Source organism: Rhizobium sp. BK538, assembly GCF_014197575.1.
Taxonomy (GTDB): Bacteria; Pseudomonadota; Alphaproteobacteria; order Rhizobiales; family Rhizobiaceae; genus Rhizobium.
In genome coordinates this window covers 55,624-112,325 of sequence record NZ_JACIFT010000021.1, presented here as the reverse complement: position 1 = coordinate 112,325, position 56,702 = coordinate 55,624, and the positions used below count along the sequence as shown (strand labels likewise).

The following is a 56,702-nucleotide window of genomic DNA, read 5'->3' as shown; positions in this document are numbered from 1 at the left end:
ACAAGCAGATCACCCGCGACATCTCCACTTATACCGGCGAACTCAGAAAATTGGCGCCGGAGGCGATGCAGGGATTCTACGCATTGGCCAAGGGAGCGAGCGCCGACGGGGCCCTCGACAAGAAGACGAAGGAACTGATCGCGCTGGCGATCGGTGTCACCCAGCGCTGCGACGGCTGCATCGGCTTTCACGCCAAGGCGCTGAAGGAGCTCGGCGCGACCCGTGAGGAGGTCGCCGAGGTCATGGCGATGAGCGTTTATATGGGCGGTGGCCCGGCGCTGATGTATGCCGCCGACGCGCTGCGCGCCTACGACCAGTTTGCCACGGCGTAAGGCTGCTCAGACCGGATCGATATCGCCCCTCGCCCATTCCTCCATGGTCTCGGCCATGAAATCGGCGAAGCGTCCCTCGGCGATCGCCTTGCGGATGCCCTGCATGAGTTCCTGATAATAGGCGAGATTATGCCAGGAGAGCAGCATGCCGCCGAGCGCCTCATTGGCGCGCACGAGGTGATGCAGATAGGCGCGTGAGTAGTCGCGCGAGGCCGGGCAGTTCGACTGTTCGTCGAGCGGGCGCATGTCCTCGGCATGACGGGCATTGCGGATATTGACCTTGCCTCGGCGGGTGAAGGCAAGCCCGTGCCGGCCGGAGCGGGTCGGCATCACGCAGTCGAACATGTCGATGCCGCGCGCGACCGATTTCAGGATATCGTCAGGCGTGCCGACGCCCATGAGGTAGCGCGGCTTCTCCGTGGGGAGGACCGGCAGCGTTTCTTCGAGCATCTTCAGCATGACGCCCTGCGGTTCGCCCACAGCAAGACCGCCGACCGCATAGCCCTTGAGAGCGAGATCGGTCAGCGCTGCCGCCGACCGGATACGCAGCGAGGGTACATCCCCGCCCTGCACGATGCCGAACATTGCCTTGCCCGGCTGATTGCCGAAGGCGACCTTGCATCGTTCGGCCCAGCGTAGCGACAGCTCCATTGCACGCTCGATTTCGCGCGGTTCCGCCGGCAGCGCCACGCATTCGTCGAGCTGCATCTGAATGTCTGAATCAAGCAGTCCCTGGATCTCGATCGAGCGCTCCGGCGACATGTGATGCAGGCTGCCGTCGACGTGCGACTTGAAGGTCACGCCTTGCTCGTCGAGCTTGCGCAGGCCCGAGAGGGACATCACCTGGAACCCACCGGAATCGGTGAGGAGCGGATGCTCCCAGCGGATCAGCTTGTGCAGGCCGCCGAGGCGGGCAACGCGTTCGGCCGTCGGGCGCAGCATGAGATGATAGGTGTTACCGAGAATGATGTCGGCGCCCGTTTCGCGAACCTGATCGAGATACATCGCCTTGACGGTGCCGACGGTCCCGACGGGCATGAAGGCCGGCGTGCGGATTGTACCGCGCGGCATCGAGACTTCGCCCAGGCGAGCACCGGCGTCGGTCTTCTTGAGGGTGAACTGAAAGTTCTCGGTCATTTAGTCTTTCCGGAAAAGAAGGCTGGAATCGCCATATGAATAGAAGCGGTAGCCCGTCGAAATCGCGTGCTGGTAGGCTGCTTGCATCGTCTCGAAACCCGCAAAGGCCGAAACGAGCATGAATAGCGTCGAGCGAGGCAAGTGGAAGTTCGTCATCAGCATGTCAACCGCCTTGAAGCGGTAGCCTGGCGTGATGAAGATGCCCGTGGCGCCCGCCCAGGCACGGATCTCGCCGTTCTCCTGTGCAGCACTTTCGATCAGCCGCAGCGATGTTGTGCCGACGCAGACGATGCGCCCGCCCCTCGCCTTGACGGCGTTGAGGCTCGCCGCCGTCTTGGCGCTGACATAGCCGCTTTCGAGGTGCATCTTGTGATCGGCAGTATCGTCCGCCTTCACGGGCAGGAAGGTACCGGCACCGACATGCAGCGTCACGAAATGCCGCTCAACACCCGCCTTGTCGATGGCTTCGAAAAGCGCAGGCGTGAAGTGAAGCCCGGCGGTCGGAGCGGCGACGGCGCCCTCCTCGCGGGCATAGATCGTTTGATAGTCGGCGCGGTCGCGCTCATCCTCGGCGCGTTTGGCGGCGATGTAGGGTGGCAGCGGAATATGCCCGACTGAATGGATGGCCTCGTCGAGCATCGGTCCGGAAAGATCGAAGGCAAGCGTGACTTCGCCCCCCTCGCCCTTTTCCTCGACAGTGCATTCAAGCTTGCCGAGCAGGCAGCTGTTTCCGTCATGGCCGAAGGAAATGCGATCGCGGATCTTGATGCGCTTGCCGGGCTTGGCAAAGGCCTTCCAACGGCTGGCGCCGATGCGCATATGCAGCGTCGCCGAAACCTGCTGACCGCCGGTGCCTTCGCGGTGACGGATGCCCTCGAGCTGCGCTGGGATCACCTTGGTGTCGTTGAAGACGAGCGCATCCCCTGCCCTCAGGAAATCTGGCAGATCGCCGACCCGATGGTCGGATAGCTGTACCTCGCCGGCCGGATCGACGACAAGCAGGCGCGCGCTGTCGCGCGGCTCGGCAGGCCGCAGGGCAATCCGTTCATCCGGCAGGTCGAAATCAAAGAGGTCTACGCGCATCACTCAAATCCGGGCAAAGCGAAACCCGCCCCACGCTTTCGCGCAAGGGCGGGTTTCAGCAGAAATCACAATCAGACGTCGGCAGCAACCCGCATCGAGACGATCGAGTCCGGATCGACAACAGGCTCGCCCTTCTTGATCTTGTCGACGTTGTCCATGCCTTCGATGACCTGGCCCCAGACGGAGTACTGCTTGTTCAGCCACGGAGCGTCCGTGAAGCAGATGAAGAACTGCGAGTTTGCGGAGTTCGGGTTCTGCGAACGGGCCATCGAGCACGTTCCGCGAACATGGCTGACAGCCGAGAATTCCGCCTTGAGGTCGGGCTTTTCCGAACCGCCCATGCCGGCGCGGCTGGGGTTGAAGCTTTCGCCGCCCTTCTTGCCGAACTTCACGTCGCCGGTCTGCGCCATGAAGTCGTTGATGACGCGATGGAAGACAACGCCGTCATAGGCCTTCTCGCGAGCGAGCTCCTTGACGCGGGCGACGTGTTCGGGCGCCACTTCCGGCAGCAGCTGGATGACAACGTTGCCCTTGGTGGTTTCCAGGATGATGGTGTTTTCGGGATCCTTGATCTCGGCCATTCTTCTTCTCCTACTTGTCTTGAAACTTACTTCTTGCCGACGGTGACCTTGATCATCCGGTCGGGGTTGCTGACTTCGCCATTCTGGCCTTCGCCACGCTTGATCTTGTCGACATTCTCCATACCGGAGACGACCTTGCCGACGACCGTGTATTGGCCGTTGAGGAAAGAACCGTCAGCAAACATGATGAAGAACTGCGAGTTTGCCGAGTTCGGATCCTGCGAACGGGCCATGCCGACCGTACCGCGAACGAAAGGCGTCTTCGAGAATTCGGCCGGCAGGTCAGGCATATCGGACCCGCCGGTGCCGGCGAGGCTTGCGTCGAAGCCCTTTTCCATGTTGCCAAACTTCACGTCGCCGGTCTGAGCCATGAAGCCTTCGATGACGCGATGGAAGGCAACATTGTCATACGCGCCCTTCTTGGCAAGTGCCTCGATCTGGGCAACATGCTTCGGCGCGACGTCGGGCATAAGCTGGATCACGACAGGGCCGTCCTTCAGCTGGATCGTCAGCGTATCGCCGGACTGCGCGAATGCGTCGCCGGCGAACGAGGCAAGATAAAGCACGCCTGCAAATGCGAGATAGAAGAGTTTCATGTTAGCTCCGTTGCGGCGAAAAATGTCGCCTAGGATTTGCGCTTGGATTGAAGTGCTTTCAAGACGGCAGCCGGCACAAAGGCGCTGACATCGCCTCCCATGGCCGCGATTTGCCGGACCAATGTGGCAGTTATGGGCCGGGAGGCCGTTCCAGCCGGCAGGAAGATGGTCTGGATATCAGGCGCCATCTGCCGGTTCATGCCGGCCATCTGCATTTCATAGTCGAGATCTGTGCCGTCCCGCAGGCCGCGGATGAGCAGTGTCGCTCCGTGAAACCGCGCCGCGTCGACGACGAGATTGTCAAAGGCAACGACGGAGATATCGCCCACCTTTTCAGGCAGCGCTTCCGCAAGCGACCGGCGGATCAGATCTGCCTTCTCGTCAAAGGAAAAGAGCGGCGTCTTGCCCGGATGTATGCCGATCGCAACGATAACCTTGGATGCAACGCTCAGCGCCTGGATAAGCACATCCAGATGTCCGTTGGTGATCGGATCGAAGGACCCCGGATAAAAAGCTTTCGTCATTGGCCTAGCCGTTTGTTTCGACGCCTTTTGTCATGGATGAAGGCTGCCCGCAAGTCATTGCCGATCACTGAACAGCTGATGAACGCGGCATTCAAGGCGGCTTCAGGTGAGCTCACTATAACGAAGAGCGTCAACCCCGATGTCATTCCGGCATCGGTCCCTCCCGGAAACGCTCATGCTGATCATCCTCGTTGTTTTCGCTGTCATCGTCTCGCTGCTTGCCGAAGTTTTCTACGGCTACGTGCAAGATCTTCAGGATGCAGGTTGGGTTCGGCCAAGCGTGCGGGAACACTACACAATCGTGCGTGCGACTGGAAACGTGGCGTTTAAACCGATTAAAGATTTCTGAACGTCAGATGAACGAGGCATTCAAAGTCGCTTCAGATCGGCCTTGGTAAACGACCGGTCAATACCCCTGGAACCATTTTCGCACGCATGCGTTCACTCAACCGAAGCGTAACGCGATACGCCGCACAAGGAAGAAAATATGCCCAACAAGATTACCATGATTAATGCTGTCTGGATGGTAATGATGACCGGTATGCTTGCAGCGACAGTCGCGCTCTACGATCACAAAGTGGATGCGTCCAAGGTGTATGGTCCCTATGCGTCGGCACGCGCGACGATAGCAAGCCAGTACTAAGGAACGTGAACGCAAAACCCAGGAGGATTGCTCATGTTCACGATATTGACTGTGCTTACTGCTCTTATCAGTATCATGTTTGTCGTGTCCGTGGCTTCCACCATTTCAGCCCTTCGCCATGAAAGCAAAGAGGTAAAGAAGGTTGATGGAAAGCACAGCTGGTTCTAACCGCTGTCGCCATTCTGGGATCGAAAATTTCAGCCACTGAAGGCCGGATGAATTGAGTTCGTCCGGCCTTTTTCCTGCCCAAGGATGGTGCCAGCGATCCCTGTTCGACGATGTTTACGCGAGACTTTCTAATCTTCGATGCGCCGCACCATTATGACGTCGTCGATCTCTCTGTTGTCATGCATAAAAACCGCCGGGAATACGCCCGGTCTCATGGAAGCCTTCGCGTTCATAAAACCGTATGGCAGCCATATTCTCAGCGCTGACCGCGAGCTGCAGCTGTCGGATACCGTTCCCTCGCGCATAGCCCACCGTCGCATCCAGAAGTGACTTGGCGCAGCCGCCACCCCTTTCACAACGACGCACATAGACCATTATCAACGTTGCGCGGTGCGCCATTTTACTGGCACGTTGTCGGCTTAGACCCATAATGCCAACAGGATCATCATGCCTGAAGGCCACGAATACCGGCCCGTCGATCAGCCGTTTGCGCCATTCTTCATCTGTGAGCGCCTCCCAGTCCTCGGCGCTGCTGGCAAAGGCAGCGGGCTCGAGCCGCAGCGCTTCCAGGCGAATACGCTGGAAAATGGCAACGTCATCAATACCGAGGATTCGGATCAATCTGCTCTCCATTCGACTCCAGCGCTACTATTCGAGATGGTTGAGGCAGCGCCTCTTGGTTTCCGACAAAAAGAAAACCGGGCAGCGGAACTGCCCGGTTTTCAAGCTCAGAATAGCAACACATCAAGCTTCCGTGTCAGGTGCGCTTTCCGGGGTCGGGGCAATGTCGTCACCAATCTCGGCAACGTCTTCTGCCTCTTCCTCAGGCTCGCTGATGCGCTCCACCGATACGACCTTCTCATCCTTGGCAGTTGAGAAGATGGTGACGCCCTTCGTTGCGCGGCTCGCGACGCGGATGCCGCCCACGGGAACACGGATCAGCTGGCCGCCGTCCGATACCAGCATGATCTGGTCGCCGTCGTTGACCGGGAAGGCAGCCACAAGCTCGCCGATCTCGGCCGTCTTGGACGTGTCGGTGGCGCGAATGCCCTTGCCGCCGCGGCCGGAAATCCGGAAGTCGTAGGAAGAGGAGCGCTTGCCGAAGCCCTTTTCGGAAACCGTCAGCACGTATTGCTCGCGTGCCTTCAGTTCCTCGTAGCGATCGTCGCTCAATTGACCTTCCTCGGTCACCTCCTCGCCGACCAGCGAGATTTCCTCAGCGTCACCCGTCGTCAGGCGCCGCTCGCTTGCGGCTCGCTTCAGATAGGCTGCGCGCTCCCAGGGTTCGGCATCCACGTGTCCGACAATCGTCATCGAGATGATGCGGTCGCCATCGCCGAGGTTGATGCCGCGAACGCCGATCGAGTTGCGGCCAGCGAAGACGCGGACATCATCAACGGGGAAGCGGATGCACTGGCCGAGTGCGGTCGTCAGAAGCACATCGTCATGCTCGGTGCAGGTCTCGACGGAGAGGATTTCGTCGCCCTCTTCCTCGAGCTTCATCGCGATCTTGCCATTGCGGTTGACCTGGACGAAGTCGGAAAGCTTGTTGCGGCGAACAGTCCCGCGTGTCGTCGAGAACATGACGTCGAGCTTGTCCCAGCTCTCCTCGTCCTCCGGCAACGGCAGGATCGTCGTGATGCGTTCGCCAGGCTCCAGCGGCAGCATGTTGATGAGCGCCTTACCACGTGCGGTCGGCGTGCCGATCGGCAGGCGATAGACCTTCTCCTTGTAGACGATACCGCGTGAGGAGAAAAACAGAACCGGCGTATGTGTGTTGAGAACGAATAGCTGGCTAACAAAATCCTCGTCGCGCGTGGTCATGCCGGAACGGCCCTTGCCGCCACGGCGCTGGGCACGATAGGTCGTCAGCGGCACGCGCTTGATGTAGCCGAGATGCGAGACGGTCACGACCATGTCTTCGCGGGCGATGAGATCCTCATCATCCATCTCAAGGCCGCCGTCCATGATCTCGGTGCGACGCGGCGTGCCGAATTCGTCGCGAACGGCTGCGAGCTCGTCCTTAACGATCGTCTGGATGCGGATTCGCGACGACAGAATTTCCAGGTAATCCTTGATCTCTTCGCCGATCTTGTTGAGTTCATCGCCGATTTCGTCGCGGCCGAGAGCCGTCAGACGGGCCAAACGCAGCTCGAGGATGGCGCGCGCCTGCTCTTCCGAGAGGTTATACGTCAGGTCCTCGTTGATGCGGTGCCGCGGGTCATCGATCAGGCGGATCAGGCTTTCGACATCGGATGCCGGCCAGCGGCGTGTCATCAGCTCTTCGCGGGCAGACTGCGGATCCGGCGCCTGCCGGATCACGCGGATCACTTCGTCGATGTTGGCAACGGCAATCGCCAGACCCACCAAGACGTGGGCTCGTTCGCGGGCCTTGCGCAGTAGAAATTTCGTTCTCCGGCTAACAACTTCCTCGCGGAACGAGACGAAGGCACGGAGCATGTCAAGCAGCGTCAGCTGTTCCGGCTTGCCGCCGTTCAGCGCCACAATGTTGCAGCCGAAGGAGGTCTGCAGCGGTGTATAGCGGTAGAGCTGGTTCAGGATGACGTCCGCATTGGCATCGCGCTTCAGTTCGACGACGACGCGATAGCCCTGGCGGTCAGATTCATCGCGCAGGTCGGAGATGCCTTCGATACGCTTGTCGCGCACCAGTTCGGCCATCTTCTCGATCATCGTCGACTTGTTCACCTGATAGGGGATCTCGGTGATGATGATCTGTTCGCGATCGCCGCGCATCGGCTCGATGGCGGCGACACCGCGCATGATCACCGAACCGCGGCCTGTCTCGTAGGCCGAGCGAATGCCGGCACGACCGAGGATCTTGGCGCCGGTCGGGAAGTCAGGACCCGGAATGATCTGCATGATCTCGGGCAGTTCGATCGCCGGATTGTCGATCAACGCGATGCAGCCGTCGATGACTTCGGAAAGATTGTGCGGCGGGATGTTGGTCGCCATGCCGACGGCAATGCCACCTGCTCCGTTGACCAACAGGTTCGGGAACTTGGCGGGAACGACGACAGGCTCGGAGAGCGTGCCGTCATAGTTGTCACGGAAGTCGACCGTTTCCTTGTCGAGATCGTCGAGCAACGAATGCGCGGCCTTCTGCAGGCGGCACTCGGTGTAGCGTTCGGCCGCCGGCGGATCGCCGTCGACAGAGCCGAAGTTGCCCTGGCCGTCGATCAGCGGCAGTCGAAGCGACCAGTCCTGCGCCATACGCGCCAGCGCGTCGTAGATCGCCGCGTTGCCGTGCGGATGGTATTTACCCATCACATCCCCGGTAACACGGGCGCATTTTACGTATTTCTTGTTCCAATCGATGCCGAGTTCGGACATGCCGTAGAGGATGCGCCGGTGCACGGGCTTCAGGCCGTCGCGCACATCAGGCAGGGCGCGGCTCACGATAACGCTCATCGCGTAGTCGAGGTACGACCGCTGCATTTCCTCCATGATGGAGATGGGCTCGATGCCTGGCGGGAGCTTCCCGCCGCCGGGGGGTGTTTGCTCAGTCAAAACGGATCACGATCTCTTCTAGAATCACTTGAAGATTTATAGCGGAAAGGCTGTTCCTGCGCCAATTTTGGCAAGGGTTTTGAACAGTCTTTTGCGGTCTTATGAGGGCAATTTTGGCCTCAACGGCAACAATTTACGCCATCCAGAGAGCGCCATTTGCCAAATTGATTTCTCAGCATCACAATTGCCCAAAACCAAGCGTTCATATGGGCTCATGGAGAGACAATGGCAAGCGCCGACCAACTGATCAACGCTTTCACGACGCTGCTTGTCACGATCGATCCGCCCGGCCTTGCGCCGATCTTTCTCGGGCTCACCACCGGCATGAGCCGCAGTCAGCGAAAGCAGGTGGCGATGCGCGGCACGATCATCGCCTTTGTCATTCTTGCCGTCTTCGCCCTGTTCGGGGCCAGTGTGCTGGGCGTGCTCGGCATCTCGATCGGAGCCTTCCGTATCGCCGGTGGTCTCCTCTTGTTCTGGATCGCTTTTGAAATGGTGTTCGAGAAGCGGCAGGACCGTAAGGAGAAGACCAGCACGCAGGCGATCACCGTCGATCACATCCACAATATTTCGGTCTTTCCGTTGGCGCTTCCCCTGATCGCCGGTCCTGGCGCCATTTCGGCAACGATTCTGATTGCTGGGTCGATGCAGGGTTCACTCGAGCGTGCGCAATTGATCATCGTCATTGCATCAAGTTTGCTGCTGCTGTTTCTGGCGCTGCTGATTGCCGACCGGCTCGATCGCTTCCTCGGCGTTACGGGGCGCGCAATTCTGACCCGCCTTCTCGGCGTCATCCTGGCTGCGCTTGCCACGCAGTTCGTGGTCGATGGCTTGAAGTCAACGCTGGGGACGATGCCGGCTGGCTAGATTGAGCTAGGGTTTCTCTTGCGGCAAATGCGAGTGCAGCGTCCCTTCGTACCTGCGTTCTATGCTTGCAGCAACCGCGTTTGCGCTTCCAAGATCGTTCCTCGGGGCGCCGCGGCGTTCTCAAATATCTGGTAGAGGAAGAGCTTTATTGCCTCGGCTTCCCGGACGACAACTGGCTCTAGAGCCGGATCGCTGGCTGTCCATGCCCGCATGGTTGCAATTGATCTGCCGACAGCACCGGATCTGCGCATCGCGGACGAGCTGAACAACTTGCTTTCAACGATATACCAGACGAAGATCCGGATCGCGATCGACCTCATATGCGTCTCTTGCGCCCGGATCGATTTGAATTCGGCCCAGAGCCTCCGCAAATGATCTTCACTTAGGCGGTCGAGATCCAAACCGAGTTCCAATAAATCCTCGCTGACCATTCGCCGTGCTGCGCTGGTCGTGAGCAACCCAAATTGGGAACCTATTTCTCTCATGACACGAAATATCGTGCTAGCCCGTCAATTTGGAAACCCTGCCGCACCTATCCTTTCGGAGAGGGAGACACTGCTACTTTGATTAGAATCTCTTACAATGCCTACGGTTTGTTAGCCAATTCGGCTAAGGCGCAGAAAATGGATCACTTTGTTGCAGCAGCGAGACGCCACGTTGCGCGCGGACATTGCGTTCGTGCCCGCCTATTACACCGTCAGACAGCAATGACAATTTCTGCGAGCGGAGGCGCATCTGGGCCTCTTAAGGCTGACGCGGCGGAAAGACCTGTGCGCCCCCGGCTCTGAGATCAAACAAAGACGGCGCACTTTGCAGCGCGCCGTCGAGCTGATGTCACCAAAGTTGCGCTGCGATCAGAACGGGATATCGTCATCGAGATCGCGCGAGAAGTTTCCACCGCTACCGCCGCTGCTGCGACCAGTCGATTGCGAGGGCGCACCGTAGTCATCGCCGCCGCCGAAATCACCGCCGGCATTGCTGCCACGACCACCGCCAAAGCCGGAGCTTGCGCCCCCGCCCTCGCCGCGACCGTCGAGCATCGTCAGCGTCGAGTTAAAGCCCTGCAGAACGACTTCCGTCGAATAGCGGTCCTGGCCGTTTTGATCCTGCCACTTGCGGGTCTGCAGCGCGCCCTCGATGTAGAGCTTAGCACCCTTCTTCACATACTGCTCGACGACCTTGCAGAGGCCCTCATTGAAGACCACGACCGTATGCCATTCCGTCTTCTCGCGGCGTTCGCCGGAGTTGCGGTCACGCCAGGTCTCGGACGTTGCGATGCGAAGGTTGGCGATCGGCCGGCCATCCTGGGTCCGCCGGATTTCGGGGTCGGCGCCCACGTTTCCGATCAGAATTACCTTGTTTACGCTGCCAGCCATACTTTCACCTTACCTGCCGCCCTGCCCGGCGGCGCTTGAAACAATCGGTGCACCTTAAACCATAGAGCACCGGCGATGGGCGTCCATCACCAGTTCATCCACAAGGAATTTTGTTCTTTATTTGTTCTAATTTATCCCTATGATCCTGTCAACCGAATCGAAAACCTTGCAGGGGACGGACATTCAGCCTCGACTCGCCAGCCGGCATCACTAAATAAGGGGCTTGTTCCAGCACAGAAGCAGAAGACGATGAGCGAACTGAAGACGATTTCCATCCGCGGCGCGCGTGAGCACAATTTGAAGGGCATCGATCTCGATCTGCCGCGAAACAGGCTTATCGTCATGACCGGCCTTTCGGGGTCCGGAAAATCGTCGCTTGCCTTTGACACGATCTATGCCGAAGGGCAGCGGCGCTATGTCGAAAGCCTTTCGGCCTATGCGCGCCAGTTCCTTGAAATGATGCAGAAGCCCGACGTCGATCAGATCGACGGCTTGTCGCCAGCGATTTCGATCGAGCAGAAGACGACCTCGCGCAATCCACGCTCGACGGTCGGCACGGTGACCGAAATCTACGACTATATGCGTCTGCTCTTTGCCCGCGTCGGTGTGCCTTATTCGCCTGCGACCGGGCTGCCGATCGAGAGTCAGACGGTCAGCCAGATGGTCGATCGCGTGCTGGAGTTCGGAGAAGGCACGCGTCTTTACATTCTCGCGCCGCTCGTGCGCGGGCGTAAGGGCGAATACAAGAAAGAACTCGCGGACCTGATGAAGAAGGGCTTCCAGCGCGTCAAGGTCGACGGTCAGTTCTACGAGATCGCGGACGTGCCGGCTCTCGACAAGAAGTACAAGCATGACATCGACGTCGTGGTCGACCGCATTGTCGTGCGACCGGATATGGCTTCGCGACTTGCCGACAGCTTCGAGACTTCGCTGAAGCTTGCCGACGGCTTGGCTGTCGCGGAATTCGCCGACAAGCCGCTGCCGCCGGAAGAAACCGCCGCCGGCGGCTCTGCCAACAAGTCGCTCAACGAAACGCATGAACGCGTTCTCTTTTCGGAAAAGTTCGCCTGCCCGGTGTCGGGCTTCACCATTCCTGAGATCGAGCCGCGGCTTTTTTCGTTCAACAATCCAGCCGGTGCCTGCCCGACCTGCGACGGCCTTGGCGCCCAGCAGAAGATCGACGCCAACCTGATCGTGCCCGAACCCGAGCGCACGCTGCGCGACGGCGCCATTGCGCCATGGGCGAAGTCGACCTCGCCCTATTACAATCAGACGCTCGAAGCCCTCGGCAAGCATTACGGCTTCAAGCTCGGCGCCCGTTGGAACGATCTGTCCGATAAGGCCAAGGACGTCATCTTGAATGGCACCGACGAGAAGATCGAATTCCATTATGCCGATGGTGCACGGTCCTATACCACGCACAAGAACTTCGAAGGCATCATCACTAATCTCGAGCGTCGCTGGAAAGAGACGGATTCCGCCTGGGCGCGCGAGGAAATCGAGCGCTTCATGTCGGCCGCGCCCTGCCCGTCTTGCGGCGGTTTCCGCCTGAAGCCCGAGGCGCTTGCCGTCAAGATCAATACGCTGCATATCGGCCAGGTGACCGATATGTCGATCCGCGTCGCCCGTGACTGGTTCGAGGTCCTGCCGCAGTCGCTGAGCGCCAAGCAGAACGAGATCGCGGTCCGGATACTCAAGGAGATCCGCGACCGCCTGCGCTTCCTCAATGACGTCGGCCTGGATTACCTAAGCCTGTCGCGAAACTCCGGCACCCTGTCGGGCGGTGAAAGTCAGCGTATCCGGTTGGCGTCACAGATTGGTTCCGGCCTGACCGGTGTATTGTATGTCCTCGACGAACCTTCGATCGGCCTGCATCAGCGCGATAACGCCCGGTTGCTCGATACGCTGAAGCACCTTCGCGATATCGGCAATACCGTGATCGTGGTCGAGCATGACGAGGACGCGATCTTGACCGCCGACGACGTCGTCGACATCGGTCCGGCGGCCGGCATCCATGGTGGCCAGGTGATTGCCCACGGCACACCGCAGGAGATCATGGCAAACCCGAAGTCGCTGACCGGGAAATATCTGTCCGGCGAACTGGGCGTTCCGGTTCCCGACGAGCGACGCAAGCCCAAGAAGGGCAAGGAGATCAAGGTCGTCGGTGCCCGCGGCAACAATCTGAAGAATGTCACCGCCTCCATCCCGCTCGGGGTGTTTACGGCGGTCACCGGCGTATCCGGGGGCGGAAAGTCGACGTTCCTGATCGAGACGCTGTATAAATCGGCTGCGCGTCGCGTCATGGGCGCCCGCGAAATTCCGGCCGATCATGATCGCATCGACGGTTTCGAGCATATCGACAAGGTTATCGATATCGATCAGTCGCCGATCGGCCGCACGCCGCGCTCCAACCCGGCGACCTATACGGGCGCGTTCACCCCGATCCGCGACTGGTTTGCCGGCCTTCCGGAAGCGAAGGCGCGAGGCTATCAGCCCGGGCGTTTCTCGTTCAACGTCAAGGGCGGTCGATGCGAAGCCTGCCAGGGTGACGGCGTCATCAAGATCGAGATGCATTTCCTGCCTGACGTCTACGTCACCTGCGATGTCTGCCACGGCAAGCGCTACAACAGGGAGACGCTTGACGTTACGTTCAAGCACAAGTCGATTGCTGACGTGCTCGATATGACGGTAGAAGAAGGTGTCGATTTCTTCGCCGCCGTCCCCGCCGTGCGGGACAAGCTGCAAGCGTTGAAGGATGTCGGCCTCGGTTACATCAAGGTCGGACAGCAAGCGAACACGCTGTCGGGTGGCGAGGCGCAGCGCGTCAAGCTGGCAAAGGAGCTGTCGAAGAGGTCGACAGGCCGCACGCTCTATATCCTGGACGAACCGACGACCGGTCTTCATTTCCACGACGTCGCCAAGCTTTTGGAAATGCTGCAGGAGCTGGTCAATCAGGGCAATTCGGTCGTCGTTATCGAGCACAATCTCGAGGTCATCAAGACCGCGGACTGGATTCTTGATTTCGGTCCGGAAGGCGGTGATGGCGGCGGCGAGATCGTTGCCGTCGGCACGCCGGAAGCGATCGTCAAGGAGGAGCGATCCTATACCGGACACTTTCTGAAGGAGTTGCTTGAGCGGCGCCCTGCTCGAAAAGCTGTAGTGGCAGCCGAGTGATGCTGAGAGCGGCGTCGCTCGATGATCTGCAGGCGGTCGGAGCGCTGACCGCCGAAGCCTATGCTCCGTACACGCGTCTCCTCGGGCGTCCACCGATCCCGGTCAGCGAGAATTACGGACCGCGCATTGGTCGCGGTGAGGTCTGGTTGCGGGAAGTGCAGGGCGAGCTTGCAGGGTTAGCCGTCGTCGAGCGGCACCCAGAGCATATGATGCTCTTCAGCATTGCCGTCGCCCCGAGATTCCAGGGTGCCGGCCACGGTGTTGCCATTCTGCGATGGGCGGAAGAGACGGCGCGGGAATGGGGCTTCCGGAATTCGTCTCTACACAAATGCGCGCATGGAACGGAATATTGCGATCTACCGCGCGTTTGGCTTTCAGGAAACGGGTCGCCGGGAGCATCCGCATTGGCCAGGATGGGTGATCGTCGATATGGCAAAGCAAGTCAGCGTACAGATGTAATCAGAGGAGGAAGAAATGACGAAATCCGGCAATATTCGCGTCGGCATCGGCGGCTGGACCTTCGAGGCATGGCGGGATCATTTCTACCCCGGGGACCTGAAGCAGAAAGACGAACTGCATTATGCAAGCCGCAAGCTGAAAGTCATTGAGATCAACGGCACCTACTACAGCTCGCAGAAGCCGGAGACCTTCGCCAAGTGGGCCGCGGATGTACCTGACGAGTTCATATTTTCGCTTAAGGCCAGTCGCTTTGTCACCAATCGCCGCGTGCTGACGGAAGCCGGCGAGTCGATGGAGCGCTTTCTGACCCAGGGTCTAACTGAGCTCGGCCCTCACCTGGGGCCAATCCTCTGGCAGTTCGCGCCGACGAAGAAGTTCGATCCGGAGGACTTTGAAGGCTTTCTGAAGTTGCTGCCTAGCAAGCAGGATGGCTTGTCTCTGAAGCATGTCGTCGAGGTGCGTCACGACTCGTTCAAGGTGCCGGAATTCGTTGCGCTGCTTGCGAAGTATGGAGTCGCGCCTGTTTGCGCCGAGCATTTCGATTACCCGATGATCGCGGATGTGACGGCTGACTTCGTTTATGCCCGCCTCCAGAAGGGCTCGGACGACATCAGGACATGCTATTCGTCAAGCGATCTAAAGGCCTGGGCCAAGCGCCTCGAGACATGGGCGGAGGGCAAGTTTCCAGACGATCTGCCGCTGATCGATGGCAGCCGCAAGGTCGCGGCGCAGCCGCGGGACGTTTTCGCCTTCATGATCCACGAAGGCAAGGTCAATGCGCCGTTCGGGGCTATGGCCCTACAGGAAGCGACGGCACAATAGCGCCGTTTCTAGAGTGGAAGAACATGCGTTGCCAGTTCTTCCGCGGTCAGCCCTTTGCCGGCCCGCACGCCAGCCTCTCCGTGCATGTAGACTCCGGCAGCCGCCGCTTCGAAAGCGGGAAAGCCTTGGGCCATCAGTGCTCCGATGATCCCGGCAAGGACGTCCCCGGAGCCGGCTGTCGCGAGCCAAACCGGGGCGTTCACGTTGATATAAGCTCTACCGTCAGGCGATGCGATGACGGTATCGGAGCCTTTGTAGACGATTGCGGCGTTCGCTCGCGCCGCTGCAGCCTGCGCCTTTTCGACCTTCCCCATGGCCGCATCGGCGGCGATATCGGGAAACAGTCGGCCGAACTCGCCTTCGTGTGGCGTAAGCACCAGCCGCGGCTTGCCGTAGAACCTTGAAAACAGCTCGTCCGGGGCATCCTTGAACGAAGAAAGCCCGTCGGCGTCAAGCACCAGATGCCGCTTGGAAAGCGCTGCCACGAACCGGCGTGCCTTGTCACCGACGCCAAAACCGGGGCCAAGAACGAATGTCTGTAGCCGTTCGTCGCGGAGCCAATCGCGGAGCGCCGCCTCATCGTCGATCGCATGCAGCATGATCGCCGTAAGGTGCGCCGCATTGGCGCCCAATGCGCCTTCTGGCGCGGCGATTGTCACAAGCCCTGCGCCGGCCTTCAACCCCGCCATCGCCGACATCCGCGCAGCGCCGGTCCTGCTCGCTTCACCGGAGAAGACGACAAGGTGGCCACGCTTGTATTTGTGTGTTTCCAGTCCGCTCGATGGCAGCAGATGTCGCCATCGTTCTGGCCTGTTCTCGGCGATCTGTTGCTTCTTCTCAGCGCGGACGATGCGGGCGGGTATGCCGATATCGAAGACCTCCAGTTCGCCGCAGAGCTCTCGCCCCGGCATCAAGAGATGACCGGGTTTCCGCGTCATGAAGGTCGCAGTCCGAGCCGCCACAAAGGCCGCTCCTCGGATGGCTCCGGTGCGACCGTCGACGCCGGATGGCAAGTCGACGGCAATCACCGGCACCCGCGCCTCCTTCACCCGTCCAATCACTTCGAAGACGTTCTCCGGAACATCGCGGGCAAGGCCGGCCCCGAACAGGGCATCGATAACCACATCGCCGTTGCGCGGCTGATACGTCTCAAGCGGCTGTGCGCGGGTCGGCGCCAGACTGTCCCTCGCGCGGGCGGCATCTCCCTTGAGCCTTTCCGGTTTGCCCAATTGGAATACGTCGACAGCGACACCGCTCTCAGCCAGCCGACGAGCTGCAACATAGCCGTCGCCCCCGTTATTGCCAGGTCCACAAAGCACGGCCGCGCGAAGGGCCGTCGGAAAATCGCGCAGCAAAATCGCTGCTACGGCGGCCCCCGCCCGTTCCATAAGGGAATAGCTGTTGATACCGGACGCGGCTGCCGCCGCGTCAACAGCTGTCATGTCTTCCGGGGTAAGGAGCAACAAGGAGATTCTTTCGGTCATCACCGCATTCAAACAGAAATCGCCTAAATAACAACCGGTCGACTGATCTCTGCGCAGATCAAAAAATATGCAATTGCACAAACGAAAGGCTGGCTCAGTACTTTGTCGGGAATTATTAGTGTGGGCAAATATTCCAGAAATTGGCCAGGATTTGCCTTCAGTGCGTCGATTTTCGAAAGTTTCTATCCAAAAAAACGCGAAAACCGCTGATGTTGCGCACTTTTTCGCACGGTTGGCGGTGTTTTTCGAAAAATCGGCTTCCCAACTGGCACGATAACTGCATCATGACGCAAAGTAGGCTTGAGCCTGCTTTTAACGGGAGAAGCGGAGAGTCATTTTCTCATGAAAAAGATCGAAGCGATCATTAAGCCCTTCAAGCTCGACGAAGTGAAGGAAGCCCTTCAGGAAGTTGGCCTGCAGGGTATTACAGTTACGGAAGCGAAGGGCTTCGGTCGCCAGAAGGGCCATACGGAACTCTACCGTGGCGCGGAATATGTGGTCGATTTCCTACCGAAGGTGAAAGTGGAAGTCGTTCTCGCGGACGAAAACGCGGAAGCCGTCATCGACGCGATCCGCAAGGCCGCCCAAACCGGCCGCATTGGCGACGGCAAGATTTTCGTGTCCAATGTCGAGGAGGTTATCCGCATCCGTACCGGCGAAACCGGTATCGACGCTATCTAACTTTTATCGCCTTCCGGCGAACCATCGTCATCTCAAATAAAGGAACTATTTAATGGCGACCGCAAGCGAAATTCTTAAGCAAATCAAGGAAAACGACGTCAAGTTCGTGGACCTGCGCTTCACCGATCCAAAGGGCAAGCTGCAGCATGTGACGATGGACGTCGTCTGTGTCGACGAGGACATGTTCGCTGATGGCGTCATGTTCGACGGCTCCTCGATCGCTGGCTGGAAGGCCATTAACGAATCCGACATGGTGCTGATGCCGGACCCGGAAACGGTTCATATGGACCCGTTCTTCGCGCAGTCCACCATGGTCATTCTTTGCGATATTCTCGACCCGGTTTCTGGCGAAGCCTATAACCGCGATCCGCGCGGCACTGCCAAGAAGGCTGAGGCTTACCTGAAAGCATCCGGCATCGGCGACACTGTCTTCGTTGGTCCGGAAGCAGAATTCTTCGTTTTCGACGACGTTCGCTACAAAGCTGATCCCTACAATACCGGCTTCAAGCTCGACTCCACGGAGCTGCCGTCTAACGACGACACCGAATATGAGACCGGCAACCTTGGTCACCGTCCGCGTGTCAAGGGCGGCTACTTCCCGGTTCCGCCGATCGACAGCTGCCAGGACATGCGTTCGGAAATGCTGACGGTTTTGTCGGAAATGGGCGTCGTCGTCGAAAAGCATCACCATGAAGTGGCGGCTGCCCAGCACGAACTCGGCATCAAGTTCGACACGCTCGTCCGCAATGCCGATAAGATGCAGATCTACAAGTACGTCGTGCACCAGGTCGCCAACGCCTATGGCAAGACGGCGACCTTCATGCCGAAGCCGATCTTCGGCGACAACGGATCGGGCATGCACGTGCATCAGTCGATCTGGAAGGGCGGCAAGCCGACCTTTGCGGGCGACGAATACGCAGGCCTGTCCGAAACCTGCCTCTACTACATCGGGGGCATCATCAAGCACGCCAAGGCAATCAACGCTTTCACCAATCCGTCGACGAACTCCTACAAACGTCTCGTCCCGGGCTACGAAGCACCGGTTCTGCTGGCCTACTCGGCCCGCAATCGTTCTGCTTCGTGCCGCATTCCGTTCGGCACCAACCCGAAGGCAAAGCGCGTCGAAGTGCGCTTCCCGGATCCGATGGCTAACCCCTACCTCGCCTTCGCTGCGATGTTGATGGCCGGCCTCGATGGCATCAAGAACAAGATCCATCCGGGCAAGGCCATGGACAAGGACCTTTACGACCTGCCGCCGAAGGAGCTGAAGAAGATCCCGACGGTCTGCGGCTCGCTGCGCGAAGCGCTGGAAAGTCTCGACAAAGACCGCAAGTTCCTGACGGCCGGTGGTGTTTTCGATGATGACCAGATCGATTCCTTCATCGAGCTGAAGATGGCCGAAGTGATGCGCTTCGAGATGACGCCGCATCCGGTCGAGTACGACATGTACTACTCGGCTTGATCATCAAGAAGCGAAGCCCCGGCTCGCTCGGGGCTTCGTCTGTCGATGTCATGGCTGCCAAGAGGTGGATGTGACACTCATGTGACGAGATCTCGCACAAATCTTGATTTGAGTGAGGCCAATCACCAAATCAGGTGATGAAAGGAAGTCGTACCATGAAAGAAAGAGTAGCTAAGTTTAGTATCGGTGAAGTGGTTCGGCACAAGGTATTTCCGTTTCGCGGCGTGATCTTCGATGTCGATCCGGAATTCGCGAATACGGAAGAATGGTGGAATTCCATTCCCGCCGAGGTGCGCCCCAGCAAGGATCAGCCCTTCTACCATCTGCTAGCCGAGAATGATGAAAACGAATACGTTGCCTACGTATCCGAGCAGAACCTGGTGAACGACGAGAGCGGCGTGCCGCTCCGCAATGAACAGGTCTATCAGATTTTCGATATGGCACCGACGGGGCAGTTCAAACCCAAGATGAACTTCGCCCACTAACGTCCTGTGCTATCTTTCAAAACCCCGCTCAACGCGGGGTTTTTCTTTGCCTGGATCATGCAACAAAAAAACCCGGCCAACGCCGGGTTTTCGTAAGGTCATACGGCTCAGAATTACTGAGCCTTGGCAGCCTTCTGGGCTTCCTCAAGCTTCTTGCGCGCTTCGTCAGCCTTCTTCTGCATGCTGTCCTGCAGGCTCTTCTGGCTTTCGGCGAGCTTGGAAGCGGATACCGCTTCGCCATCGAATGCGCCGGTGAAGCCTTCGAGCGAAATCTTGATCGGATTCGGCGCGCGGCGGAAGTTGATCGAGGTCAGCACTAGATCGGTGCCCTTCTTCAGGCTAGCGACCATGGCGTCGGTCAGCGGGATCTGGGCGACGCAACGGTCAGGCATGCACATCAGGTAATCGATCTTCTGGGCCTTGCCGCCGTCGATCTGCATCGCGACGCCTGGCGGGATCAGACGGGCCGGCGGCACCGAAACCTGAAGGCTCTTGTTGTTAATCTTGCCGGAGACGCTGATGAGGCCGACGCCCGTAACGAGCTGGCCACCGCCTGCGAGAACGACGTTCTGGACGACACAGACGTCGTTGTCTTCTTGCTTGCTGCAGGTCTTGTACCAGCCGAGACGCGGGGCGCCGGCAGCCGTGGCGGGAGCGTCGGCGGAGGCCGCTGCATCCTGCGCGAAGGACGATACGGGAGCTGCTGCAGCACCAAGCATCACTGCCAGAACGGACAGGGCTGCCCGCGTTTTGTTTTCAGCCTTGAACATCATAACGAATTCCGTCTCCTGAAATCCCTTAGGGACGACAACGTGCCATCCTCACCAACAGGGTTGTTCGCACTCCACCTCTTAAAACAATGAGGCAAATGCATGACCCCCCGACTTCGGGTTCCCCTGTTACATTGCGTCGGGTCAGATATCCAGTATTTCTTTGACCTTTTCAGGGTCATCCGAAAGAATTCGGCGCGGATGGTGAATTGCGGTGGCTGCATGATAGTCTTGCGCCGAATCGTGCCGTTCCCCGGAAAGGACCTCAACGATGCTCCGGATCGTTCTTCCTGTCATTTTCACCTTGGTTGGCAGTGCAGCTCTCGCCGAGCCGGTGCATGGCATCGCGATGCACGGCGCGCCGGCCCTGCCCGCCGATTTCAAGCATCTTCCCTACGCCAATCCCGATGTGAAAAAGGGCGGCAAGATCAGTTATGGCGTCGTTGGGACCTTCGACAGCCTCAATCCCTTCATCTTGAAAAGTATGCGCACGACGGCGCGCGGCATGTGGGATCCGGAATACGGGAACCTCGTCTTCGAAACGCTGATGCTTCGCTCGCGTGACGAACCCTTCACGCTCTACGGTCTGCTGGCGCAGTCCGTCGAATGGGATGAGGACCGCACTTACATCCAGTTCAATCTCAATCCGGCCGCCAAGTGGTCGGACGGCCAGCCGGTGACACCGGATGACGTGATTTTCACCTTCAATCTTTTGAAGGAAAAGGGCCGCGTGCCCTTCAGCACGCGACTGAATGCCGTCGACAAGATTGAGAAGGTCGGAGACCACAGTGTTCGCTTTACCTTCAACGACAAGGCCGATCGCGAATTCCCGCTGATTCTGGCCGGCTCGACGCCGATCCTGCCGAAACATGCCATCGATCCGGAGACATTCGATCGTTCGTCGCTCACGCCTCCCGTGGGGTCCGGCCCCTACAAGGTCAAATCACTGAAGCCCGGCGAAAGCATCACCTTCGAGCGCGATCCCAACTACTGGGGCAAGGACATTCCGGCAAAGGTCGGTCTCGACAACTACGATCAGATAACAGTCCAGTATTTTTTGCAGGACACGACCCTCTTTGAGTCCTTCAAGAAAGGCGACATCGACATCTACCCGGACGGCAGTCCCGGCCATTGGGCAAGCGCCTACAACTTCCCTGCTGTTACTTCGGGCAACGTCGTCAAGGACACGTTCGAGCCGAAGCTGCCGAGCGGCATGTTCGGCTTCGTTTTCAACACTCGTCGGCCGGTCTTTGCCAACGCGAAGCTTCGCGAGGGGCTGTCGCTGATCTTCGATTTCGAATGGGCGAACAAGAACCTCTTCTCGAACGCCTATATCCGCACCCAGAGCTTCTGGCAGAACTCCGACCTGTCGAGCTTCGGAGTGCCGGCTGACGAACGCGAGCTGAAGCTTCTCGGGCCGATCAAGGATCGAATCGATCCGGCGATTCTTGACGGTACCTACAAACTTCCCGTGACCGATGGTTCGGGCCGCGATCGCAATGTCCTGAAACAAGCGGCGGCGCTCCTCAAGGAAGCAGGCTACACCATCAAGAATGGCAAGATGAGCGACGCTAACGGCCGTCCGCTTTCTTTCGAGATCATGACGCAGAACACCGACCAGGAGAAGCTGGCGGTGTCCTATCAGCGCTCGCTGCAGCTGCTCGGCATTGCCGCGACGATCCGCACGGTGGACGATTCCCAATATCAGAGCCGTACTAGCAGTTTTGACTATGACGTGATCGTCAAGTCCTACACCTCATCCCTGTCTCCCGGCATCGAACAGCTGGGACGTTGGTCTTCAGCGGCCAAGGAGCGGGACGGCACCGACAACTTCGCCGGAGTTGCCGACCCTGACGTCGATACGCTGATCCAGCATATCCTCACCGCTCGCTCGGCAGAGGACTTTACCGCCGCGGTGCGTTCGCACGATCGCATGCTGTTATCGGGACACTATGTCTTGCCGCTTTATCACGTTGACAAGCAATGGGTGGCGCGCAGCAAGAGGATCGGTCATCCCGACATCGTGCCCCTCTACGGCTACCAGCTGCCAGCCTGGTGGGATCAGAGCGTCCAATAGACGGTTCCCATTTCCTGCCTGGTTGAAGTCTTCGGCCACAAGGCCTAGATGGCGGAAGGTTTCGATTTCAGGAAAAAGGGAAAAGCCCATGGAACGCATTACCATCGACGTTGTCTCTGACGTCGTCTGCCCGTGGTGCTATCTCGGCAAGGCACGGTTGGAACTCGCGATTGCCGAAGTTCAGGACGAGGTCGGCGTCGACATCAACTGGCGCCCCTACCGCCTCAACCCCGACTATCCGCCGGAAGGCGTCGACCAGAAGAAGGCGCTCGAGCAGAAGCTTGGCGGTGCCGAGCGTGTCGCTCAAGGGCACAAGACGCTGAGTGAACTCGGTCGTGAGGTGGGTATCAAGTTCGACTTCGACGCGATCAAGATCGGTCCGAATACGCTGGATGCGCATCGTTTGATCCATTGGGCGATGGTTGAGGATCGAGAGAAGCAGGACCGTCTTGTCAATGCGCTCTTCAGAGCGAATTTCGAGGAAGGGCGCAATGTCGGCGACCATGCCGTCCTGCTCGATATCGCAGAGAAGGCCGGCATGGACCGAGCCGTCGTCTCCTCCCTGCTGGCGTCCGATGCGGACAAGGATCTGGTGATCGCGGAGATCGAGGCCGCGCAGAAGATGGGGGTGAACGGCGTCCCGTTCTTCATCTTCGATCAGCAGTATGCCGTCAGCGGTGCGCAGACGCCTGATGTGTTGGCGGGCGCGCTTCGCGACATCGCCAAGGCGAAGGCCGAAGCGCGCGCAGGCATGAACTGAACGTCCTTACGTCTTCGCCATTTCCGCGAGCTGCGTCATGATGACGGCTGCGCCCTGCAGCCTTTTTTCAGGCGTCGGCAAATCGCGCGTGAGGAACACGCTTTGGTCCGGTCGGATCTTCGCCATCGTTCCCTGCTTGGCGATATAGCCGACCAGGTTTGCAGGATTCGGAAACTCCTTGTTTCGGAACTGGATCACCACGCCCTTCGGACCTGCATCCAGCTTCTCGACGTTGGCGACGCGGCAGAGCGATTTCACATAGACGATCTTCAGGAGGTGTTGGACCTCGATCGGCATCGGACCAAAGCGGTCGATCATCTCGGCGCCGAAGGCGTCGATTTCCTTCAGTTCCGTAATCTCCCCGAGGCGGCGATAGAGTGCCATGCGCAGGTGCAAATCGGGCACGTAGCCATCCGGGATCATGACCGACGTTCCGACCGAGATCTGCGGCGACCAGCCGCTATCCTGGATCTCATCCACGCCCTTCACCTCGGCAACGGCCTCTTCCAGCATCTGCTGGTAAAGTTCGAAGCCGACTTCCTTGATATGGCCGGACTGCTCTTCGCCGAGCAGGTTGCCGGCGCCGCGAATATCGAGATCGTGGCTGGCAAGCTGGAAGCCGGCGCCCAGGGTATCGAGCGACTGCAGCACCTTGAGGCGACGTTCCGCCGTCGCCGTCAGCACCTTGTTGACCGGCAGCGTGAAGAGCGCAAAGGCGCGCACCTTGGAGCGCCCGACACGACCGCGAAGCTGATAGAGCTGCGCGAGGCCGAACATATCGGCCCGGTGGACGATCAGCGTATTGGCAGTCGGCACGTCGAGGCCGGATTCCACGATCGTCGTTGATAGCAGTACGTCATAGCGGCCATCGTAAAAGGCATTCATGATGTCCTCAAGTTCGCCGGCCGGCATCTGACCGTGCGCGACCGCGACCTTCAACTCCGGCACGTCAGACCGCAGGAACGCATGGACATCCTCCAGATCGGCGAGCCGCGGGCAGACATAGAAGCTTTGGCCGCCGCGATAATGCTCGCGCATCAGCGTTTCGCGGATGACAAGCGAATCGAACGGCGAAATGAAGGTACGAACAGCCATGCGGTCGACCGGCGGCGTCGTGATCAGCGACAGCTCGCGCACGCCAGTCATCGCAAGCTGCAGCGTGCGCGGGATCGGCGTTGCCGAAAGCGTCAGTACGTGGACGTCGCTCTTCAGCTCTTTCAGGCGCTCCTTGTGCTTGACGCCGAAATGCTGCTCTTCGTCGATGATCAGCAGCCCGAGATTGGCAAACTTGATCCCGGCGCCGAGAAGCGCATGGGTGCCGACGACGATATCCGTCTTGCCCTCCGCGACTTCCTTCTTCGTCAACGCCAGTTCCTTTGACCCGACGAGGCGCGAGGCCTGCTGGATGCGCACAGGCAAGCCGCGGAATCGCTCGGCGAAGGTCTTGAAGTGCTGGCGCGCCAGCAGCGTTGTCGGCACGACGACAGCAACCTGAATGCCGTTCATCGCGGCCACGAAGGCGGCACGAAGCGCCACCTCCGTCTTGCCGAAGCCGACATCGCCGCAGACGAGACGATCCATCGGTCGACCAGCCCCAAGGTCAGAGCGCACAGCCTCGATGGCGTTGTCCTGGTCTTCCGTTTCGTCATAGGGGAAGCGGGCGGCGAATTCGTCGTAGAGCCCTTCCGGTGTCGTCAACACTGGCGCATGGCGTGTCAGGCGTTCGGCGGCGATGCGGATCAGCGCGTCCGCCATGTCGAGCAGCCGTTTCTTGAGCTTGGCCTTGCGCATCTGCCATGCGCCGCCGCCGAGCTTGTCGAGCTGTGCTTCCGTCCCCTCGCCACCATAGCGTGACAGAAGATCGATGTTCTCGACCGGCAGGAACAGCTTCGCGTCATCTGCGTACTGCAGTTCGAGGCAGGCATGCGGTGCGCCGGCCGCTTCGATGGTCCGCAGGCCTACAAATCGACCAATACCATGCTGCGCGTGGACGACGACCGAACCTTCGTCGAGCCCGGCAACCTCGGAGATGAAATCGGCAGCGCGTTTGCGCCGCTTCGAACGCCGCACCATGCGGTCGCCGAGGATGTCCTGCTCGCCGATCACGACGAGATTGCCGACTTCAAATCCGGATTCGAGACTGAGTACGCTGGCCGCCGCCTCGCCTTTGGCAAGGCTGTCCATCTCCTTCAGTGCGTCGATCGGCTTCACGCGCTCGAGCCCGTGCTCGTTCAGTACCTGCAGCAGACGCTCCAGTGAGCCTTCCGTCCAGGCGGTAATCAGCACCTTCGCGCCGGATGAGCGCTTGTCGGCAATATGCTTGACGACAGCGTCGAACACATTAATGCGTTCGGCGTTGCCACCACCCTCAGCGTTAGAGCGTGCCCAACGCTCGCCCTGCCGGGCGTCGAGATTGACGACGCGACGCGCTTCCCCTTCATGCTCGTTGAAGGGTGAAATACGCATCGCATTGAACGCGTCGAGCGTGTTGGCGAAAGTCTTTCCGTCCAAGTAGAGTTGGCCGGGTGTCACGGGCTTGTAGGGTGTTCCTTGCGCCATCTGCCCCTTGCCGGGCTGTCCGGTATTCAGGCGGGCGTCATAATAGTCGAAGACAAGCTTGGAACGCTCCTCGGCAGCCTGGCGCACCGTGTGATCAGTGACCAGCCGAAAACCTTTGAGATAGTCAAACACCGTCTCCAGCTTCTCGTAGAAAAGCGGCAGCCAATGCTCCATGCCAGGATAGCGTCGCCCCTCCGATATGGCGAGATAGAGCGCATCGTCGCGTGTCGCCGCGCCGAACGAGGAGAGGTAGCCCTTGCGGAAACGGCTGATGGTATCGGGTGTCAGGGTAACTTCGCTCATCGGGTTGAGGTCGAGTGAGCGGACCTGCCCTGTTGTGCGCTGGCTTGCCGGATCGAAGCTGCGGATGCTTTCCAGCGTGTCGCCGAAGAAGTCGAGGCGAACAGGTTCCTCGGAACCCGGCACGAAGACATCCAGAATGCCGCCACGCACCGCATATTCGCCAACCTCGCGCACCGTAGCGACGCGGTCGAAGCCGTTGCGTTCCAACCGCCCGGCGATGTCGTCCATGCGCACGGTGTTTCCCGGACGTGCCGAGAACGCGAGGCTCTCGATGATCTCCTGCGGGGCGACCTTCTGCAGCATTGCATTAACGGTCACCAGCACGATCGCAGCGTGTGGCTTCTTGTGATGCGCGATCAGACCGCCCAGCGCCGCAAGACGGCGCGCAGATGTGTCGGCGCTCGGTGAAACGCGGTCGTAAGGAAGACAGTCCCAGGCCGGCAAGGTGAGGACCGGGGTCTCGGGGGCAACGAAGCCGAGCATCTGCTCCAGGTCCACCATCCGCTGGCCATCGGAAAGCACATAGGCGACCGGTTCGCCGGCGCGTGCCAGATTGGCCAGCAACAGAGCCTCCATACCTGTGGGCACGTTGCCGATCGTCAGCGGTTCGGCGACAACTGACAGCTTCTTTGCGTCAAGACCTGGGATCATTAGGCGTACCTGGGCAGGGCGTCGGCTGGATACTCGAAATCTGGCTTGTAAGCGGCAAGGCGCGCGAACATCGGCGTCTGGAAACGCTCGGGCACCGGCCATGTTCCCATGATCCAGCGCACGAGATCGTTATCCTCTTCGGCCATGATGGTTTCGAACTCGTCGAGCTCGGTCTCCGACAGGGTGGCGATCTCCTTCTCGGCGAACTGCCCGAAGACCAGATCCATCTCGCGGATACCGCGATGCCAGCAGCGAAAGAGAATTCGGCGGCGGCGCGGATCAAGATCGGCGCTCGAGAGTGACACACCCGTCATGGCATTACCTTCCTGTTGATGCGCCTCTATAGCCCCTCGAAAGCGGCTTGTCAGCCTTGCCAAGGCCGCATTGTTCATCGCATTTTGCCGCCATGCGCCCCGCCATACTCGATCCGCTGTTTTCGCCCGTTTCCGCCCTGCCCGGCGTCGGCCCAAAGATCGCCGAGCTGCTGGTAAAGCTGCTTGGGCGCGAAACACCTGACGAGACGCGCGTCGTCGATCTGCTGTTTCATGCGCCGCATTCCCTCATCGACCGCCGAAACCAGTCGGGTATCGCTCGCGCGCCTCACGGCGCCATTGTCACGGTCACGGCATGGGTGGATCGCCACCAGGCACCGCCGCGCGGCAAGAGCAACATTCCGTACCGCGTCATCCTGCACGACGAGACGGGCGAACTGACGCTTGTCTTCTTCCGCGGCCAAGCGGCATGGCTGGAAAAGCAGCTCCCCTTGGACGAGGAGGTAACCGTCAGCGGCAAGATTGACTGGTTTAATGGCCGTGCGTCGATGGTCCACCCCGACTACATCGTGAAGGCCAGCGAAGCCGAGAACCTGCCTCTCGTCGAGCCGATCTATCCACTCACCGCAGGTCTTTCCCCGAAGACCCTGCGCAAGATCATCGAAGCGGCGCTGCCGCGCACGCCGGAACTGCCAGAATGGATCGACTTGGCTCTAGCGCAGAAGCAGGGTCTGCCCTCGATATCAGATGCTTTCCACGGGCTGCACGAACCTCGCGATCCCTCGGATCTCGATGCACAAGCCCCTGCCCGTCGCCGTCTCGCCTATGACGAATTCCTCGCGGGCCAACTTTCGCTGAGCCTCGTCCGCCAACGCCTGCGCAAGGTCACCGGCCAGCCCGTGCACGCCACCGGTCAAGTCAGCAAGCAGATCCTCCAGGCCTTGCCGTTTTCGCCGACCAACAGCCAGAATGCCGCGATTGCCGATATCCTGAAGGACATGGCCGGCGATGACCGCATGCTGCGTCTGCTGCAGGGGGATGTCGGCTCGGGCAAGACGCTGGTCGCGCTGTTTGCGATGGCGGCTGTCATTGAAAGCGGCGGCCAGGCCGTCCTCATGGCGCCGACGGAAATCCTTGCCCGCCAGCACCACGCAACGATCTCGAAATTTGCCGCATCCGCGGGCCTCGGCATAGAGGTGCTTACCGGCCGCACCAAGGGGCGCGAACGCGAAGACATCCTGGAAAGGATTGGATCGGGAGAGGCCCAGATCGTCATCGGCACCCACGCGCTCTTTCAGGACAGCGTCAACTACCGCAATCTGATGCTGGCCGTCGTTGACGAGCAGCACCGCTTCGGCGTCCACCAGCGCTTACGGCTGACGGCGAAGGGGATCACGCCGCATATGCTTGTCATGACGGCTACGCCGATCCCGCGAACCCTGGTGCTCGCGGCCTTTGGCGATATGGATGTCTCCAAGCTGACGGAAAAGCCCGCCGGCAGGAAACCGATACAGACGATCACGATTCCGACCGAACGTACAGGCGAGATGGTCGGTCGCCTGAAGAGTGCTTTGGCAGAAGGCAAGAAGGTTTACTGGATCTGCCCGCTCGTCGAGGAATCCGAAGAAAGCGATCTGATGTCGGTGGACGAGCGTCATGCAACGCTCGTTTCCTCGCTCGGTCCGGGCATCGGCGTGATCCACGGCCGCATGAGCGGCCCGGAAAAGGATGCCGTGATGATGGCGTTCAAGAGTGGCGAAATCCGCCTGCTGGTCGCAACGACCGTGGTGGAAGTCGGCGTCGATATTCCCGATGCGACGATCATGGTGATCGAGCATGCCGAACGCTTCGGCCTGGCGCAGCTGCATCAGCTTCGCGGTCGTGTAGGACGCGGCGACGAGGCTTCGACCTGCATCCTGCTCTACAAGGGGCCGCTTGGCGAAACGGGTCATGCGCGCCTGTCGATCATGCGCGAAACCGAAGACGGCTTCCGCATCGCGGAGGAAGACCTGAAACTGCGCGGCGAAGGCGAACTACTTGGCACGCGGCAATCGGGAACACCGGGCTTTCGCATCGCAAGCCTGGAGGCGCATGCCGACCTTCTTGAGATTGCCCGCCGCGATGCCGCCTATCTGATCGAGCGCGATCCGGATCTGACCGGCGAGCGCGGCAAGGCCGTGCGCACCCTGCTCTACCTGTTCCGCCGCGACGAGGCGATCCGCTTCCTGCATGCGGGGTGAGCCGACGCGGCGCCGTGCTACATCTCGATGGGTGCCGGCAGGGGCTTGCGTGTCCGTTCCGGTTTCGCCATGCGCCCGGCAAGCTCTTCCGGCGTGACCAGACCACCGGAGATCAAAAGTTTTGCGGCGTCCTCCGGTGACATGTCGAGCGGAACGATCTTTTCGCGCGGCGTGAAGATCAGAAATCCTGCAGTCGGCACCGGCGTTGGAGGCAGGAACACGCAGACCATATCCTCGCCCATCGCCTTGAACTTCGTCGCGATCTCGCCTTTAGCATCCGTTGATATGAAGACGAGCGCCCAGAGGCCCGGGCTGGGATACTCGATGAGGCCGACCTTCTTGAACGAATTTGTCTTATCCTTCAGCACGGTCTCGAAAATCTGCTTCACGCTCTGATAGATGCTGCGCACAAGTGGCACGCGCCGCACCAGCGATTCGCTGAACTGAACGATACTCTGGCCGATCAGGTTCTTACCGAGGAAGCCGATAAGCGTGATCGCGACAAGCGCAATCAGCAGCCCTGAGCCTGGCACCGCAAAGTTCAGGTAATTATCCGGGTCGTAGCGAGCCGGCAGGTACGGCTTAACCCAGCTGTCCGCCCACCGCACCACCGACCATGTCAGCCACAGCGTAATGGCGACCGGCGCACAAATGATGAGTCCCGCCAGAAAGTTGTTCCTGATGCGAGTGGCTATCGGCAATCGGGGCAGTTTTTCCGTCATCGCGTGCTGATAACTCCGTTGAGCAGGCCGGCTATCGGAAATCAGCTCCCTCATGCTTTCCTATCTGAAAAGCTGCCAGAAATTGCCAAGCCGCACAAGTCTTCAGGGGCCGCACAAGCGGTCACTCCACCGTGACCGACTTTGCTAGATTGCGTGGCTGATCGACGTCCGTGCCCATGAAAACGGCGGTATGGTAGGCAAGCAGTTGGATCGGCAGTGAGAAGATCATCGGTGCGATGATCTCGTTGACATCAGGCAGCACGATCGTCGCCATCGTAGGCAGCTTCGATGCCGCCGCGCCTGCCTCGTCGGTAATGAAAATGATGCGCCCGCCACGCGCGGCGACTTCCTGCATATTCGATACAGTCTTGTCAAAGAAGCGGTCAAACGGCGCGATCACAATGACCGGCATGTTTTCGTCGATCAGCGCAATCGGCCCGTGCTTGAGTTCGCCTGCGGCGTAACCTTCGGCATGGATATAGGAGATTTCCTTGAGCTTGAGCGCCCCTTCCATGGCAAGCGGGAAACTCGTGCCACGACCGAGATAGAGGACGTCGCGGCATTTCGAAAGCTCGCGCGACAGGCTCTCCATCTGCGGTTGGACGAGGTTCAGCACGCGGCTCATGATACGCGGCATTTCAGCGAGATGGCGGACCAGTTCCCTTTCCTGCTCCGCGCCGATCGTTCCCCTTGCCTTGCCGGCGCCGAGTGCCAGCGATGCCAGGACGGCCAACTGGCAGGTGAAAGCCTTCGTGGAGGCAACGCCTATCTCTGGGCCTGCCATGATCGGGAAAACGGCATCCGACTCACGGGCTATGGTCGATTCCTTGACGTTGACCACTGCCCCGATCCTCAGTCCGTTCTCCTTGCAGTAACGGAGCGATGCTAGCGTGTCTGCCGTCTCGCCCGACTGCGAGATGAAGAGCGCGGCCTGCGAGGGCGAAAGCGGCATTTCGCGATAACGGAACTCGGATGCGACGTCGATCTCGACCGGCAGACGCGCGTAGCGCTCGAACCAGTATTTGCCGACGAGGCCGGCGAGATAGGCGGTTCCGCATGCCGAGATTGCCAGGCTGCTTGTGGCCTTGAAGTCGATCGCGTTGACGTTGTCGCTTATCGTGTTGCTCGCGAAGTCAACGTACTGGCTGAGGGCGTGCGAGATGACCTCAGGCTGCTCGTAGATTTCCTTCTCCATGAAGTGCCGGTGATTGCCCTTGTCCACCACGTAGGCAGTCGTCTGTGATATCTGCCGCGGGCGCTTCACCTCGTTGCCGGAGAAGTCGAGGATTGTCGCGCCGTCTCGCGTAAGTACGGCCCAGTCTCCATCGACGAGGTAGGTGACCTCATTGGTGAAGGGCGAAAGCGCGATCGCATCCGAGCCTAAGAACATTTCGCCTGAGCCGTAGCCCACCGCAAGTGGTGGGCCGGATCGTGCCGCCATGATCGTGTCGGGGGCGTTCTGGAGCATGATCGCAAGCGCGTAGGCGCCGGTTACCCGGTTCAGCATCTTGAGCATCGCCGCGCGGGGCTCGAGGCCGTCACGGAGATACTTCGCCATGAGGTGGGCGACGACCTCGGTGTCTGTCTGCGTCTCAAAGACGGCACCCTCGGCGGTCAACTCGTCACGCAGTTCGGAGAAGTTCTCGATGATGCCGTTATGGACGACCGCAACGCCCTCGACGAAATGCGGGTGTGCGTTGATCTCGTTGGGAACACCATGCGTAGCCCAGCGCGTGTGCGCAATGCCGATCGCTCCCGGCAGTGGGTCGCCGTCGAGGCGCTTTTCGAGATTGAAGAGCTTCCCCTCGGCGCGGCGACGCGCCATCTCGCCGTTATGTATGGTGGCGACACCCGCCGAGTCATAGCCACGGTACTCGAGCCGCTTCAGCGCATCAACGAGACGCCCTGCAACTGGGCTGCTTCCAACGATTCCAACAATACCGCACATAAAAGTCCCCAAAGCCTTCCGTGTTGGAGGCCACTCGTAACGATTCTGTCTTTTTTCTCAATGGCCTCGGCGGTCACTTTCGGTTTCCGCGCGTTACGCGGAGGCTTATGCCTTGGCCTTCTTTGCAGCTTTGATCGCCAGTGCGCGTTCGCGGAGCATGGTTGCCCTGCCCGGCTTCAGTTCCTGGCGAGCACGGCCAAAGGCCAGCGCATCGGCAGGAACATCCACGGTGATGACGCTGCCGGAGGCCACGTAAGCGTTGTCGCCAATGCTGACTGGCGCCACAAGCGAGGAGTTCGATCCGATGAAGGTGTTCGCCCCAATCAGTGTTTCGTGCTTGTTCACGCCGTCATAGTTGCAGGTAATCGTGCCGGCACCGATATTCGCCCCGGCACCGATCTTCGCGTCGCCGATGTAGGTGAGGTGATTGACCTTAGCCCCCTCACCAATCTTCCCGTTCTTAACTTCGCAGAAATTGCCGACTTTCGAGCCGTTGGCGAGATCGGCACCCGGCCGCAGGCGAGCGAACGGGCCGACGGCTGCGCCGGCGCTGACATGCGCGCCTTCGATGTGCGAGAATGCATGAATGACAGCGCCGCCGTCGATTGTCGCGCCGGGGCCGAAGACGACGTTCGGCTCGATCAGCGCGTCTTGCCCGATTGCAGTGTCGTAGGAAAGAAACACGGTCTCCGGTGCGATCATCGTCACGCCAGCGATCATCATCTCGTGGCGTCGGCGCTCTTGCCACAGCCGCTCGATCACGGCGAGTTCCGCGCGATTGTTGCAGCCGGTCATTTCGATTTCGGGTGCGTCGACAGCGGTGACACGGCCGCCGACGGAACGGGCAATTTCCACGAGATCGGTCAGGTAGTATTCGCCCTTAGCATTGGCGTTGCCGATGCGGGATAGGAGATCGAGTGCCTTGCGGCCGTTGATCGCCATCAGGCCGCTATTGCACCATTTCACGGCACGTTCGGCATCTGTGGCATCCCTTTCCTCGCGGATGGCGATCAGTTCGCCATCCTTGACGAGCAGGCGGCCGTAGCCGGTCGGGCTGTCTGCATGAAAGCCGATGACCACCACATCGCTGCCCTCGGCAAGGCCCTGCCGTGCCGCCTTGAGCGGTCCCTCGGTCTGCAACGGAACATCGCCGTAGGTCACTATAATATCGTCATATCCGCGCGCAATCGCCTCTCGCGCTGCCAGGACCGCATGACCGGTGCCGAGTCGCTCCATCTGCAGGTAGGTTTCGATTTTGACATTCCCGACTTGGGCAGCCTTCGCCACTTCGTCAGCGTCGCGCCCGACGACGAGCGCGACCGATGAAATGTTGCTCTTTGCCACGGCATCCATAACATGGGCGATCATCGGTCGGTTTGCGACCGGATGCAGCACTTTCGATTTCGACGACTTCATTCGCGTGCTATCACCTGCAGCGAGAATGACGGCGAGGCAAGTGCGTTCCATGGTCTGCTCCGAGAATCCGTTGTGTGCGGCCTTGGCTGCCTCATAGCAGCAAGGCACGGGCGGGACAAAGCTCAAAATGGATCAGGCGGATGCCTTGCTCATCGCCGCATAGGCGTCGCGGACGTGATCGCGGCCGTCGATGATCACAATCTCCATGGCCTTTCGGGCGCCTTCAACATCGCCGGCGACGATCGCCTCGACGATGCGCATATGCGTATCGGCTATGTCTGAAAAGCCGTTCTGCGAGGGCGGTGTACTGATGCGGAACATGCCCACCAGCGCTGCCTCGATCAGACTCCCCAACGTTCGCATAAAGGGGTTGTGAGAGGCATCGGCTATGGCGAGGTGGAAATGCAGGTCGGCGAGAGCGAGGCTTTCGCTGGTATGGCCCAGAGCCGCCATCTCCGTTGCCAGCTCACGCAGGTTCTCAATGTCTTCCTTGCTCGCCCGCTCGGCGACGAGACCGGCGGCAAACGGCTCGAACGCTAGCCGGATGTCGTAAAGCTGCAGAAGGAATTCCTCCGTCACGCCGCTGTCGAAATGCCAGGCTATGATCTCACTGTCGAACATGTTCCAGAGGTTTTTTTCCGTCACGCGCGTGCCAACGCGAGCCTTGGCGACGATCATGCCTTTTGCAGCAAGCGTTTTCATCGTTTCGCGAAGGACGGTGCGTGAGACCTTGAAGCGCTGCGCAAGTTCGGCGTCACCCGGCAGAATGCTTCCGACAGGATAGGTTCCAGCAACGATCGCCCTGCCGAGCTCATCCACGACCTGTGCATGGCTCGTTCGCGATTTACGCCCCGTTTTTCCGGTCTCAAGCAATCTATTGCGCAACGAATACCTCCCCGCTCAGGCATACCTCTTATTCATACTGGAAAGGAAGAGAATAACCTTCTGCATTAGAATGAATGCAAAAAGCAAAAGGCCTATCAAGATCTTCGTCCACCAGCTCGAGAGTGTCCCGTCGAAGGTGATATAGGTCTGAATGAGGCCCTGTATCAGGATACCGATGAAGGTACCTGCCACGAATCCCGCCCCTCCGGTCAACAGCGTTCCCCCAATGACGACTGCTGCGATCGCATCAAGTTCGACGCCGACTGCTGCCAGAGAATAACCGGCCGACGTATAGAGCGAAAAAACGATTCCGGATAGACCGGCAAGAAAGCCGGATAATGCATAGATCTGGATCGTCGTGCGCCCGACTGGAACGCCCATGAGCTGCGCCGTCTGTGGGCCGCCGCCGAGCGCATAGACATTGGTACCGAAGCGCGTGCGATGCGCCAGGAATATGCCGGCGACAAAGACCAGAAGCATGACGCCGCCGATCAGCGTTAGCCGACCACCACCCGGCATCCTGTAGTAGAGGCTTGTCAGCGTTGTGTAGTAGTCGTGATTGATCGGAATGCTGTCGATCGATAGCACGAAGGCCATGCCGCGTGCCAGGAACATGCCGGCGAGCGTCACGATGAAAGCCGGCATTTCCAGATAGTGAATGATCGCGCCCATTACCGCGCCGAAGGCGGTTGTGATGATTAGCACCAACACAAACGCAACGAGCGGATGGATTGTGGTGTTTTGCAGGATGACGGCCAGGAAGACACCGGTGAACGCAATGATGGAGCCGATTGAGAGGTCGATGCCGCCCGAGATGATGACAAACGTCATGCCGACCGCTGCGATGCCGAGAAAGGCATTGTCGGTCAATAGATTGCCGATCACGCGGGTGGACAGAATGTTGGGATACTGCAACGTGCAGATTGCGTAGGAGAGAACGAAGATCACGACCGTTGCAAGGAGAGGAAGATATTTCGAGTTCATTGAATCTGCCCTTCCCTGACGCTGCTCGGTCGTCGGCTGAGAACCACGGCCACCGATTGAACCGCTGGCGACTGAATGACGAGGATCACGATGACGATCACCGCCTTGATGATCAGGTTGAATTCCGGCGGGAATCCTGAGAGCAGAATGCCGGTGTTCACAGCCTGAATGATCATTGCGCCGATCAATGAGCCGAGGATGCTGAAGCGCCCGCCAAGCAGGGAATTGCCGCCTACGACGACAGCCAGGATCGCGTCGAGTTCAAGCCAGAGACCGGCATTGTTTGCATCCGCCCCCTTGATATCGGCTGCTACAATGATGCCGGCAATCGAGGCGCAAAGGCTGCTCAGCATATAAACAGCCATCAGCAGCACCGGCGTTCGCACGCCGGAAAGCATGCTTGCACGGCGATTAATGCCGGTTGCTTCGATCAGCATGCCAAGCGCCGTGCGCCTCACGAGCAGTATTACCAGGGTGCCCATGACCAACCATATGATGACAGGCATGGGCAGGAACGCGAAGGAGCCGCTGCCGAGCGCGATCAGCCCTTCATCGTTGAAGGTCATGATGACGCCTTCGGTGATGAGCTGTGCGATCCCGCGTCCGGCAACCATCAGGACAAGCGTGGCGATGATCGGCTGGATATTGAGGACGGCGACCAGAAAGCCGTTCCATACCCCGCAAAGCAGCCCGACCCCGATCGTTACCAGCAGTGTCATGGCAAGCGAATGACCGGATACGATGGATGATGCGGCAACGGCACCGCAGATCGCGATCACAGCGCCGACCGAAAGGTCGATCCCCTTCGTTGCAATCACGAGCGTCATGCCGATTGCCAGCAAGGCGACCGGCGCGCCGCGGTTCAGCACATCGATCAGGCTGCCGTAAAGCCGATCATTCTGAACTACGACATTAAAGAATTGCGGGAACATCATGAAATTCAAGATGAGAATGACCGCAAGAGCGATGAGCTGCGGCGCCAGCCGAATCAGCAGTGCATTGAGCGACGATCTCATGCGTCCTCCGTCTTCTTTTGGGCGGCGGCGATGGCGTCGACAATGCGCGCTGTGCTGACATTGTCGCCCGTCAGTTCCGCGACGTGCTCGCGATCGCGAAGGACCAAGATACGTGAGCTATAGGCGATAAGTTCTTCCAATTCCGAAGAAATAACGATCAGCGACATACCCTTCGCGCAGAGATCTTCGATCAACCGGATAATCTCGGCATGTGCGCCGACGTCGATCCCGCGGGTCGGTTCGTCGAGGATCAGGAAGTCCGGATTGGTGGCCAGCCAGCGCGCAAGGATCGCTTTCTGCTGGTTGCCGCCCGACAGCAGACGTATCGGCTTCTCCCTGTCCGTCGTGCGGATGTCTAGGGCATTGATGTAACGATCCGCCAGGGCATTTTGATCGGCGCGAGAAATCGGCCGCGCCCAGCCCCTGCGCGCCTGCAGCGCTAGAGCGATATTCTCGCGAATGGAAAGGTCGCCGATAATCCCGTCCGTCTTGCGATCCTCCGGACAGAAACCGAATCCGCTGCGGATGGCAGCACGTGGATTCGACAGCGTAACCTGCTTACCGTCGACTTGTGCGGTTCCGCTGTCAGCCTGCTCGATCCCGAAAAGCAACTCGGCAGTCTCTGTGCGACCGGAGCCGAGCAAGCCTGCAACGCCCACCACCTCACCGACGCGGACTTCGAGGTCGAACGGCTTCACCTTGCCACGCTTGCCGTAGCCTTTAAACCTGTATTTGACCGGGCCGGCAGTAACCGAATGCGCCCGCGCTGTTGCTTCGGCATTCGCCAATTCATGACCGAGCATCATCGAGATCAGGCTCTGGCGAGACAGCTCGGATGTTTCGCGGGTGCCCACTAGCTTGCCATTTCTGAGTACTGTGATGCGATCACTGACCTCGTAAACCTGCTCTAAGAAATGAGTAATAAAGACAATACCAAGGCCGCGTTCTTTCAAGTTTCGCATGATGCGAAAGAGCATCGCGACTTCCTGCGTGTCGAGGCTTGCAGTCGGCTCGTCGAGAATGAGGACTTTGCCGGACAAATCGACCGCGCGGGCGATCGCCACGACCTGCTGCACGGCGACCGAAAACCGATCGAGCTGTGCAGTCACATCGACGTCTATTCCATACTGATCAAGGAGTGCCCGCGCCTGCCGGTTCATCGCGCGTGCATCGATCATGCCGAACCGCTTGGGTTGACGGCCGAGGTATAGGTTCTCGGCGATGCTCAGATTGGGGAGGAGATTAACCTCCTGATACACGGTGCCGATGCCGAGTTTTTGAGCCGCGAGCGTATCGGACGGATTGATCTCGGTGCCGTCGAGAGCGAGCCTGCCCTGGTCGCGGTGATAAGCACCCGTAACGCATTTGATGAGCGTCGATTTTCCGGCGCCGTTTTCGCCCAGAAGCGCATGCACCTCGCCCTTGCGCAGCGAGAAATCGACCTTGTCGAGCGCAATGGCGCCGGGGAAGAATTTCGATACTCCGGAGGCAGTTAGAACGTTCTCGAAATCGTTAATCATGAAAGCGGCTTTTCCTGATAGGGACCGACAACGCCGCGCCGTGGACGGACATGAAATCCCGACTGGCATTCGGCAGTTCCGCACCGGCCCGTGATGGACCGGTGCGGCTCTAGCGTCAAAATCAGTAGCCGAGGTTCTTCTTTGACTCGTAGACCTTCATCGGGTCATCAGCCGGCGTATAGAGCTTCGATTCCGTCTGGATCCACTTCGGCGGAGCCTTCTTGTCCTTCAGGTAGGCGTCGAGCACGTCGAATGCGGGACCTGCCATGTTCGGCGTCAGCTCCACGGTCGCGTTCGCCTCTCCTGCAGCCATGGCCTTGAAGATATCAGGAACGGCGTCGATCGAGACGACGAGGATGTCCTTGCCCGGCTTTAGACCGGCTTCCTTGATCGCCTGGATGCCGCCCACGGCCATGTCATCATTGTGGGCGTAGAGCGCGCAGATTTCCTTGCCGCCGTTCTCAGCCTTTAGGAAGCTTTCCATGACTTCCTTGCCTTTGGTGCGGGTGAAGTCGCCGGTCTGGCTGCGAACGATCTTGAAGTTTGCCTTGCCCGCGATGGCCTCCTCGAAGCCCTTCTTGCGGGCGATGGCCGGCGAAGAACCCGTCGTGCCCTGAAGCTCGACAATGTTGCAGGCCTTGTCGCCAACGGTCTTTACAAGCCAGTCACCGGCAACCTTGCCCTCATGAACCTGGTCAGAAGTGACAGCGGTCAGGTAAAGGTCTTCAGGTGCCTTGATCGTCCGGTCGAGCAGAATCACCGGGATTTCCGACTCCTTCGCTTCCTTCAGAACCGCGTCCCAACCAGTCTCAACGACCGGGGCCAGGAAGATAGCATTGACGCCCTGGGCGATGAAGGAGCGGATCGCCTTGATCTGGTTTTCCTGCTTCTGCTGCGCGTCAGCAAACTTCAGGTCCACACCACGCTTCTTGGCCTGTTCCTTCGTGACGGTGGTTTCGGCAGCGCGCCAGCCGGATTCTGAGCCGATCTGCGAAAAACCTACTACCAGCTCTGCAGCCGATGCAGAGCCGAACATGCAGGCAGCCAGAACCGTGGCACCCAAGAGTGCAGTCTTCAATTTCATGATTTCCTCCCAAAGCCGCCTCCCGCGGCACGCATAGGAAAAAATCATATAGTATTACTTTTGTAAATGCACTTTTTGGTATGCGATGCAGAAAAAAAGGCGCTCGAAACGAGCGCCTTTTCGCATGTGCTAATTGCTTGCCGAAATCACTTCGGCAGCTTGTCGTCCACGCCTTCGACGTAGAAATTCATACCGAGAAGCGTGCCGTCTTCAGCCTTCTCGCCGGCCTTGAGCCACGGCGTACCATCCTGCTTGTTGATCGGGCCGGTGAAGGGATGCAATTCGCCCGACTTGATCTTGGCCTCGGTTTCCTGCGCCATCTTCTTCACGTCATCAGGCATATTCGTATAGGGCGCCATCGTCAGAATGCCGTCCTTCAGGCCGTCCCAAATCTGTTCGGACTTCCAGCTGCCGTCCAGCAGTTCCTTGGTGCGCTTGATGTAATAAGCCCCCCAGGTGTCGACGATCGCCGTCAGCTGGGTCTTCGGACCCGCCGCGATCATGTCGGATGCCTGGCCGAAAGCCGGGATACCGCGCTCCGCTGCCACCTGCATCGGCGCCGTGGTGTCGGTATGCTGGGTCAGGATGTCGACGCCCTGGTCGATCAGCGCCTTGGCGGCATCAGCTTCCTTGCCAGGGTCAAACCAGGTGTTGGCCCATACGACCTTGAGCTTGAAGTCCGGATTGACCGACTTCGCGCCGAGTTCGAAGGCGTTGATGCCCATCACGACTTCCGGGATCGGGAAGGAGGCGATGTAGCCGGCAAGACCTTTCTTGGACATCTTCGCGGCGATCTGGCCTTGAATGTAGCGGCCTTCATAGAAGCGGGAATTGTACGTCGACACGTTCGGTGCTGCCTTGAAACCGGTGGCGTGCTCGAACTTCACCTTCGGAAACTTCTGGGCGACCTTCATCGTGGCATCCATGAAGCCGAACGACGTCGTGTAGATCAGGGCGCAGCCGGAGCGCGCCATGCGCTCGATCGCGCGCTCCGCATCCGGGCCCTCCGGGACGCTTTCGAGGAACGGCGTTTCGATCTTGTCCCCGAGCTCCTTCTCCAGAGCTTGACGGCCGAGGTCGTGCGCCTGCGTCCAGCCGCCGTCAGTGCGGGTGCCGACGTAGATGAAGCAGACCTTGGTCTTGTCGGCAGCCTGTGCAGCGGAGCCGACGCTCATGACTAGTGCGGCAGTTGCCGCAAGTGCGAGTGCTAGTTTCTTCATTTTAACCCCTGTTGGTTGGAAGCTTTGAAACTTGTTGTTCTTGTTCGTCACCGGTCAGGCACAAACGCCTTGCCAAGCGATGCCGGCGTGTTGATCAACGTCGTGCGCCGATTATGAGAAATGATGATGAGGACGACAATAGTCGCTGCGTAGGGCAGCATCGAAAGAAGCTGTGAGGGAATGCCGATGCCGAAGGCCTGCGCGTGCAACTGGCCGATCGTGACTGCCCCAAAGAGATAACCGCCGGCAAGAACCCGCCATGGCCGCCATGAAGCAAAGACGACAAGCGCCAGAGCGATCCAGCCGCGGCCGGCGGACATGTTCTCTACCCATTGCGGTGTATAGACGAGCGAAAGCTGTGCTCCAGCGAGTCCCGCGCAGGCGCCGCCGAACATAACCGCCAGATAACGCGTTCGAATGACGCCGATGCCGAGCGCATGCGCCGAGCCGTGATTGTCGCCAATCGCGCGCAGCTTGAGCCCGGCGCGGCTCTTGAAGAGGAACCAGTTGATGGCGATCACCAGCACGATCGAAAGGTAGAACACAAGATCCTGGCGGAAGAGCACCGCGCCAAGAAAGGGAATGTCGGAAAGATAGGGAATGTAAATCTGCGGCACTTTGATGCCTGGCACGCCAACATAGCTTTCGCCCAGCATGCCGGAAGCGCCAAGCCCTAGGATCGTCAGCGCAAGACCTGTCGCCACCTGATTGGTCACGAGCGTCAGGGTTAGGAAACCGAAGAGAAGCGAAAAGAGCGCGCCAACCGCAATTCCGGCTAGCAGGCCGATATAGGGCGAGCCGGTCGCCTGTGCTGCCGCAAAGGCGCCGACGGCGCCCATGATCATCATTCCTTCGACGCCGAGGTTCAGGACGCCGGCGCGCTCTGTCACGAGTTCGCCGAGTGCAGCGATGACCAAAGGTGTCGCCGCCGTCATCACCGTCAGAAGGATAGCTTCGAAAATCATTAGGCACTCTTTCCGATGGCCGAATGCACGCGCGACCAGACGATCCTGATCTTGTAGTAGATCAAAGTGTCGCAAGAGAGCACGAAGAACAGCAGCAACCCCTGGAACATGCGCGTTACTTTGTCCGACACGCCGAGCGACAGTTGTGCGGCCTCGCCACCGAGGTAGGTCAGGGCAAGCACAAGGCCCGAAGCAATGATGCCCAGTGGATTGAGCCGCCCCAGGAAGGCGACGATGATCGCAGTAAAACCGTATCCCGGCGAGATCGCCGGCTGCAAATGCCCGATCGAACCCGATACTTCCGAGATACCTGCGAGGCCGGTGAGTGCGCCCGAGAAGAGGAAGCTGAACCAGATCATCTTGCGCGACGAGAAGCCCGCAAAGCGCCCGGCCCTTTCGGCCTGCCCGAGCACCACGATCTCGAAGCCCCGCAGCGTGTATTTCATCATGAACCAGACAAGAACCGCTGCGATGATCGCAAAGGCGAACGCCCAGTGAGCGCGCCCCGACTCTTCCCATATGGCGGGAAGGACTGCCTCAGGCGCAAAGTCGCGTGATACCGGGAAATTCATGCCCTGCGGGTCTCGCCAGGCGCCGCGAACCAGCCAATCGAGAAACAGCTGGGCGATGTAGACCAGCATCAGGGATGTGAGGATTTCGTTGGTGTTGAAGTGTGCCTTGAGCAGTGCCGGAATGGCGGCGAACAGCGCCCCGCCGATCGCTCCAATGATGAGCATCAGTGGCAGGACCACCGGCGAATGCCAATCGTAAAAGACGATCGGCAAGATCGATCCTGCGATTGCGCCCATCGTGAACTGGCCCTCGGCGCCGATGTTCCAGTTGTTCGACCGATAACAGACGGAGAGGCCGACGGCGATCAAGATCAACGGTCCCGCCTTGACGGCCAGTTCATGCAGTGACCAGACCTCCATTAGTGGCTCGATAAAGAAAGCGTCGAGCGCCTCGATCGGATTCTTGCCAAGCAGCGCGAACATGATCACGCCAGCGATCAATGTCAGACCAAGTGCCAGCAGAGGCGAGACGAAGCCGTAGAGCTTCGAGGCCTGCGGTCGCTTTTCGAGTTCAATGCGCATTGGCCGTCTCCGATGCGGTCTTGCTTTCATGCAGGCCGCCCATCAAAAGGCCAATCTTCTCCCGGGACAGTTCTCCCGCCGGGAAGGGCTGAGAAAGTCGCCCCTCAGAAATCACGGCAATCTCCGTTGCGACTTCGAATATTTCGTCAAGATCTTGACTGATGACGACGACTGCGGAACCGTTGCGCGCCAGGTCGACAAGAGCCTGACGAATGCGGCTCGCTGCTCCGGCATCGACGCCCCAGGTCGGCTGGTTGACAACGAGAACCGTCGGCTGGCGGTCGAGTTCGCGGCCAACGATAAACTTCTGCAGGTTTCCGCCGGAAAGCGAGCCTGCCGCCGGGTCCTCGCCGCTTTTACGCACATCCATCGCCTCGGCGATCCGTTTTGTCGCGGTCTTGACGGCGCCGCGGCGGATTACCTTAAGAAAAGCGCCGCCAAGAAAGGCTTTGCGGTCGGATTGGCTGCGTGCCAGCACAAGATTGTCAGAGAGCTTCATGGCCGAGACGGCCGCGTGGCCATGGCGTTCTTCCGGCACGAAACCGGCGCCAAGCAGGCGGCGAGCCGTGATGCCCTGGGTACCGACGGCTTTCTTGCGGATCATGATCGCATCCGGCGAACTCACTGGATATTCTCCCGAAAGCGCATCGAAGAGTTCACCTTGCCCGTTTCCGGCAACGCCCGCGATCGCCAGGATTTCGCCGGAGCGGACCGCCAGAGACACCTCCCTCAGTGGCATCGCGAAGGGGGTGCGTGCGGCAACGGAAAGATTGGTTACCGCAAGCTGGACATCGCCCTTGTTGCCGCGGTCAGGATGCGTAACGGTCGCGACGTCGCTGCCAACCATCATGCGGGCGAGAGAAGCTGGCGTCTCCTGACGTGGGTCGCAGGCACCCGTGACTCTGCCGTTGCGCAAGACGGTCGCGCGGTCGCAGATGCGCTGAACTTCTTCCAGCCGATGGCTGATGTAGAGGACCGATTTACCTTCGGCCTTCAGCTTGAAGAGCGTTTCGAAAAGCTTGTCAGCCTCCTGCGGCGTCAGCACCGAGGTTGGCTCATCAAGGATAATGAGTTTGGGGTTTTGCAGCAACGCGCGGACGATCTCGATGCGCTGGCGTTCGCCGACGGAGAGATCGGCAACGTGGGCATAGGGATCGAGCGGCAAGCCATAGGCGCGCGAGAGCGCCCTTGCCTCTTGCGCAATCCTGCCGATTGGAATGCTGTCGTCGAGCGAAAGCGCGATGTTTTCAGCGACGGTCAGCGCCTCGAAGAGCGAGAAATGCTGAAAGACCATGCCGATGCCAAGCTTGCGGGCGTCGCCCGGCGAACCGATCGAAACCGGCTGGCCTTCCCACAGGATATTGCCCTCGGTCGGCTCGAGCACGCCGAACAGCATCTTGACGAGCGTCGATTTGCCGGCGCCGTTTTCACCAAGGAGAGCATGGATTTCGCCAGGGGCGATATCGAGGTCGATGTGGTTACAGGCAGCAAAGCTGCCGAAGAGTTTCGTCAGTTGCTGAACCGACAATAACGCACCGGAACCCGGCACATCAGATAACGACACGTTCCCCTCATTTCCCTCTGCCGACCCTGCCCGTTCGGGTCATTATGGGATCAGCAGCGTAGTTCCGGTAGTTTTCCTGGATTCCAAATCCATGTGAGCCCGCCCGACTTCACGCAATGGATAGGTTTGGTTGATATTGATACGCACTTTGTTGCTCAAAACAACATCAAATAACGCGTTTGCACAATTGGTTAGCTCTTCGCGTGTAGCGATGTAGGTGAAAAGCGTGGGGCGCGTTGCAAAGAGCGATCCCTTCTGTGCGAGCATGGCGAGCGTGAAGTTCTCGATCGGCCCCGAGGATTGGCCGAATGAGACGAACATGCCGAGCCGTCTCAGGCAATCCAGCGATTGCGGAAACGTGTCGCGGCCGATCGAGTCATAGACGACGTGGACGCCAGCGCCGTTGGTAATCTCGCGTACACGTTCTGCGAAATTCTCGGTGTTGTAATTGATGACGTGATCGTAGCCATGCTCGAGCGCCAAACGCACTTTGCTGTCCGACCCCACCGTGCCGATCACCGTCGCGCCGAGCGCCTTAGCCCATTGGCCGGCAATGAGGCCGACGCCGCCGGCTGCCGCGTGGAATAAGACCGCAGTACCCGGTCCAACCTTGTACGTCCGGTTAAGCAGATATTGCGCGGTCATCCCCTTCAGCATCATCGAGGCTGCAGTTTCCAGGGGGATTCCGTCCGGAACCTTGACGAGGTGCTTCGTTTCGATGTTTCGCTCGACGCTGTAGGCGCCATCCGAACCGGCATAGGCGACACGATCGCCAACCTTGAACTCCTTCACATCTTGGCCGACAGTTGTAACCGTACCAGCCGCCTCCTTGCCAGTCACGAAAGGCATATGCGGCGCGTTATAGAGCCCAGTTCGGAAGTAAACGTCGATGAAGTTCAGGCCGATGGCGGCGTGTTTGATCTGGACTTCTCCTGCGCGGGGCGGTGGCAGCTCGATATCGATGTATTCGAGAACTTCAGGTCCGCCGGTCTTGCTGAATGAAACCGCCTGCGTTTTCGCCATTGCCTTCTCCTATTCGCGTCCAAGCGCCGGGAAGAACTGCAGCACGGCGCCGATGCAGTAGAGGTAGATACCGCTAAGGATAAAGAGGGCAAGCGCCCATTGCGGGATCACAAAATGCATCAGCAGCGCATACATTCCGAGCGCCGACCATAAGAAGAAGACACCGAGGTTGAGCGGCCTGAGGCGTTGTACGCGGACTGGATGGAGAAAATTGATCGGCAGGAAGGTGAGGATGACCGAGACGAGGACGACGGCGAGTGCTGTGATTGCACTGGCATCGATGACGAACAACGTAAAGACGATCATGTTCCAGACCACCGGGAATCCGGAGAAGAAGTACTCCTCAGTCTTCATGCCGGTATCGGCGTAGTAGATTGCGCTGGATACAACGATCATGCCAGCTGCCACGAAGGACCATGGCTCACCGATCATGCCACTCTGGTAGAGCGCGAACGCCGGTAGTAAAACGTAGGTTACATAGTCGATGATATTGTCGAGTGTATCGCCCGACCAGTTTGGCAGCACTTCTTTGACACTGACCTTGCGGGCGATCGGCCCATCGATGCCGTCAACGAGAAGTGCGAGGCCCAGCCACCAGAACATATCGATGAACCGACGCTCGGCGGCCGCGACGACGCCCAGAAATGCGAGAAAGGACCCGGATGCCGTCAGAATATGGACGGAGAATGCGCGCATTTCCGCGTAAGGTACGCGCTTGTAATTGAAAATCTTCATGTTTCCCCGAGCAGCCTATGGCGTCCGCGCGCGGCAGACGCGGTTTTTGCCTAATATGCATCCTTTGCTTCGCTTCGCCAGCGCAAAAGCGATGAAGCGTGGGAAGGCCCCGGAATCCTGACCGCGACACGCATATTTCGTGCAAGTCGCCAGAGAAAGAATGGAATACCTTTAATCACGACACTATTTGTAATATCTCGCTGGCATCGAAAACATTGTGCGACGAATACGGGATCCGATACCGAAATGAACGCCCCTGCAAAGACCGAAGACTTCGCCTCCCCGATTCCGGCCGGAGTCTATGCCGAAACGGTGCTCAGCGTGACGCATTATACGGATCGCTTGTTCCGGTTCACGATGACGCGGCCGCAGGGTTTCCGTTTCCGGTCTGGCGAATTCGCGATGATCGGCCTTATGGTTGACGGCAAGCCGATTTTCCGCGCCTATTCGATCGCAAGCCCCGCCTGGGCTGAAGAACTCGAATTCTTCTCGATCAAGGTGCCGGACGGCCCGCTGACCTCGCATCTGCAGGCGATCACGCCGGGCGACCAGGTCCTGATGCGCAAGAAGCCGACAGGCACGCTGGTGCTCGACGCGCTCACGCCCGGCCGTCGTCTTTATATGTTTTCGACCGGCACCGGCATTGCGCCCTTCGCGAGCCTGATCCGCGATCCGGAAACCTATGAGAAGTACGAGGAGGTCATCCTCACCCACACGACCCGCGACGTGGCCGAACTGAAATATGGTTTCGATCTGGTCGAAGAAATCAAAAATGACGAACTCCTGCAGGAAGTCGTCGGTGACAAGCTGCGCCACTATGCGACGGTCACCCGCGAGGACTTCGAGTATCGCGGCCGCATTACGGATCTGATCTCGTCAGGCAAGCTCTTCACCGATCTCGGCGTTCCGCCGCTCGATCCATCAATCGATCGTGGCATGATCTGCGGTTCGTCTGCGATGCTGAAGGACACGAAGGATCTGCTGGAAAAGGCCGGCCTCAATGAGGGCGCAAACAGCAAGCCGGCGGAGTTCGTCATCGAACGTGCGTTCGTCGGTTAAATCCCGCTAGATACACTGATCTACGGCCCTTAACAGGGCCGTTTTCAGTTATGGCTGCTAAGATAGTTGATCAGCGCGCTCATAGCTTGGCCGGCATCCTTGGACCTCCCCTGCTGAATGGCCCGTATGACTGTGACGTGCAACGAGATGGACTGATCCATTCGGTCGGGACTCTTGGACGCGGACCAGAGCCGACGCGAATGCGTCTGAACCGGTGCAAGGGCTGACGTTATGAAGGCGTTGGGGCAGGCTTCTTCCAGGATTTCGTCAAAGGCCTTGTCTGCGGCGAAGAATGCCGCCAAGTCGCCGGTTGCCGCGCATACTTCCATCGCTTGCGCACATTCGGCCAGCTCCTTGCGCTGCTCTGAGGTGGCGAAGTCGGCGGCCAGTGCGGCCGCAATCGGCTCGAGCTCGCGGCGGACCTGCATGACATTCTCATGGTCCGTCGGCTTGATCTCGGCAACCTGCAATCCGACGCGCGGCTTCACCACGATCAACCCCTGCCACGCCAGCTTCTGAATCGCCTCGCGCACGGGTGTTCGACCGTGCCCGGCAAGGTCGATCAAGTGCTTCTCGGTGACTAAAGCGCCTGGTTGCAACGTCAGCGTCACGATCGCATGCTCTAGGGTGAGATAGGCAAGGTGGCTGAGTGAGTTCTGCATTCGCGTATCCGTGGCTTCGGAAAATGTCAGGTGTCGCGAAGGCGACTGTAAAAGCTCATGATATATCAGCGTTCGCGCGAACGGCAAGCTGGCGCCGAGCGCGGATCATGTTGCAAAATGGAAGAAACCGGACGGCGCCTACTCGTGCCTCAGCGCCTCGATCGGGTTAAGCTGTGCGGCACGGCGTGCCGGGAAATACCCGAAGACCATCCCGATCGCGGCGGAGAACACGAACGCCACGGCGATCATAGTGGGGTTGACCACGAAAGGCACGTTGAGGACGGTTACTGCCCCATAGCCGAGGCCGATCCCTAGCAGGATCCCCGCGACGCCACCGAATACCGACAATGCCACAGCCTCGACAAGGAACTGCAGCAGCACCTGGTTTTCCAGCGCGCCGATCGCCAGCCGTATACCGATCTCTCGGGTGCGCTCCGTCACGGACACCAGCATGATGTTCATGATCCCAATGCCGCCGACGAGCAGGCTGATCGCGGCGACCGCGCCGAGTAGGCTGGTCAACAGCGTCGTGGTGCCGGTCATTGCGTCCGCAATCTGCGTCATGTCATTGACGCTGAAGTCATCTTCGCGACCAGGGATGATTCTCCGACGCTCGCGAAGCAGGTTTTCCGTCTCGTCCTGAACTTTCGTCGTCGAGACGCCGTCGCGCGCCGAGATCACAATCATCTGGACATTGGCGTTCGCTTTGCCACCGATCCGGCGTTGATAGACCTTGACGGGCATGACGACGACATCGTCCTGGTCGTTGCCCATGCCGGATTGGCCGCGCTTGGCAAGGACGCCAATGACGCTGCACGAAACCTTGCCGACGCGAATCTGCTGCCCCGTGGGGTCGGCTGCGCCGAAGAGCTGCAAGCGCACGGTCTCGCCGAGGATGCAGCGCGGGCGCCCACGCTCTTCTGCCGCATCGAAGGTGCGGCCGATCGCCATGCCCCAGTCCTGGGCGATGAAATAGTCGTTGGTTGTTCCCATCACGGTCGTCGAACGGCTCTGCCCGCCGTAAATGACCGTCGCGGTCGTCTGGTTGAGCGGTGCTGTGGCGCGCAGGCCATTGACCTGATCGCGGATGGCATCGACATCCTGGACGGTGAAGCGACGGGCCTCAGAACTTGCGCGACCGGGACCGAATTGACCCGGACGTGCAAACAGCATGTTGGTGCCGAGCCTTGAAAGCTCGGCCGAGACCTGGGCGGTCGTGCCGTTGCCGATCGTCACCAGCGCGATGACGGCCGCCACGCCAATGACGACACCGAGCACGGTAAGGAACGACCGGAGTATGTTGCGACTGATTGCGCGCAGCGCGAGTTTCAGCGTCTCAAAAAACATGATCCGCCCTCCCACGATGCTCGACTTCCGTCTCGAGCTTGCCGTCGATAAAGCGAAGCAGCCGCTGGGCGTAGGCCGCAATGTCCGGCTCGTGCGTGACCATGACGATCGTAATGCCCTGTTCGCGATTCAATCGCGTCATCAAGTCCATGATCTCAATGCTGGTCTTGGTATCGAGATTACCGGTCGGTTCATCCGCCAGAAGCAGCGAAGGTTCCGTCACAATCGCCCGGGCAATGGCGACGCGTTGCTGCTGGCCGCCGGACAGTTCCTGCGTCTTGTGATGTTCGCGCCCGGAAAGACCCACAAGCCCGAGCGCCTCCTTGGCCGTGCGGTGACGCTGGCTTGCATGCATGCCGCGGTAGATCAGCGGCAGTTCGACATTTTCCAAAGCCGACGTGCGCGGCAGCAGGTTGAACCCCTGGAATACGAAGCCGAGCATATGGCGGCGCAGCAACGTCAGTTGGCTGCGGTCGAAGCCCTGTGTCGACACGCCTTGGAAAATGTAATCACCGGCGCTCGGCACATCGAGACAGCCAAGAATGTTCATGGCCGTCGACTTGCCCGAACCGGAGGGTCCCATGATGGCGACGAATTCATGCTCGCGGATCGCCAGATCAACCCGATCGAGGGCGCGAATTGCCGCCTCCCCCTGACCGTAGATCTTCGAGACTTGCTTGAATTCGATAAGTGGCGGGCTCGTCATCGTGACCCTCGCTATTTCGCCTGCGCGGTGGCGTCGGTAATCACGGCGTCGTTTTCCTTCAGGTCTCCAGAAACGATCTGAGTGAATTGTCCGTCGGAGGACCCCACTTGGATGATCACGGCTGCCGGCTTGTTTGATTTCAGAACCCAAACGCGCCGCTTTGTTCCAGTTAGGGCTTCGCCGCCCTGGTTGCCGGTCCGCGGTCCCATCCGGGGTGGCCTGAGCAATCCGAAGATGCCGCGATTCCGGGAAGATTCTACAGCCGGCGGCGCATAGCGAAGCGCCGAATTGGGTATCATCACAGTATTCTTGACCGCTTCGACGGTGACGTCCGCCGTGGCAGTCATGCCCGGCCGCAGCAATAGGTCGGCATTGTCGACCGACAGGATCGCTTTGTAGGTCACGACATTGTTCGTTGTCTCTGATGCAAATCGGATTTGCTTGATCTCGGCCGGAAAGGTCCGGTTGGGATAGGCATCGACCGTGAACGTCGCCTTCTGGCCGACGGCAATCTGACCGACATCGGCCTCGTCGACATCGACCTGCAACTCCATCTTCCTCAGATCGCCGGCGATCACGAAAAGCACGGGCGCCGACAGCGACGCCGCCACTGTCGCGCCCGGATCGACCGAACGCGTCAGAACTACGCCGTTGATCGGCGAGACGATCTTCGCTTTGGCGAGGTTGACCTCGGCAAGCCGCAAATCAGCCTCGGCGGAGAGCACAGCAGCGACATTAATGTCCTTGGCAGCAACCGCAGAATCGAACTTGTAGCGCGCGTCCTCAAGGCTCTGTTGTGTCGACACGTTGCTTTGAACGAGATTGCGGAAGCGCTGGAACGAGCTCTGCGCCGACTCGAGGTCAGCTGTGGCCTTCACAACGTTGGCTTTGGCCGAATCAAGCTTCGCACGCGAACTCTTGACGTCGGCTTCAAGCTTGTTCGTATCGAGCGCGGCAAGAACCTCGCCGGCCTTGACCTCGCTGTTGTAGTCGACGTTTACGTCGCGAACCGTTCCGGACAGCTCGCTTGATATATCCACTTGCTCCGTCGGCTGCACGGATCCCGTAGCGGTGACCAGCACGGTTAGGTCGCCGCGCTTAACAGGCTGAGTGGCGTAGCTGTATTGGTTGCCCTCTTGCCGCGAATACAAGTAGGTTACGCCGCCGGCGGCAAGAATCAGCAGAAGCAATACCAATAGGCGACCACGCCAACTGCCCTTGGACTGTTTGCGTGAGGCCGCAAGGACGGCCGCCAGATCGGCGCTCGCCTTTGTCGGCTTGGTTTCGTGCATATCCTTGACGTCGTTCATTCCGGCCTCGATCAACGTGCGGCAATGCAGCCGTCAGCAAAATGAGCACGTCGAAGCTGAACGACAGATTAGCATCGGCCCCCGGATTGGCACGAAATGGCAGTGGAATGAAATGAAATCTTGGTAATGAAAGTTCAGTTTTCCGTAGGATCAATTGGCCTCAAGGGCATTGCTTCGTATTGCCCGGTGCCTCCCTCTATCGGGCGCAGCCAGATTTTCGCCGTCTTTGATCCAAAACATTGAAACGACTGGAGATCGATCGGAGGATTCTTCAGTGAACCAATTCGGATCGTTGCGAGCTCATCGCTAAGACTGAGAAGGCATCCGCCACATCGCGGACAGAAGCTGCGACCCGCATAGGTGGATTGCTCGAAGGATCATCTCGGCCAAAACTGCAAAGACGACGAAAAACGGATCCACTCGACTTGCGGCAGTCCCTGCAGTGGCAGCCCGCCTCCAACTGCTAGTGCGCCGTGCAGTAGAGGCTGCCCCACTCCGGATGCGCGTTGACAAAATCATCAGTGAGCCGGCAGACGACGCTTGGCGGCCATGAGCAGATCGAGTTCTGTGGCAGATGGCCCGAACTTCTCATAGAGCCGCTTCGCTTCGGTTTCGTCGAGACGATATTTCCTGGTAAACTCACCGAGGCTGTAAGGTCGCCCGCGCAACACTTTTCGGGTCGCCGGCGGTGCAGATGTGGTCACGCTGGTCATTGCATTCTCCTTGGCTGTACAAGGGGCTAGCTAGAGCGTCGAGTGACTTTGTGAAGATATTGAATGGCCCTCAGAAGGGATTGATTCATTTAATTTTTTTTGGGGGAACCTTCTGACGCTTCGTGCATTTATAAGGCGAGATTGTGAGCTGCGCCAAGCGGACGCGGCGGTGCGAAAGGATGCCCGGATTTTTCCGCTTTCCCCGGGTGGCCAACGAAACGGCAGTCGAGCTTTCGCCCGTCCGGTTCACGATCTCGTTTCCCCCAACTTTGACAAAGCGCCTTCGGGCGCTTTTCTTTTATGGTCTTTGGACATTGCAAACGCCGGGCTCGCGCAATCAGGCAAAACCGGTGGAAACGAAGCCCCGCATAGGCAGGTAGCTGCCTTTTCAGGCCCGTTGGCAAGAAATGTGCCTAATGCACAGGGAACGATGATTTTTTGGTTGACCGCAATGGGGCACCTGCATATGTTCCGCGCACTTCCAGCCGGGCGAACCGTTCGGCATCAGGGAGAGCGTAGCTCAGCTGGTAGAGCAACTGACTTTTAATCAGTAGGTCTCGGGTTCGAACCCCGACGCTCTCACCACAATTCAACGACCGAGCATAGATTTTGCGGTGAAAAACGCATCGTGCCATTTTACTTGCTCGGCTTGCGTAGCTAGTAGCTGCAGGAGCGGCCGTTGCTCGGTCTGAACCCACCCGAACAGGCTGGATTTACAGAGCGATCGTATTGATAGGACGATGAAAATCCGATTGACGAGGTCTGATCGGAGCTTGTGGTGCAGGCTGAAATGATCGCGGAAAGGCTGACCAGTGCTCCGGCTGCTGCAGATGCGAGAAATCTGTTCATTTGAGCTTCTCCTTCCGCGCCACATAGGCCCGCGTGAGGATATATGACACGCTTGATCGTGTGGCTACCACCAGGTCACCGCGCTCGGCCAGCGACGCCGAGGTCGGTCCTTAAAGAAGTGAAGCGCGATGAAGCAGTCCTCAGCTGATTTCAGTCAGAGTGTTTTCTGTTCGAACATCAGCGCTCCACGAAATTAAAATTGGCGCCGTCTCGTTGCAGTATGGCCGTGTTGTCTGCGGGCAGATGCTGGTCTCGCCTGTCGTCACCTGTCCACAGATCGTTTCGTGTCCTTGCCCCAAATTTCCAATGTGACACTTATCAATGCGACGTCGCCTTCCGGCTGGCCAGCAACAGAATATAGTCGTCCGCCGCATCCGCGATGGCCATTGCAACCTCCGCAGGCGCCCACCCTTTTTGCTGCGCATCGCGGATGATCTGATGGAGTGCTGGTTCAACATCGGCACGGCAATCGAGCAGACGTTGGTCATGGGTAGTGTCATTACGCACTGACTGTAGATTGATCATAGCTGGAACCCCTCTCATGTGAAGGAAGTTACCATGACATAGATTGCAGGTTGAGCAAGCAAATGCTTAAGGAAGGGCCGTGATTTCGTTGAGAATGAGCTTTTTCGTTTACACAAGCGGGTCGGCAAAACGATTCACGGCATAATCAGCCGTTAAATCGATGAACAGAGCGTGGTTGATTTACGGGGGTGCAGGAAACGGCGAGATCCAGCGTGGCTTGGCCCGACGCGAACTGATCGTATATTGGTATTGTTATTACGTGGCTGATATGGCCGAGTGTACAAAGATTGGTATGCGTTTTGGAACGGTCGCCTAGCGTAACGCCCTCCTGATACGGTTTTTATTCTACGGTCTCGCGCGAAATGCAATTGCACGATGCTTCTCTCGTGAAATGCGCGCTTGAGGCGTCTCGAGATGCCCTTCCGAGAATATGCATCTCGATCCCTAGGGATGCTCGACAGCGTCGAGTGTTTCTTGAATGCGACGTCCAGGGGTTGTGCTCAGGTCGATCGAGGGTGCACTATCATCGTCGAATCTCCTTGAGTCGACGAGGTTTGAACTGAACTTGACGACGGGTCGCGTCAGATGGTCTCCCGTAGCGCCTATCTTCGAGCGAACATTTGCGTTGCACACCCAAACGGATCGCCTATCTTTTTCGTGTGGGAGAATTGAGTCTCAACGCGGGCGCAAGGCTTGCAACATCATTCGTGCTCCAGGCCTATCTCAGGCTACCGGCGGCTTATTGTTCGTATGCGGAGACTCGCTGTCAGAGACCCCTCAATTCCCTCGCTGGCGCTGACTTCGTTTTCTCTGGAGGAAAAACATATGGAAGACGCAGGCGTAGGTTGGGTAGCCGCTATCATTATCGGCGGCATTGCCGGGTGGCTCGCGGAAAAGTTCATGAACAGCAACATGGGGCTGTTGATGAATATCCTTTTGGGCATTGTGGGCGCGATCGTCGCCAATGCCATACTCTCGGGGCTCGGATTCGCGCTGGCTGGCTGGCTCGGCTATCTGATTGCCGGCTTTGTCGGCGCTTGCCTGCTCATTGCCGTTGGCCGGGTCATTCGTCGTTAGGCAATCATGCAAAGTCAAAAGCCGGGCGTCAGCACGCCCGGCTCTCGCCTGGTCAAAATGCCGATCGATCTTATCGACGGCTCATCAATCCGAAAAGATAGGCGACACCGGCGGTCACGGCGAGCGCGAAGATAGGTTCCTCCCTTACCTTGTCGCGCAACCGTTCCGTCATGACCGAGGCCTCATCGGCGACGGCGGTCTTGGCGCCGTGTCCAAGCGCCACAACGCTTTCGGACAGGCGTGCAAGGTCTTCGCGCAATGCTGCGACCTGTGCGGAAAGATCGTCTGCCGCGATCTCCGCCTTCACACGCGCGGTTGCGGACTGGGCGGAGGCGGTTTTCATATCGGCCATTGTCTGCTCCTCTTTTTCCGGATGCTGTTCAACGAATTAGCCCGGGAAAGGTTCCGATATCCGGTGGCTTTTGCTGTGCTCGATGCGCTTGTATGATTGCAGATATAGTGCAGATGTTTTCGCGCGATAACCCTTCATTTCCTGCCGGCTTTGTTCTAAGGAACGTCGAATGCTTTGCCCGCGAACGGGCGATTATGATGCGAGGTTTGCGTTTCGATGTTCGATCTTCTGAGAAGAGCTGCTCACACCTGGGTTGCCAAGCTCCTCATGCTGCTTCTAGTCGCCTCTTTCGGCATCTGGGGTATATCCCGCCAGCTGGTATCAGGCGGCAACAGCACGACCGTTGTCAGCGTCGGAGATCAGCATGTGGACGTCAACGAATTTCGCCTGGCCTACCAGCGGCAGGTCGCAAATCTCAGCCAACAGTTCGGGATGCGGCTGACGGCCGATCAGGCCCGCGCCTTCGGCGTTGAACAGCAGGTACTGGCGCAGCTGGTTGCCGGCGCGTCGCTGGATCAGTTGGCGGAAGACATGAACCTCGGTCTGTCGCAGGATCGCCTTGCGCAGCTGATCGGCGATGATCCGGCCTTCAAGGCCGTTAACGGTCAGTTCGACCGCACCCTCTTTGCATCGCGACTGCGCAATGCTGGCATCCGCGAAGACGACTACATTAAGGAGCGCAGCAAGGTTGCCGTTCGCAGCCAGATCGTCGACGCTGTCTCGAACGGCTTCGCGGCGCCGAAGACGCTCGTCGATGCCCTCAAGCTCTATCGCCAGGAAAGCCGCGGCATCGATTACCTGTTGCTGACAAATGCCAATATCGAACCGATCAAGGCGCCCGCCGAGGATGTGCTCGCCAAATGGTTCGAAGGCGCCAAGACGCGCTACCGCGCACCGGAATACCGGAAGGTTGCCTTCCTCAAGCTTCAGCCGGAAGATATCGCCGATGCCGCCTCTGTTACGGATGACCAGATTCGCGAAGACTTTGAAAAGCGCAAGGATAGTTTCCGCACGCTGGAGACGCGCACGATCGAGCAGCTCACTTTCCAGAGCAAGGATCTTGCCAATGCCGCGGTGGCAGCACTGAAAACCGGCACGACATTCGATCAGCTGGTGACTGATCAGGGCAAGACGGCAACCGACGTATTCCTGGGCGAGTTCTCCAAGGACAAGGTTCCGGATCAAGCCATCGCGGATGCGGCCTTTGCTGTTTCGAAGGACGGCGGAACAACGCCTGTTGTCGATGGTACCTTCGGCCCGGTTGTGCTCCGTGTCAGCAACATCAAGCGTGAGAGCATCAAGAGCCTTGACGAGGTCAAGGAAGAGATCCGCAAGCAATTGGCTGTTTCCAACGCTTCCCAGGAGCTCATCAACGTACACGATCAGATCGAGGATCTGCGCGGCTCCGGCTCGACGCTGGAACAAATTGCAGAGCAGCTTAAGCTTAAGGCAGTCGTGATCGATGCCGTCGACGCCACGGGCCTCGACAAGGATGGCAACGAGGTCAAGGATATTCCGTCCAAGCAGCAGGTTCTTGGCGCGGCCTTCCGGACCGACGCCGGGGCGGACGCTCCTTCCCTTTCGATCGGTACCGACGGCTATCTCTGGTTCGACGTTCGCGACGTGACGCCGGAGCGCGATCGGCCGCTCAACGAGGTGCATGACAAGGCAGTCGCCGACTGGACCGCCGAACAGCAGAAGCTCGAGCTCGCCAAAAAGGCTGAGGAACTGAAGCAGCAGGCACAGAAGGGAACGCCGCTCGCCGATATCGCCGCACCTCTTGGTATCACGGTCGAAAGCAAGAGTGGCATTACCCGCGGCACCGACGACGCCGTGCTCGGCCGGGCTGGTGTCAACGCCGCATTCTCGGGTCCGATCGACACGATTGCCAATGCCGTCGGCGGCGACCCGACGACGCAAATCCTTCTCAAGGTCACTGAAGTGAACACGGAACCGACGGGTGACGTGCTCAACAATCAGGACCAGCAGATCACAGCAACGGCAAACGCGGCCGGCGACGACATTCTCGATCAGATGGTCAACCTGCTGCAAACGCAGTACGGCGCATCGATCAATCAGTCTCTCGCCGATCAGGCGGCAGTCCGCTAAGGGGAACACAAGCGCATGACCGATCTGAAGCCGCTTTTGGCGAAGGCTGCGAGCCGCGAGCCGCTGACACGCGAGGAGGCTCGCGAGGCCTTCGACATTCTGATGTCCGGGCAGGCGACCCCTTCGCAGATCGGTGGCTTCCTGATGGCATTGCGCGTCCGCGGTGAAACAGTCGACGAGATTGTCGGCGCCGTGACGACGATGCGCGCCAAGATGCTCACCGTCGACGCGCCGGCCGACGCAATCGACATCGTCGGAACCGGTGGCGACGCAAGCGGCACCTACAATATCTCGACGCTGGCCGCCCTTATCGTCGCCGGTGCCGGTGTCCCTGTGGCCAAGCATGGCAACCGCGCTCTGAGCTCGAAATCTGGCGCCGCAGATAGCCTCGCCGCTCTCGGCGTCAGGCTGGATGTAACCCCCGAGGTGATCTCGCGCTGCATTCGTGAGGCTGGTGTGGGCTTCATGTTCGCCCAGCAGCATCACTCGGCGATGCGTCACGTCGGTCCGACACGCGTCGAACTCGGCACGCGCACGATCTTCAATTTGCTAGGCCCCCTCTCCAATCCGGCCGGTGTTCGCCGCCAATTGCTTGGTGTCTACGCGCCGCAGTGGGTTGTGCCAATTGCCGAGGTCATGCGCGATCTGGGCTCCGAAAGCGTGTGGGTCGTCCATGGCAACGGCCTCGACGAAATCACCACAACAGGAAAGACGAGTGTCGCAGCACTCGAGGGGGGCAAGATCCGCACGTTCGAATTGTCTCCCGCAGATTTCGGCGTCGAG

50 protein-coding genes, 1 tRNA gene and 2 pseudogenes (2 of these 53 only partly in view) are annotated in these 56,702 nt (G+C 59.1%); 18 read left to right on the top strand and 35 right to left on the bottom strand.

Annotated features, from left to right (window positions below; genetic code table 11):
• Positions 1-332, top strand: the 3' portion of a protein-coding gene (locus FHX09_RS23410; protein WP_132591064.1) for a carboxymuconolactone decarboxylase family protein. 13 nt of this gene lie to the left of the window's left edge; only the last 332 of its 345 coding nucleotides appear in the window; the start codon falls outside the window, past its left edge; it ends in the stop codon at positions 330-332.
• A 6-nt stretch (positions 333-338) separates the two neighbouring features.
• Here the strand turns inward: FHX09_RS23410 and tgt are convergent, their stop codons facing one another.
• The 5 genes from tgt to coaD all read right to left on the bottom strand — a co-directional run bounded on the left by tgt (position 339) and on the right by coaD (position 4,253).
• Positions 339-1,469 (bottom strand): tRNA guanosine(34) transglycosylase Tgt, encoded by a 1,131-nt coding sequence (gene tgt / locus FHX09_RS23405; RefSeq protein ID WP_132591066.1) that lies wholly within the window; start codon positions 1,467-1,469, stop codon positions 339-341.
• Positions 1,470-2,552 (bottom strand): tRNA preQ1(34) S-adenosylmethionine ribosyltransferase-isomerase QueA, encoded by a 1,083-nt coding sequence (queA, locus tag FHX09_RS23400; protein WP_132591068.1) that lies wholly within the window; start codon positions 2,550-2,552, stop codon positions 1,470-1,472.
• Between the two features lie 71 nt (positions 2,553-2,623).
• A complete protein-coding gene (locus tag FHX09_RS23395) occupies positions 2,624-3,133 on the bottom strand; it encodes a peptidylprolyl isomerase (RefSeq protein ID WP_132591070.1) in 510 nt (169 codons plus the stop codon).
• Between the two features lie 26 nt (positions 3,134-3,159).
• Positions 3,160-3,729 carry a peptidylprolyl isomerase gene (locus FHX09_RS23390; protein ID WP_007793556.1) on the bottom strand — a complete coding sequence of 190 codons (570 nt, stop codon included), beginning with the start codon at positions 3,727-3,729 and terminating at the stop codon, positions 3,160-3,162.
• Positions 3,730-3,758: 29 nt separating this feature from the next.
• Positions 3,759-4,253, bottom strand: coding sequence for a pantetheine-phosphate adenylyltransferase (gene coaD, locus FHX09_RS23385; RefSeq protein WP_007793558.1), 495 nt, complete (start codon positions 4,251-4,253; stop codon positions 3,759-3,761).
• A 175-nt stretch (positions 4,254-4,428) separates the two neighbouring features.
• Here coaD and FHX09_RS23380 point away from each other — a divergent pair, with 175 nt between their 5' ends.
• Both FHX09_RS23380 and FHX09_RS23375 read left to right on the top strand, forming a co-directional pair.
• Complete coding sequence (locus FHX09_RS23380) at positions 4,429-4,602, top strand: hypothetical protein (protein ID WP_246699501.1); 174 nt, start codon at positions 4,429-4,431, stop codon at positions 4,600-4,602.
• 138 nt (positions 4,603-4,740) lie between these two features.
• Complete coding sequence (locus FHX09_RS23375) at positions 4,741-4,896, top strand: hypothetical protein (RefSeq protein WP_184450730.1); 156 nt, start codon at positions 4,741-4,743, stop codon at positions 4,894-4,896.
• A gap of 296 nt (positions 4,897-5,192) precedes the next feature.
• On the opposite strand, the pseudogene FHX09_RS23370 reads toward FHX09_RS23375, so the two are convergent.
• Positions 5,193-5,697, bottom strand: a pseudogene (locus tag FHX09_RS23370) (GNAT family N-acetyltransferase).
• Positions 5,698-5,808: 111 nt separating this feature from the next.
• Positions 5,809-8,592, bottom strand: a complete 2,784-nt coding sequence (gyrA, locus tag FHX09_RS23365; RefSeq protein ID WP_132591076.1) for a DNA gyrase subunit A — start codon at positions 8,590-8,592, stop codon at positions 5,809-5,811.
• Positions 8,593-8,817: 225 nt separating this feature from the next.
• Between gyrA and FHX09_RS23360 the strand changes: the two genes are divergently transcribed.
• Positions 8,818-9,459, top strand: a complete 642-nt coding sequence (locus tag FHX09_RS23360; RefSeq protein ID WP_007793571.1) for a MarC family protein — start codon at positions 8,818-8,820, stop codon at positions 9,457-9,459.
• A 59-nt stretch (positions 9,460-9,518) separates the two neighbouring features.
• On the opposite strand, the gene FHX09_RS23355 is transcribed toward FHX09_RS23360, so the two are convergent.
• Both FHX09_RS23355 and FHX09_RS23350 read right to left on the bottom strand, forming a co-directional pair.
• Positions 9,519-9,890, bottom strand: a complete 372-nt coding sequence (locus FHX09_RS23355; protein ID WP_183721829.1) for a hypothetical protein — start codon at positions 9,888-9,890, stop codon at positions 9,519-9,521.
• A 423-nt stretch (positions 9,891-10,313) separates the two neighbouring features.
• The gene (locus FHX09_RS23350) at positions 10,314-10,835 is read right to left on the bottom strand and encodes a single-stranded DNA-binding protein (protein WP_007793578.1); all 522 of its coding nucleotides are present in this window, start codon (positions 10,833-10,835) and stop codon (positions 10,314-10,316) included.
• Positions 10,836-11,084: 249 nt separating this feature from the next.
• Between FHX09_RS23350 and uvrA the strand changes: the two genes are divergently transcribed.
• From uvrA to FHX09_RS23335, 3 genes and pseudogenes are all read left to right on the top strand, one after another.
• Positions 11,085-14,009, top strand: coding sequence for an excinuclease ABC subunit UvrA (gene uvrA, locus FHX09_RS23345; protein WP_132591080.1), 2,925 nt, complete (start codon positions 11,085-11,087; stop codon positions 14,007-14,009).
• A pseudogene (locus FHX09_RS23340) lies at positions 14,006-14,468 on the top strand (GNAT family N-acetyltransferase). Before uvrA ends, FHX09_RS23340 begins: the two are co-directional and overlap by 4 nt.
• A gap of 15 nt (positions 14,469-14,483) precedes the next feature.
• Complete coding sequence (locus tag FHX09_RS23335) at positions 14,484-15,290, top strand: DUF72 domain-containing protein (RefSeq protein ID WP_007793587.1); 807 nt, start codon at positions 14,484-14,486, stop codon at positions 15,288-15,290.
• Between the two features lie 8 nt (positions 15,291-15,298).
• Here the strand turns inward: FHX09_RS23335 and FHX09_RS23330 are convergent, their stop codons facing one another.
• A complete protein-coding gene (locus FHX09_RS23330; RefSeq protein ID WP_183721826.1) occupies positions 15,299-16,774 on the bottom strand; it encodes an NAD(P)H-hydrate dehydratase in 1,476 nt (491 codons plus the stop codon).
• Positions 16,775-17,116: 342 nt separating this feature from the next.
• On the opposite strand from FHX09_RS23330, the gene FHX09_RS23325 reads away from it, so the two are divergent.
• The 3 genes from FHX09_RS23325 (at position 17,117) to hspQ (ending at position 19,402) form a co-directional block, all read left to right on the top strand.
• Positions 17,117-17,455, top strand: a complete 339-nt coding sequence (locus FHX09_RS23325) for a P-II family nitrogen regulator (RefSeq protein ID WP_003539626.1) — start codon at positions 17,117-17,119, stop codon at positions 17,453-17,455.
• 52 nt (positions 17,456-17,507) lie between these two features.
• Positions 17,508-18,917 carry a type I glutamate--ammonia ligase gene (gene glnA / locus FHX09_RS23320; RefSeq protein WP_007793591.1) on the top strand — a complete coding sequence of 470 codons (1,410 nt, stop codon included), beginning with the start codon at positions 17,508-17,510 and terminating at the stop codon, positions 18,915-18,917.
• 155 nt (positions 18,918-19,072) lie between these two features.
• The gene (gene hspQ / locus FHX09_RS23315; protein WP_007793594.1) at positions 19,073-19,402 is read left to right on the top strand and encodes a heat shock protein HspQ; all 330 of its coding nucleotides are present in this window, start codon (positions 19,073-19,075) and stop codon (positions 19,400-19,402) included.
• A gap of 113 nt (positions 19,403-19,515) precedes the next feature.
• Here the strand turns inward: hspQ and FHX09_RS23310 are convergent, their stop codons facing one another.
• Positions 19,516-20,175 carry an invasion associated locus B family protein gene (locus tag FHX09_RS23310; RefSeq protein ID WP_007793597.1) on the bottom strand — a complete coding sequence of 220 codons (660 nt, stop codon included), beginning with the start codon at positions 20,173-20,175 and terminating at the stop codon, positions 19,516-19,518.
• 268 nt (positions 20,176-20,443) lie between these two features.
• Here FHX09_RS23310 and FHX09_RS23305 point away from each other — a divergent pair, with 268 nt between their 5' ends.
• Both FHX09_RS23305 and FHX09_RS23300 read left to right on the top strand, forming a co-directional pair.
• The gene (locus tag FHX09_RS23305; RefSeq protein ID WP_132591084.1) at positions 20,444-22,249 is read left to right on the top strand and encodes an extracellular solute-binding protein; all 1,806 of its coding nucleotides are present in this window, start codon (positions 20,444-20,446) and stop codon (positions 22,247-22,249) included.
• 88 nt (positions 22,250-22,337) lie between these two features.
• The gene (locus tag FHX09_RS23300) at positions 22,338-23,009 is read left to right on the top strand and encodes a DsbA family oxidoreductase (RefSeq protein ID WP_007793605.1); all 672 of its coding nucleotides are present in this window, start codon (positions 22,338-22,340) and stop codon (positions 23,007-23,009) included.
• Positions 23,010-23,015: 6 nt separating this feature from the next.
• Here FHX09_RS23300 and mfd read toward each other — a convergent pair whose 3' ends face one another.
• Positions 23,016-26,522 carry a transcription-repair coupling factor gene (mfd, locus tag FHX09_RS23295; protein WP_184450729.1) on the bottom strand — a complete coding sequence of 1,169 codons (3,507 nt, stop codon included), beginning with the start codon at positions 26,520-26,522 and terminating at the stop codon, positions 23,016-23,018.
• Positions 26,522-26,836 carry a succinate dehydrogenase assembly factor 2 gene (locus FHX09_RS23290; RefSeq protein WP_132591088.1) on the bottom strand — a complete coding sequence of 105 codons (315 nt, stop codon included), beginning with the start codon at positions 26,834-26,836 and terminating at the stop codon, positions 26,522-26,524. Before FHX09_RS23290 ends, mfd begins: the two co-directional genes overlap by 1 nt.
• A 92-nt stretch (positions 26,837-26,928) precedes the next feature.
• Here FHX09_RS23290 and recG point away from each other — a divergent pair, with 92 nt between their 5' ends.
• On the top strand, positions 26,929-29,034 hold the full coding sequence (gene recG, locus FHX09_RS23285) for an ATP-dependent DNA helicase RecG (protein WP_184450728.1): 2,106 nt from the start codon (positions 26,929-26,931) through the stop codon (positions 29,032-29,034).
• A gap of 17 nt (positions 29,035-29,051) precedes the next feature.
• Here recG and FHX09_RS23280 read toward each other — a convergent pair whose 3' ends face one another.
• The 14 genes from FHX09_RS23280 to pcsA all read right to left on the bottom strand — a co-directional run bounded on the left by FHX09_RS23280 (position 29,052) and on the right by pcsA (position 45,210).
• Positions 29,052-29,756, bottom strand: a complete 705-nt coding sequence (locus FHX09_RS23280) for a DUF502 domain-containing protein (protein ID WP_037082866.1) — start codon at positions 29,754-29,756, stop codon at positions 29,052-29,054.
• Between the two features lie 121 nt (positions 29,757-29,877).
• Positions 29,878-31,704: a glutamine--fructose-6-phosphate transaminase (isomerizing) gene (gene glmS, locus FHX09_RS23275; RefSeq protein WP_132591092.1), complete on the bottom strand. Its 1,827-nt coding sequence runs from the start codon at positions 31,702-31,704 to the stop codon at positions 29,878-29,880.
• A gap of 105 nt (positions 31,705-31,809) precedes the next feature.
• Positions 31,810-33,171 (bottom strand): bifunctional UDP-N-acetylglucosamine diphosphorylase/glucosamine-1-phosphate N-acetyltransferase GlmU, encoded by a 1,362-nt coding sequence (gene glmU, locus FHX09_RS23270; RefSeq protein WP_184450727.1) that lies wholly within the window; start codon positions 33,169-33,171, stop codon positions 31,810-31,812.
• 81 nt (positions 33,172-33,252) lie between these two features.
• Positions 33,253-34,005 (bottom strand): FadR/GntR family transcriptional regulator, encoded by a 753-nt coding sequence (locus tag FHX09_RS23265; protein ID WP_007793641.1) that lies wholly within the window; start codon positions 34,003-34,005, stop codon positions 33,253-33,255.
• A 15-nt stretch (positions 34,006-34,020) separates the two neighbouring features.
• Complete coding sequence (yjfF, locus tag FHX09_RS23260; RefSeq protein ID WP_132591096.1) at positions 34,021-34,989, bottom strand: galactofuranose ABC transporter, permease protein YjfF; 969 nt, start codon at positions 34,987-34,989, stop codon at positions 34,021-34,023.
• The gene (locus FHX09_RS23255; RefSeq protein ID WP_132591098.1) at positions 34,986-36,005 is read right to left on the bottom strand and encodes an ABC transporter permease; all 1,020 of its coding nucleotides are present in this window, start codon (positions 36,003-36,005) and stop codon (positions 34,986-34,988) included. The genes yjfF and FHX09_RS23255 overlap by 4 nt, the downstream gene beginning before the upstream one ends.
• Entirely contained in the window at positions 36,002-37,525 is a 1,524-nt protein-coding gene (ytfR, locus tag FHX09_RS23250; protein ID WP_184450726.1) for a galactofuranose ABC transporter, ATP-binding protein YtfR, read from the bottom strand. The genes FHX09_RS23255 and ytfR overlap by 4 nt, the downstream gene beginning before the upstream one ends.
• Positions 37,526-37,646: 121 nt before the next feature.
• Positions 37,647-38,609, bottom strand: coding sequence for a galactofuranose ABC transporter, galactofuranose-binding protein YtfQ (gene ytfQ / locus FHX09_RS23245; protein WP_007793656.1), 963 nt, complete (start codon positions 38,607-38,609; stop codon positions 37,647-37,649).
• A 146-nt stretch (positions 38,610-38,755) separates the two neighbouring features.
• Positions 38,756-39,829: a BMP family ABC transporter substrate-binding protein gene (locus FHX09_RS23240; RefSeq protein WP_007793659.1), complete on the bottom strand. Its 1,074-nt coding sequence runs from the start codon at positions 39,827-39,829 to the stop codon at positions 38,756-38,758.
• A 47-nt stretch (positions 39,830-39,876) separates the two neighbouring features.
• Positions 39,877-40,794 (bottom strand): ABC transporter permease, encoded by a 918-nt coding sequence (locus FHX09_RS23235; protein WP_132591102.1) that lies wholly within the window; start codon positions 40,792-40,794, stop codon positions 39,877-39,879.
• The gene (locus FHX09_RS23230; RefSeq protein ID WP_132591104.1) at positions 40,794-41,888 is read right to left on the bottom strand and encodes an ABC transporter permease; all 1,095 of its coding nucleotides are present in this window, start codon (positions 41,886-41,888) and stop codon (positions 40,794-40,796) included. The genes FHX09_RS23235 and FHX09_RS23230 overlap by 1 nt, the downstream gene beginning before the upstream one ends.
• On the bottom strand, positions 41,878-43,452 hold the full coding sequence (locus FHX09_RS23225; protein WP_132591106.1) for an ABC transporter ATP-binding protein: 1,575 nt from the start codon (positions 43,450-43,452) through the stop codon (positions 41,878-41,880). Before FHX09_RS23225 ends, FHX09_RS23230 begins: the two co-directional genes overlap by 11 nt.
• 42 nt (positions 43,453-43,494) lie before the next feature.
• Complete coding sequence (locus FHX09_RS23220) at positions 43,495-44,475, bottom strand: quinone oxidoreductase (protein WP_132591108.1); 981 nt, start codon at positions 44,473-44,475, stop codon at positions 43,495-43,497.
• A gap of 9 nt (positions 44,476-44,484) precedes the next feature.
• Entirely contained in the window at positions 44,485-45,210 is a 726-nt protein-coding gene (gene pcsA, locus FHX09_RS23215) for a phosphatidylcholine synthase (RefSeq protein WP_132591110.1), read from the bottom strand.
• 246 nt (positions 45,211-45,456) lie between these two features.
• On the opposite strand from pcsA, the gene FHX09_RS23210 reads away from it, so the two are divergent.
• The gene (locus FHX09_RS23210; RefSeq protein WP_132591112.1) at positions 45,457-46,269 is read left to right on the top strand and encodes a ferredoxin--NADP reductase; all 813 of its coding nucleotides are present in this window, start codon (positions 45,457-45,459) and stop codon (positions 46,267-46,269) included.
• Between the two features lie 44 nt (positions 46,270-46,313).
• Here the strand turns inward: FHX09_RS23210 and FHX09_RS23205 are convergent, their stop codons facing one another.
• The 5 genes from FHX09_RS23205 to FHX09_RS23185 all read right to left on the bottom strand — a co-directional run bounded on the left by FHX09_RS23205 (position 46,314) and on the right by FHX09_RS23185 (position 51,007).
• A complete protein-coding gene (locus tag FHX09_RS23205) occupies positions 46,314-46,931 on the bottom strand; it encodes a GntR family transcriptional regulator (protein ID WP_132591114.1) in 618 nt (205 codons plus the stop codon).
• Positions 46,932-47,069: 138 nt separating this feature from the next.
• Positions 47,070-48,278 (bottom strand): ABC transporter permease, encoded by a 1,209-nt coding sequence (locus tag FHX09_RS23200; RefSeq protein WP_132591116.1) that lies wholly within the window; start codon positions 48,276-48,278, stop codon positions 47,070-47,072.
• Positions 48,268-48,984, bottom strand: a complete 717-nt coding sequence (locus FHX09_RS23195) for an ABC transporter ATP-binding protein (protein WP_007793684.1) — start codon at positions 48,982-48,984, stop codon at positions 48,268-48,270. Before FHX09_RS23195 ends, FHX09_RS23200 begins: the two co-directional genes overlap by 11 nt.
• A gap of 11 nt (positions 48,985-48,995) precedes the next feature.
• Complete coding sequence (locus FHX09_RS23190) at positions 48,996-50,294, bottom strand: efflux RND transporter periplasmic adaptor subunit (protein WP_132591118.1); 1,299 nt, start codon at positions 50,292-50,294, stop codon at positions 48,996-48,998.
• A gap of 518 nt (positions 50,295-50,812) precedes the next feature.
• On the bottom strand, positions 50,813-51,007 hold the full coding sequence (locus FHX09_RS23185; protein WP_007793691.1) for a hypothetical protein: 195 nt from the start codon (positions 51,005-51,007) through the stop codon (positions 50,813-50,815).
• A gap of 509 nt (positions 51,008-51,516) precedes the next feature.
• On the opposite strand from FHX09_RS23185, the gene FHX09_RS23180 reads away from it, so the two are divergent.
• Positions 51,517-51,592: transfer RNA gene (locus FHX09_RS23180), tRNA-Lys, on the top strand.
• A 72-nt stretch (positions 51,593-51,664) separates the two neighbouring features.
• Here FHX09_RS23180 and FHX09_RS30080 read toward each other — a convergent pair.
• On the bottom strand, positions 51,665-51,856 hold the full coding sequence (locus FHX09_RS30080; protein WP_081499066.1) for a hypothetical protein: 192 nt from the start codon (positions 51,854-51,856) through the stop codon (positions 51,665-51,667).
• Between the two features lie 318 nt (positions 51,857-52,174).
• Positions 52,175-52,381 (bottom strand): hypothetical protein, encoded by a 207-nt coding sequence (locus FHX09_RS23175; RefSeq protein ID WP_007793693.1) that lies wholly within the window; start codon positions 52,379-52,381, stop codon positions 52,175-52,177.
• A gap of 825 nt (positions 52,382-53,206) precedes the next feature.
• On the opposite strand from FHX09_RS23175, the gene FHX09_RS23170 reads away from it, so the two are divergent.
• Positions 53,207-53,458: a GlsB/YeaQ/YmgE family stress response membrane protein gene (locus tag FHX09_RS23170; protein WP_132591120.1), complete on the top strand. Its 252-nt coding sequence runs from the start codon at positions 53,207-53,209 to the stop codon at positions 53,456-53,458.
• 70 nt (positions 53,459-53,528) lie between these two features.
• On the opposite strand, the gene FHX09_RS23165 is transcribed toward FHX09_RS23170, so the two are convergent.
• Positions 53,529-53,810: a hypothetical protein gene (locus FHX09_RS23165; protein WP_007793703.1), complete on the bottom strand. Its 282-nt coding sequence runs from the start codon at positions 53,808-53,810 to the stop codon at positions 53,529-53,531.
• A 216-nt stretch (positions 53,811-54,026) separates the two neighbouring features.
• On the opposite strand from FHX09_RS23165, the gene FHX09_RS23160 reads away from it, so the two are divergent.
• Together FHX09_RS23160 and trpD are read left to right on the top strand one after the other, a co-directional pair.
• Positions 54,027-55,919 carry a peptidylprolyl isomerase gene (locus FHX09_RS23160; RefSeq protein ID WP_132591122.1) on the top strand — a complete coding sequence of 631 codons (1,893 nt, stop codon included), beginning with the start codon at positions 54,027-54,029 and terminating at the stop codon, positions 55,917-55,919.
• 15 nt (positions 55,920-55,934) lie between these two features.
• Positions 55,935-56,702 carry the 5' portion of an anthranilate phosphoribosyltransferase gene (gene trpD, locus FHX09_RS23155; RefSeq protein ID WP_007793708.1) on the top strand. 249 nt of this gene lie beyond the right edge of the window, so only the first 768 of its 1,017 coding nucleotides appear in the window; the start codon lies at positions 55,935-55,937; the stop codon falls past the right edge of the window.

What these genes read in the sequence shown, in the direction of transcription:
- tgt (WP_132591066.1), bottom strand. Translation starts at nt 1,469, where the DNA reads ATGACCGAGAACTTTCAGTTCACCCTCAAGAAGACCGACGCCGGTGCT.
- queA (WP_132591068.1), bottom strand. Translation starts at nt 2,552, where the DNA reads ATGCGCGTAGACCTCTTTGATTTCGACCTGCCGGATGAACGGATTGCC.
- FHX09_RS23395 (WP_132591070.1), bottom strand. Translation starts at nt 3,133, where the DNA reads ATGGCCGAGATCAAGGATCCCGAAAACACCATCATCCTGGAAACCACC.
- FHX09_RS23390 (WP_007793556.1), bottom strand. Translation starts at nt 3,729, where the DNA reads ATGAAACTCTTCTATCTCGCATTTGCAGGCGTGCTTTATCTTGCCTCG.
- coaD (WP_007793558.1), bottom strand. Translation starts at nt 4,253, where the DNA reads ATGACGAAAGCTTTTTATCCGGGGTCCTTCGATCCGATCACCAACGGA.
- FHX09_RS23380 (WP_246699501.1), top strand. Translation starts at nt 4,429, where the DNA reads ATGCTGATCATCCTCGTTGTTTTCGCTGTCATCGTCTCGCTGCTTGCC.
- FHX09_RS23375 (WP_184450730.1), top strand. Translation starts at nt 4,741, where the DNA reads ATGCCCAACAAGATTACCATGATTAATGCTGTCTGGATGGTAATGATG.
- FHX09_RS23360 (WP_007793571.1), top strand. Translation starts at nt 8,818, where the DNA reads ATGGCAAGCGCCGACCAACTGATCAACGCTTTCACGACGCTGCTTGTC.
- FHX09_RS23355 (WP_183721829.1), bottom strand. Translation starts at nt 9,890, where the DNA reads ATGGTCAGCGAGGATTTATTGGAACTCGGTTTGGATCTCGACCGCCTA.
- FHX09_RS23350 (WP_007793578.1), bottom strand. Translation starts at nt 10,835, where the DNA reads ATGGCTGGCAGCGTAAACAAGGTAATTCTGATCGGAAACGTGGGCGCC.
- uvrA (WP_132591080.1), top strand. Translation starts at nt 11,085, where the DNA reads ATGAGCGAACTGAAGACGATTTCCATCCGCGGCGCGCGTGAGCACAAT.
- FHX09_RS23335 (WP_007793587.1), top strand. Translation starts at nt 14,484, where the DNA reads ATGACGAAATCCGGCAATATTCGCGTCGGCATCGGCGGCTGGACCTTC.
- FHX09_RS23330 (WP_183721826.1), bottom strand. Translation starts at nt 16,774, where the DNA reads ATGACCGAAAGAATCTCCTTGTTGCTCCTTACCCCGGAAGACATGACA.
- FHX09_RS23325 (WP_003539626.1), top strand. Translation starts at nt 17,117, where the DNA reads ATGAAAAAGATCGAAGCGATCATTAAGCCCTTCAAGCTCGACGAAGTG.
- glnA (WP_007793591.1), top strand. Translation starts at nt 17,508, where the DNA reads ATGGCGACCGCAAGCGAAATTCTTAAGCAAATCAAGGAAAACGACGTC.
- hspQ (WP_007793594.1), top strand. Translation starts at nt 19,073, where the DNA reads ATGAAAGAAAGAGTAGCTAAGTTTAGTATCGGTGAAGTGGTTCGGCAC.
- FHX09_RS23310 (WP_007793597.1), bottom strand. Translation starts at nt 20,175, where the DNA reads ATGATGTTCAAGGCTGAAAACAAAACGCGGGCAGCCCTGTCCGTTCTG.
- FHX09_RS23305 (WP_132591084.1), top strand. Translation starts at nt 20,444, where the DNA reads ATGCTCCGGATCGTTCTTCCTGTCATTTTCACCTTGGTTGGCAGTGCA.
- FHX09_RS23300 (WP_007793605.1), top strand. Translation starts at nt 22,338, where the DNA reads ATGGAACGCATTACCATCGACGTTGTCTCTGACGTCGTCTGCCCGTGG.
- mfd (WP_184450729.1), bottom strand. Translation starts at nt 26,522, where the DNA reads ATGATCCCAGGTCTTGACGCAAAGAAGCTGTCAGTTGTCGCCGAACCG.
- FHX09_RS23290 (WP_132591088.1), bottom strand. Translation starts at nt 26,836, where the DNA reads ATGACGGGTGTGTCACTCTCGAGCGCCGATCTTGATCCGCGCCGCCGC.
- recG (WP_184450728.1), top strand. Translation starts at nt 26,929, where the DNA reads ATGCGCCCCGCCATACTCGATCCGCTGTTTTCGCCCGTTTCCGCCCTG.
- FHX09_RS23280 (WP_037082866.1), bottom strand. Translation starts at nt 29,756, where the DNA reads ATGACGGAAAAACTGCCCCGATTGCCGATAGCCACTCGCATCAGGAAC.
- glmS (WP_132591092.1), bottom strand. Translation starts at nt 31,704, where the DNA reads ATGTGCGGTATTGTTGGAATCGTTGGAAGCAGCCCAGTTGCAGGGCGT.
- glmU (WP_184450727.1), bottom strand. Translation starts at nt 33,171, where the DNA reads ATGGAACGCACTTGCCTCGCCGTCATTCTCGCTGCAGGTGATAGCACG.
- yjfF (WP_132591096.1), bottom strand. Translation starts at nt 34,989, where the DNA reads ATGAACTCGAAATATCTTCCTCTCCTTGCAACGGTCGTGATCTTCGTT.
- FHX09_RS23255 (WP_132591098.1), bottom strand. Translation starts at nt 36,005, where the DNA reads ATGAGATCGTCGCTCAATGCACTGCTGATTCGGCTGGCGCCGCAGCTC.
- ytfR (WP_184450726.1), bottom strand. Translation starts at nt 37,525, where the DNA reads ATGATTAACGATTTCGAGAACGTTCTAACTGCCTCCGGAGTATCGAAA.
- ytfQ (WP_007793656.1), bottom strand. Translation starts at nt 38,609, where the DNA reads ATGAAATTGAAGACTGCACTCTTGGGTGCCACGGTTCTGGCTGCCTGC.
- FHX09_RS23240 (WP_007793659.1), bottom strand. Translation starts at nt 39,829, where the DNA reads ATGAAGAAACTAGCACTCGCACTTGCGGCAACTGCCGCACTAGTCATG.
- FHX09_RS23235 (WP_132591102.1), bottom strand. Translation starts at nt 40,794, where the DNA reads ATGATTTTCGAAGCTATCCTTCTGACGGTGATGACGGCGGCGACACCT.
- FHX09_RS23230 (WP_132591104.1), bottom strand. Translation starts at nt 41,888, where the DNA reads ATGCGCATTGAACTCGAAAAGCGACCGCAGGCCTCGAAGCTCTACGGC.
- FHX09_RS23220 (WP_132591108.1), bottom strand. Translation starts at nt 44,475, where the DNA reads ATGGCGAAAACGCAGGCGGTTTCATTCAGCAAGACCGGCGGACCTGAA.
- pcsA (WP_132591110.1), bottom strand. Translation starts at nt 45,210, where the DNA reads ATGAAGATTTTCAATTACAAGCGCGTACCTTACGCGGAAATGCGCGCA.
- FHX09_RS23210 (WP_132591112.1), top strand. Translation starts at nt 45,457, where the DNA reads ATGAACGCCCCTGCAAAGACCGAAGACTTCGCCTCCCCGATTCCGGCC.
- FHX09_RS23205 (WP_132591114.1), bottom strand. Translation starts at nt 46,931, where the DNA reads ATGCAGAACTCACTCAGCCACCTTGCCTATCTCACCCTAGAGCATGCG.
- FHX09_RS23200 (WP_132591116.1), bottom strand. Translation starts at nt 48,278, where the DNA reads ATGTTTTTTGAGACGCTGAAACTCGCGCTGCGCGCAATCAGTCGCAAC.
- FHX09_RS23195 (WP_007793684.1), bottom strand. Translation starts at nt 48,984, where the DNA reads ATGACGAGCCCGCCACTTATCGAATTCAAGCAAGTCTCGAAGATCTAC.
- FHX09_RS23190 (WP_132591118.1), bottom strand. Translation starts at nt 50,294, where the DNA reads ATGAACGACGTCAAGGATATGCACGAAACCAAGCCGACAAAGGCGAGC.
- FHX09_RS23185 (WP_007793691.1), bottom strand. Translation starts at nt 51,007, where the DNA reads ATGACCAGCGTGACCACATCTGCACCGCCGGCGACCCGAAAAGTGTTG.
- FHX09_RS30080 (WP_081499066.1), bottom strand. Translation starts at nt 51,856, where the DNA reads ATGAACAGATTTCTCGCATCTGCAGCAGCCGGAGCACTGGTCAGCCTT.
- FHX09_RS23175 (WP_007793693.1), bottom strand. Translation starts at nt 52,381, where the DNA reads ATGATCAATCTACAGTCAGTGCGTAATGACACTACCCATGACCAACGT.
- FHX09_RS23170 (WP_132591120.1), top strand. Translation starts at nt 53,207, where the DNA reads ATGGAAGACGCAGGCGTAGGTTGGGTAGCCGCTATCATTATCGGCGGC.
- FHX09_RS23165 (WP_007793703.1), bottom strand. Translation starts at nt 53,810, where the DNA reads ATGGCCGATATGAAAACCGCCTCCGCCCAGTCCGCAACCGCGCGTGTG.
- FHX09_RS23160 (WP_132591122.1), top strand. Translation starts at nt 54,027, where the DNA reads ATGTTCGATCTTCTGAGAAGAGCTGCTCACACCTGGGTTGCCAAGCTC.